This is a genomic window from Cryptosporangium sp. NPDC051539 (assembly GCF_044454545.1).
Taxonomy (GTDB): domain Bacteria; phylum Actinomycetota; class Actinomycetes; order Mycobacteriales; family Cryptosporangiaceae; genus Cryptosporangium.
Map to the genome: position 1 here is coordinate 1 of NZ_JBITDV010000019.1, position 54,786 is coordinate 54,786.

Consider the following 54,786-nt stretch of genomic DNA (forward strand, 5'->3'; position numbering starts at 1 on the left):
GGCGTGGTGATGCCATCCTCCCCGCGGCCGGCGCCGGGGTCGGCCCCCGCCGGGAGCGCGGTAGCTTGTTCTCCCCCGCCGCCGCCCCCCCCCCCCCCCCCCGGCCCCCCGCCCCCGGGGACGGTCTACCTCAGCACTTGGACTTGTAGACGGCGTTCGCGCCGTCGCCGTCGATGTTGTCCTTCGTCAGGATCGTGAACCCGGTCTGCACCTTCGGCGTGACCGTTCCGCCGTCGAGCGAGGCCACGGCCGCGTCCACACCGAACTTGCCGATCGCGGCCGGCTGCTGGGCGATCAGCGCCTGCACGGTCCCGGCCCGCAGCGCCGCGACCTGGTTCGGCCCGGCGTCGAACCCGACGACCTGCACCTTGCCGGTTTTCCCGGACTGCTTGATGCCGGTCGCGGTGCCCTCCGCGGAGAACAGGTTCAGCGCGAACACCCCGACGATGTCCGGGTCCTTCTGCAGCGCGGCGCTGATCAGGCTCGACGCGGTGGCCGGGTCGTTGTGCGAGTACTGCACGCCCAGGTACTTGAACTTCGAGTCGCTCTTCACCGCGTCCTCGAAGCCCTTGGCCCGGGCGTCGGTCGTCGAGATACCGGGGTCGACGCCCATCGCCAGCACCTTGCCGCCCTGCGGCGCCAGCTTCTGGATCGCCTCGAACGCGGCCTTGCCGCCGCCGAGGTTGTCCGACGCGATCGCCGACACCGCCACGGACGGGTCGTCGACCGTCGTGTCGACCAGCACGACCTTGACCCCGGCCGCCTTGGCCTGGTTGAGCGGGCCCTGCATCGCGGTGACGTCGGTCGGCGCGACCAGCAGCGCGTCCGGCTTGCCCGCGACGACCGAGTCGACGATCGGCTTCTGCAGCGTCGGGTCGAACTTCGTCGGGCCCTGCGTGTGGACGGTGACGCCGAGCTTCTTCGCCTCCTCCTCGATGCCGCACTGCATCGTGATGTAGAACTCGTCGCCTTGGACGCCCTGCACGAACTGGAGGTCGTAGTTCTTGCTGGCCTTGTCCACCGCGGCCTGGGAGGACGCGGCCGACGCGTTGTCGGACGTGGTGGTCTTGTCCTCGTCGGGCTTGGTCGACGAGCAGCCGGCCACGGCGAGCGCGACGACGCAGGCGACCACGAGGGGGGTTTTCTTCATAGGAAGCGTCCTTGATTCCGGTTAAGGGCGGCTGGTTGGGGGGCGAAGTGGGTCGGACTACCGGTTGCGGAGCAGCACTGACCGCAGAGAAGAGCGTTTGGCGCCGGCACCGCGGGTGGCGGCGCGGCGGCGGCTCTGGTCGAAGTAGACGGCGCCGACCAGAACCGTGCCGACCGCGACGCCCTGCCAGAACGGCTCGACGCCGATGATCACGAACCCGGCCTGGAGGACGGCCGGGATGAACAGCCCGACGACGGTGCCGAAGATCGACCCCTCGCCGCCGAAGATCGAGGTACCGCCGATGACGACGGCGGCGATCACGTTGAGGTTGGTCAGCGACTGGCCGGCGATCGTCGTCGTCCCGAACTGGGACAGCGCCAGGATCGCGGCGAACCCGGAGAGCATCCCGGCCACCCCGTACACCGCGATCAGGTGCCGATCCACCCGGACGCCGACCCGCCGGGCCGCGAGTTCGTTCGAGCCGACCGCGTACGTGTACCGGCCGAATCGCGTCCGGTGCAGCACCACGCCGCCGATGACCACGACGACGAACGCGGTGAACGGGAGCGCCGGGATGCCGACGATCTTGATGTAGGTGTTGTAGTCGGTCATCACCTCCGGAACCGACCGGATGTCGATCCCGTCCGTGATCACCTGGGCCAGCCCCAGCGCCACCGACAACGACCCGAGCGTGACGATCAGCGGCGGCACCTTGGCCTTGGCGACCATGAACCCGTTGATCAGGCCCCAGGCCAGCCCGGACACCAGCGCGGCGAGCAGGCCGAGTGCCGCGACGCCGTAGCCCTCACCGCCGGCCGCCTCCATCGTCTTGGCCGCGATCACCGACGAGAACACCAGCACCGATCCGACCGAGAGGTCGATGCCGGACGTGACGATCACGAACGTCATGCCGACCGCGATGACCGCCCAGACCGCGATGTTCTGGGAGATCAGCGAGAAGTTGCTCGTCGACAGGAACCGGTCACCGGCGACGACCGAGAAGAACAGCACGATCACGACGAGGACGCCGAGGATCCAGACCGACTGGGTCTGGCCCAGCCGCCGCAACAGCGGCTGCTCGGCCTCGTTCCAGTCGTCCGAACCCCCGTTGGCGGGAGCTCTGTTGGCGGGAGCTTTGTTGGCGGGAGCCGCGTCGGCGGTCGCCGGCGCTTCTCCGGCGCCGGCCGCCGGGTTCGTGGGGCCGGCCTCCGTCTCGCCCGGCGTGCTCATCGCGTCGCCTCCAGGGAACCGGTCATCGCTCCGACGAGCTGGTCGACGGACGTCTCGGTGGCGTCGTAGGTCGCGACGCGCGTCCCCAGGCGCAGCACCTGGACGCGGTCGGCCACCTCGATCACCTCCGGCATCGAGTGCGAGATCAGCACCACCGCGACCCCTTTGTCGCGCACGCGCTTGATCGTGTCGAGCACGTTGCGGGTCTGGACGACGCCCAGCGCCGCGGTCGGTTCGTCGAGGAACACCAGACGGGCCGCCCAGGTGATCGCCCGCACGATCGCGATCTGCTGCCGCTGCCCGCCGGACATCGTCCCGACCGGCGCGTTCAGTGCCCGCACGGTGCCGCCGAGGTCGGCGAACCCGGCGACCGCCCTGGCCCGCATCGCCTTCTCGTCCAGGAACCCGAACCAGCCGAGTGGCCCGCGCCGCGGGATCTCCCGCCCCAGGAACATGTTCTGCACCGGGTTCAGGTGCGGCGCCAGTGCGAGGTCCTGGTAGACGACCTCCATACCCAGGCCGGTCGCCTGCTGCGGTGTGGTGATCGTGACCGGGTCGCCGTCGAAGAACAACTGTCCGGAGTCGAGTTCGAGGTTGCCCGACAGAGCCTTGACCAATGTGGATTTGCCGGCGCCGTTGTCGCCGATCAGGGCCGTGACTTCGCCGGGATACACCTCGAAGTCGACGTCCCGGAGCGCTCGCACATGTCCGAAGCTGCGGTTCAAGCCCCGTGCCTCGAGGAGCGGTGTGGTCAAAACGGATCACCCCGTTCATCCGGTGGTAACGCACACTAGGCGTGTCCGAAGTCACTGTCACCGGTGTCAGGTAACGAAGCAGTAACGGATGTCACCGGTGTCAGAAGGCCCCGAAAATTCGCTAACATCCGCTCACCGACAGAGGAGGCGCGGTTGGCCACGATGCGGCAAGTCGCCGAACGTGCCGGGGTGAGCGCGAAGACGGTCTCCCGCGTGGTCAACAAGGACCGGTACGTCTCCGACGACGTCCGGGCCCGCGTCGAGCAGGCGATCAAGGACCTGCAGTACACGCCGAACCTGCTGGCCCGCACGTTCCGATTCGGGCGCGACCCGGCGATCGGCCTGGCCGTGCCCGACATCTCCGACCCGTTCTTCGCCGCGGTCACGCACACCGTCGAGCAGGTGGCCCGCGGCCGGGGCGTCGCCACGTTCGTCACCAGCCTCGGCACCGACGGCTCGCTCGAGCGGGCCGGGGTCGAGGCGCTGCTCGGGCGTCAGGTCGCCGGTCTCATCTCGACGCCGGTCAGCGGCGACCAGTCCTACCTCGAACCCTGGAAGTCGCGGACCAGCCTGGTCTTCATCGACCGTCCGCCGCGCAAGCTGACCGCCGACACCGTGGTCGAGGACGACGTCGGCGGTGCGCGCCAGGCCATCGCGCACCTGATCGGGCACGGCCACCGCCGGATCGCCTACATCGGCGACGAACTCGGCATCGCGACCACCCGCCGCCGGCTCGAGGGTTACCGGACCGCCCTGCGAGACGCGGGCCTCGACGCCGACGAGAACCTCATCCGCTTCGCGGGCGCCGGTGGCATCGAGGCCGGCGAGCAGGCCGCCGCCCTCCTCGACACGCCCGACCCGCCGACCGCGATCTTCTCGTCGAACCCGAAGTGCTCGATCGCGATCGTGCCCGCGTTGCAGAACCTCGACCGCACCGACGTCGCACTGGTCAGCTTCGGCGACTTCCCGCTGGCGAGTTCGCTGCGTCCCGCGCTCACCGTCGTCGACCAGGATCCGGAGGAACTCGGCCGGTTCGCGGCCAACCGTCTGTTCGACCGGATCGACGACCCGAACCGGCGTCTGCGCCGGCTCACCGTGCTGCCCGTGCGCCTGGTCGAGCGGGACTCCTGCAGCGGCGGAAGGTTTTCTTAACGATTTCCTCGGGTCCGGCGTGAACTCGGCTCACTGAACCCCCGTGCCTTTCTTACAAGGACGGCACAGGAGGCCAAGCCATGACCGCGACGCTGAATCAGCAGTACGTGCCGGCGCACGGGGTCAGAGCACCGGCCGGACGCGCGCCTTCCCTACGCATCGGGCCGACCCCGGTGCTCGTCGGCATCGGCGTCGGCGCGGCCGCCGTCCTCGGACTCTGGTGGACGAACACCACCACGCTCTCCGGACTGGGCGACTACCTCACGAACGCCGGCCGGATCACCGGCCTCCTCGCCGGGTACGGCGTGATCATCCTGCTCGGCCTGATGGCGCGGGTCCCCGCGCTGGAACGCGGTATCGGCACCGACCGCCTGACCCGCTGGCACGCGATGGGCGGCCGCTACACGGTCACCATGCTCACCGCCCACGCTCTCCTGATCACCTGGGGCTACGCGGTCACCGCGCGCACGTCGGTGGTCGGCCAGGGCGTCTCGCTCGTCAAGGACTACCCCGACGTCCTCTACGCGACGATCGGCGCCGTCCTGTTCGTCGTCATCGGGGGAGTCTCGGCGCGGGCCGCCCGCAAACGGATGAGCTACGAGGTCTGGCACCTCATCCACCTCGGCACGTACCTGGCGATCGCGCTGGCGTTCCTGCACCAGTTCTCCACCGGCGCCGACTTCGCCGCCAACAAGCCCGCGCAGATCGCCTGGTCATCGCTGTACGGCGTGGTCACGCTGTTGCTCGTCTGGTACCGCGTGGTGACGCCGCTGCGGGTCGCGATGCGCCACCGGCTGCGGGTGGAGGGCGTCCGCGAGGAGGGCCCGGACGTCGTCTCGGTCTACCTCTCCGGCCGCTACCTCGACGAGCTGAAGGCCGAGCCCGGCCAGTTCTTCCGCTGGCGGTTCCTCACCCCGGAGAGCTGGTGGGCCTCCAACCCGTACTCGCTCTCGGCTCCGGTGGCCGGTGGCCGTCTGCGGATCACGGTCAAGCAGGCCGGTGGCCACAGCGCGTCGCTCTCCCGGCTGCGGCCCGGCACGAAGGTGATGGCCAGCGGCCCCTACGGGGCCTTCACCGGCGGTGTCCGCCGCCGCCGCAAGGTCCTGCTCATCGGGGCGGGCGTCGGCATCACCCCGCTCCGGACGCTCCTGGAGACGCTTCCCGGCCGCCCGGGTGACATCACGCTGATCTACCGGGCCCGGCACATGTCCGACCTGGTGCTCCGGGCCGAGATCGAGGAGATCGCGTTCGACCGCGGGGCCCGCGTCCACTACCTGGTCGGAACGCGGGAGCAGCTCGGCGGCGACCCGCTCGCCGCGGAACAGCTCGAGTACCTGGTGCCGAATCTGAAGCACCACGACGTCTACCTGTGCGGCCCGGAGTCGCTGACCGCCGCGACGCGGGACTCGCTGCGCGAGGCCGGGGTCTCGCGGCGCCGGATCCACCACGAGTCGTTCGAGTTCTGAGGGAGCCGTACGTGCGTCGCTTCATCTACGCCCTGCTCGGGACCGTCGCCGGTCTCGGCGGTCTGCTGGGGCTCAAGGCCAACCTGGCGCCGGCCGACACGGCCACCGGAGCAGCCGCTCCGCCACCGGCGGCGGCCGCGGAACCGTCCACCTCCCAGGCCGGTGGTGACGCGGCGAAGGCAGCGAAGACGGCGACCGGCAAGGAGTCGACCAACCCGTACGAATCCGTGCAGGTCAAGGTCACGGTCTCGGGCAAGAAGATCACCAAGGTCGAGATCGCGAAGTTCGAGCCCAAGGACGCGCAGTCGAAGCAGATCGGCGGGGGCGCGCTGCCGAAGCTCCAGCAGGCCACGCTGGCCGCGAGCAGCGCCGACATCGACACGGTGTCCGGAGCAACGTTCACGACCAAGAGTTACAAGGAGTCGCTACAGAGCGCGCTCGACCAGGCCGGGTTATGACGCTCACCGCCGACGCGCCCGCCAGCGCCGCGCTGTTCGCCGCTCTTCCCAGCGCTCCGGTTCGCCGGGTCGAGGAGTGCATGGGCACGGTCTTCTCGATCGACGTGCGGGCCGGCGTGAGCGTGGCCGCGCTGGACGACGTGGTCCGGTGGCTGCACTGGGTGGACGGCACGTTCTCGACCTACCAGCCCGGCAGCGTCGTCAGCCGGCTCAGCCGGGGTGAGCTCACGCCCGACGAATGCCCGGCCGAGGTCCGCGAGGTGCTCGCGCTGGTCCGGGAGGCCTCCGCCGCGACCGACGGATACTTCACCGACGCGCCGCACGGCTTCCTCGACCCCACCGGCCTCGTCAAGGGCTGGGCGATCGAGCGGGCCAGCGACCTGCTGGCCGCCGCCGGCTCCACCGCCCACTCGGTGAACGGTGGTGGCGACGTCCAGCTCGTGGGCTCGGTCAGCGCCGACGGCCCGCGACGCCCCTGGCGGGTCGGGATCGCGCACCCGTTGCGTCCCCGCCGGCTGATCGCGGTGATCAGCGCCGAAGACGCCGCGGTGGCCACCTCCGGCACGGCCGAACGCGGGCAGCACATCGTCGACCCGCACCGCGGCGCCCCGCCCGAGGGGCTCGCCGCCGTCACGGTCGTCGGACCGCGCCTGGCCTGGGTGGACGTGGCCGCGACGGCGGCGTTCGCGATGGGGCCGGAACGAGGAATGGCCTGGGTGGAGGCCCAGGCCGACCTCGAGGCGCTCGCGGTCACCGCGACCGGACACACCCGTCAGACGAGTGGCTTCGCCCGCTGGGGCACGCTCACCTGAGCGCACGCCCGGGCGCGGGCCGACCGCACCAGCCCGGAGTACAGCACCCCGAACACGACGAAGTGCAGCGCGATCAGCACCCCGGCGCTGTGGACGCCGTCCGCGGATCCCACCGGGCCGAGCAGCGACAGCACGAACACGGTGATCGACACGACGGTCCAGTTCCGGACCGGCCGCTTCGTCGTCCGCTCCAGGATCGCCAGTACCGCCCAGCCACCCAGACCGGCCAGCACGCTGGTCACCAGCACCGCACCGGCACCGACCTGCTGGTCGGCGCCACCGGCGCCGTGCACCACCGGGTCGGCCCCGGAGACGGAGAACAGGACGAGCGCGGCGAGTGCGGCGGCGGCGACGGCGGCGGAACGCGGAAGAATCTGGCGGGACATCGTGGCCTCCTGAGGCGTCGTGACGGCCCGATCAGATTCGCGCCGGGACGGTGTTCCCCGCATCGACGACCCGGCGAGACCGGGTCCCACCCGAGTCGCAACCGGCTTCGACCTTGGTCGGTATCGCCGCGCCGACCCCCGACCTAGCCTGACGCCATGACTCCGAACGACTGCGGCCCGGTGGGCGGCCGGCGCTGGCCCGGGCTCCGGGTCACGATCTCGCTCATGGTGGGGCTGACCGCGATCGTGAGCGTCACGATCTTCGGTCTGCCCGCCGAGGCGCACGAGAAGCTGCTGACCCTCGACCTGGTGGTCGGCGTGATCAGCGTCGCGCTCACGCCGGTGCTGATCCGCTGGCCGGTGCCGGCCGCGGTCGCGCTCGCGGTCCTGACGCTGATCTCGCCGGCCGCGACGCCGAGCGCCTCGGCCGCGTCGATGCTCGTCGCCCAGTCCCGGCCGTTCCGGTACGCGGCGCTGATCGGCGTCGGCAGCGTGGCCTGCCAGGCGGTGCAGGCGGCCTGGCGTCCGGCTGCGAGCCTGGGATACGGCTGGTGGCTGGCGCTGATCACGGTCGCCTGGGCCGCGTTGATCGGCTGGGGCACCGTCGTGCGGGTGCGCCGGGAACTGCTGGCGTCGCTGCGGGAACGGGCCCGCCGGGCCGAGGCCGACCAGGAGCACCGGATCGCCGAGGCCCGGATGGCCGAGCGGACGCTGATCGCCCGCGAGATGCACGACGTGCTGGCCCACCGGCTCTCGTTGCTCGCCACCTACGCGGGTGCGCTCGAGTACCGCCCGGACGCGGCTCCGGAGAAGCTCTCGGCCGCGGCCGGCGTGATCCGTGCCGGTGTGCGCGAGGCCCTGGAGGAACTGCGTGCGGTGATCACGGTTCTCCGCGACGATGACCCGGTGAAATTTCCCGAGACCCGGCCGCAGCCAGGTCTGTCCGACATCACCTGGCTGATCGAGGAGACGAGGGACATCGGCACACCCGTCGAGGTGGACGACCGGCGCAGCGACGGCGATCTACCCGCGGCGACCGGGCGCACAGCGTACCGGATCGTGCAGGAGGGGCTCACGAACGCGCGCAAGCACGCCCCCGGTGTTCCGGTGCGCCTCCTCCTCGACGGCGCGCCCGGCGACGGGCTGCGGATCGAGCTGCGCAACCGGGTGCCGGTGAGCGTCGGCCCGGGCGTGCCCGGCGCCGGGATGGGGCTGCTCGGACTGGCCGAGCGGGTCCAGCTGGCCAACGGCGAGATCGAGCACGGCACCGCCCCGAGCGGGGAGTTCCGGCTCGACGTGCGGCTGCCGTGGCCGAGGTGACGCCTCCGGTCCGCGTCCTGATCGTCGACGACGACGCGATGGTCCGGGCCGGGCTGACGATGATGCTCGACGGCGTGAGCAAGAACGGACGGGCGATCGCGGTCGTCGGTGCGGTCGCGGACGGCGTCGACGTGCCGGAGGCGGTGAGCGCGCACTCGCCGGACATCGTGCTGATGGACATCCGGATGCCGAAGCTCGACGGGGTGACCGCCACCCGCCGGCTGCGGGCCCGGCCCGAGGCGCCCGACGTCATCGTGCTGACCACGTTCGACACCGACGAGAACGTGCTGCGGGCACTGCGCGCGGGCGCCAGCGGGTTCCTGCTCAAGGACACCCCGCCCGACCAGCTCGTGGACGCCGTCCTCCGGGTCTCCTCCGGCGACCCGATCCTCTCGCCGCAGGTCACCCGCAAACTGATCGACCGGGTCGCGGTCGAGGCCGGTGCCTACGAGAAGGCGCGCACGGCGCTGGCGTCGCTGAGCCCGCGCGAGCACGACATCGTGCTGGCGGTGGCCACCGGCAAGACCAACGCGCAGATCGCGTCCGAGCTGTTCCTGAGCGTGGCCACGGTCAAGTCGCACCTGACCCGGGTGCTGATCAAGCTGGAGCTCGACAACCGCACCCAGGTCGCCCTACTGGCCCACGACGCCGGCCTGGCCTGATCCGCGCAGGTAGCGCTCGCCGACGCTGCGGACCGCGGCCACGAACTCCGGAGGCCCGACGACCTCGAAGTCGGCGCCCAGCCAGGCCAGCGCCGAGACCGGCCAATCCAGCTGGTCGCTGCGCAGCGTGAGCAGACAGCGGCCGGCCGTCTCTTCGGTGACCTCGGCCTCGCGGCCGAACGCGCCGTGGATCGCGTCCGCGGCCGCGTGCACCCGCACCTCGATCGTGTACCGGTGCGGCCGATCGGACAGCCGCATGCGCACGAACGCGGCCGCGTCCTCGGCCGGCAGCTCCCGCGGCCGGAACCGCGCGCCGGTGGGCTGCGGACCGGTGAGCCGGTCGATCCGGAACGTGCGCCAGTCCCCGCGCTCGGTGTCCCACGCCACCAGGTACCAGCGGCGACCGAGCGACACCAGCCGGTGCGGTTCGACCAGCCGGGTCGTGCGTTCCGACCCCCGGGCGGTGTAGTCGAAGCGCAGCCGTTCGTCGTCCCGGCACGCGCTCGCGATCACGGTCAGCGTTTCGGCGTCCACCGAAGGACCGCCGGAGAACCCTCCCGGGACGGTGTACGTACGCAGTGCTTCGACGCGACGGCGCAGCCGGGGCGGCATCACCTGGATCACCTTGGTGAGTGCCCGGACCGAGGTCTCCTCGATGCCTTCGACCGCACCACCGGCGGCCGTGCGCAGACCGACCGCGATCGCGACCGCTTCCTCGTCGTCGAGGAGCAGCGGCGGCATCGCGGCACCCGATCGCAGCTGGTAGCCGCCGGCAACGCCCCGGCTGGCGTCCACCGGATAACCCAGCTCCCGCAGCCGGTCGATGTCGCGGCGCAGCGTCCGCTCGCTGACGCCGAGGCGGTCGGCAAGGTCGCTGCCGGGCCAGTACCGATGGGTCTGCAGCAGGGAGAGCAACCGGAGGGTCCGCTCGCTGGTGTTCGCCATGAATCCAGATTGCCGCGGATTGCGGTCAGAAAGTGGCCGGAATGACTTCTAGCGTCGGACCCATGATCAAGACGACGGCACTGACCAGGCATTTCGTCGTGAAGAAGAAGACGGTGGAGGCGGTGAAGGGGCTCGACCTCGAGGTGCGCCCGGGTGAGCTCGTCGCGCTGCTCGGCCCGAACGGCGCCGGCAAGTCGACGACGCTGAGGATGCTGACCACGCTGCTGGCGCCGACCTCGGGCACCGCCGAGGTCGCCGGGTTCGACGTGGTGCGCGAGCCGCGCGAGGTGCGCAAGCGCATCGGCTACATCGGCCAGGGCAACGGCGCCGGCCACAGCCAGCGCGGCCGCGACGAGCTGATCAGCCAGGGCCGCTCCTACGGGCTGGACCGCGTGGCCGCCCGGAGCCGGGCCGACGAGCTGATCGGGTCGCTCGGGCTGGAGGCGGTCGCCGACCGGCTCGTCTCGTCGCTCTCCGGTGGCCAGCGGCGTCGGCTCGACATCGCGATGGGCCTGATCCACACCCCGCCGTTGCTGTTCCTCGACGAGCCGTCGACCGGGCTCGACCCGCAGAACCGGGTCAACCTGCAGGAACACATCCGGCGGCTGCGCGAGGAGTACGGCACGACGATCGTGCTGACCACCCACTACCTGGACGAGGCGGACGCGCTGGCCGAGCGGATCGTGGTCATCGACCACGGCGTGCTGATCGCCGACGACACGCCGGCGCGGCTGAAGTCCGAGCACGTCGGTGACCGGATCGCGCTGTCGTTCGGAACCGCCGGGGAGGCCGCGCGGGCGGCCGACCGGGCCGCGGCCCTCGACGGCCGGATCTCGGTGGAGGGGCCGACGGTCACGATCAGCGTTCCCGAAGGCACCCACCTGGTGCCCAAGCTGCTGCGCAGCCTCGACGAGGCCGGGGTCCCGGTGACCGCCGTCGAAGTACGGCGTCCGACGCTCGACGACGTTTTCCTGGCCCTCACCGGCCGCAGCCTTCGTGAAGGAGCAGCAGCGTGAGCACTCTCGTCCGGGACACCACCGTCGTCTTCAGCCGGGAGCTGCGGCCGGTGCTGCGCAGCCCGTTCTCGCTGATCTTCACGATGGTCCAGCCGGTGTTCTTCCTGGCGTTGTTCGCACCGCTGCTGCCCGACGACGTCGGGTCGCTGCAGTGGTTCGTGCCCGGCCTCGTCGTGATGTCGTGCCTGTTCGGGACGTCGGTCACCGGCTCGAACCTGCAGTTGGAGATGCAGACCGGATCACACGAACGGATGCTGGTCTCGCCGCTGAGCCGCCCGTCGCTGCTGATCGGGCGTGCGCTCAAGGAGATCGTCCCGATGCTGGCGCAGACCGTCGTGCTGATCCTGGTGACGGTGCCGTTCGGGTTCGAGCTGCACGTGGCCGGCGTGGCGATCGGGCTGGTGATCCTGACCGTGCTCTGCGTCGGGCTGGGGGCCTTGTCGTACGCGCTGGCGCTGGCCAGCCGGGGCCAGGAGTGGATCTTCTGGAGCGTGCAGCAGACGTTGCTGTTCCCGCTGCTGCTGATCGCGGGCATCCTGCTCCCGATCGACAACGGCCCCGGCTGGCTGAAGGTGCTTTCCCACGTCAACCCGCTCACCTACGTGGTGGACGCCGAGCGGGTCCTGTTCAACGGCGAAGTCCTCTCGCGCACGGTTGCCGAAGGCGCACTGGCCGCCGCGCTGGTGGGCGTCGCCGGTCTCTGGGTGGGCGTCCGCTCGATCTCGCGGGACGCCGACTAGCCGTGCGCCTCGATCGACACGGGTTCCCAGGCTCGCCACTCGGCGAGCCTGGACTCGTAGTCCGCGGTGGCGATCGCCAGCGCGCCCGTCGCCGAAGAACACCCGCAGGCCGGGCGGTGCCACCTCGAGGGCGAGCGCCTGGCTGAACCCGTCGAGGGCCCACTTCGAGCCGTTGTAGATCCCGATGTTCATGAACGCCGAGACGCCGCCGATCGAGGAGACCTGGACGAAGTGCCCGCTGCCTGCTCACGCAGGTACGGCAGGGCGGCCTGCGTCACCCAGAGCGCCCCGAACACGTTCGTCTCGAACTGGGCCCTGGCCTCCTACTCGGAGATCTCCTCGATCATGCCGAACTGCCCGTAGCCGGCGTTGTTGACCACGATGTCGAGGCGGCCGAAGCGGGACGTACCGGTGATGAACCAGATCTTTGCCGTCGTGTCCCGGCCGTATCTCCGCCGCGAGTTACCCCGTGACCGTCAGCGTGTCGAGGAGTTCCAGGCAGCCGCGCTGTATGCCGGCCTGGTCGGACGACCACGAGCAGGTGACGTCGACGACCGTGCGGCCGTCGTACACGAAGTAGTCCCAGGCGCCCTTCGCGGCGTCGGCGAACGAGTACTTGTACGCCGAGTACTTGCCGACCTTGACGGCTGCGCGGGTGCTGGCGTCCTGACCGATCTTGGCGACGTACTTGTCGAGCGTCGCCGTCAGCGCGGCGTCGCCCGTGTCGCCCTTGAGCGGGAACGACGCGACGAAGAGGAAGTCGTACACCGACCCGCCCTGCGGCGCCGAGTACGTGTCGTAGTACTCGTCCAGCAGATCGGGATCCGGGGTCGCGCTCGGGCTCCCCGACGTGCCCTCGGTCGCGGGCTGCGTGTGGAAGCCGGTCGGCAGCCGGTAGCTGTACGGGGCTCCGGCCGGTTGGATGAGCTCCGCGGTGCTCGACGGTGCGGCCGACGCGGTTTTGCTGGGCTTCGGCGTCGGGGTCGGCGACGAGGACGAGTCGGCCGAGGCGCCGATCAGCACCACCCCGAACGTCCCCAGGCCGCACACCACGAGCGCGGTCGCGAGCAGCGTCACGATCACGGTCACCAGGACGACGAGAGCGGTGTTCGGGCGGTTGGCCGGTGGCGGGACGGGAGGCGGGAGCGGCGGCGGCGCGTACACCGCCTCGGGTAACGGCCCGGCCGGGCTCACCGCGTAGGACGGCGGTCCCACCCACTGTTGTTCGTAGGAGCTACCTGGGCTCTGGTCGTGGTATTGGTCGTAGCTCATGGTGTTACCTCGCTCCTCTCGGACCTCTGATCGGTAACGCCATGGTCGGGGCGCGGGCGTGATCACCCCGTGCGGCGACGGACGGTCGTACCGTTACGGTCCGAACAGAAGCGTTCAGGGGTGCAGGAACGCCTCCTCGTCCCCGGTCCGGATCAGGTCGAGGATCACCTCGGCCACCTGCTCCGCCGTCTGCGCGGGCGGCATCCCCGGCCGCGCGGTCAGCGACCCGGCCCGCAGGACGTCGTGGAACTCGGTCGCGGTGATCACCGGGTAGACGGTCGAGACGGCGATCCCGTCGGCGGCCAGCTCGGCCCTGGCCACCGCCGAGAGCATGTTGAGCGCGGACTTCGTCGCCGCGTACGCACCCAGTCCCGGGATCACCCTCCGGGACGTCCCGGAGCTGACGTTCACGATCGCGCCACCACCCTGGCGGCGCATCGTCGGGAGGACCGCCTGCATCGCGAGCAGCGGTGCCACCACGTTCAGCTCCAGTACCGCGCGGAAATCGTCCGGGTCGACCTGCTCCAGCGGCAGGTGCAGGCCCTGGCCGGCGTTGTTGACCAGCACGTCGATCCGGCCGTACGCGTCGAGCGCGACCTGGACAGCGGTCGGGATCTGCCCGGAGTCGGTGAGATCGGTCGGGATCGCGATCGCGTCCGGCAGTTCACCGGCCAGCGCCTCGATCCGGTCGGCGCGGCGGGCGGCGAGCACCAGCCGGGCGCCCGCCTTCGCCGCCAGCCGTGCCGTCGCCGCCCCGATCCCGGCCGACGCCCCGGTGACCAGCACTACTGCCCCTTCGAGCTCCATGGCCCCAATCTAGGGCCAGGCCACCGTGGGCCAGCCGGATTCTCCGACCGGTGCCGCACCGAGATCGTCACACCCCGTCCGTCGCCGGCTCCGCCGACCACGTCGCGTCCGCCCGGGCCTGTCGTTTCATCCGGTACATGGCCGCGTCGGCCTGACGCATCAGGCTGTCCGGGTCGTCACCGGCGCCGACGGTCACGCCGATGCTCGCCCCGACCTCGAGCCGCAGCGATCCGATCGCGATCGGCTCCGCCAGCACCGACCGGACCCGTGCCGCGACCCGCTTCGCGTTCTCCAGGCTCGCGCCGGGCATGAGCACCGCGAACTCGTCGCCGCCGAGCCGAGCCGGCGTGTCGGTCGGGCGGACACAGCGCCGGATCCGTTCGCCGACGGCGACCAGCACCGCGTCCCCCACGTGGTGGCCGTGGTTGTCGTTGATCGGCTTGAAGCCGTCGAGGTCGATCGCGAGCAGCGCGACCGACGAGTACTCGCGGCCGGACGCGGCGAGCCGGTCGGTGAACAGCCGGCGGTTCGCCAGCTGGGTCAGGACGTCGTGCTCGGCCTGGAAGCGCAGCTGTTCCTGCAGTTCTCTGGCGTCGGTGACGTCTCGGCAGTTGCAGACGATCCCGCGGATCGCCGGTACCTCGAGCAGGTTCGTGTTGACGGTCTCCAGCCAGCGCCAGCCCCGGCCGCCGGTGCGCAGGCGGACCTGCACGGTCCAGGCCGCGCCCGGTGCCGCCCGCAGCGCGGCCCAGCCCACCCTCAACCGGTCGAAGTCCTCGACGTGCAGCGCCTGGCTGAGCTTCACGCCGACCAGTTGCTCGGGGCGGATCCCCAGCACCCGCTCGGCGGCCGGCGAGACGTACGTGACCACGTCCCGCTCGTCCACCACCAGCGTCATGTCGGACGAGTGCGCGACCAGCGAGCCGAACCACTCCTTCTGCCGCCCGAGCTGGCCGATCAGCCGCAGGTTGTCTCGCATCGACAGCAACTGCCTGGCGACGGTGAGCGTGCCGACCAGCGCGGTCGCCCCGACCATGCCCCACAGCCGCAGGTTCACGACCGGATCGACGAGCAACGTCACGAGCAGCAACAACTGGACGATCGCCACCACCGCGTACGGCAGCAGGCTGTACGGGCGGCCGCGCTCGGGCGGCCGGGGATTCGGTTCGATCCCGACCCGCAGCACCTCCAGGCGCGTCCCGGCGGCGATGAGCACGGTCGGCAGCAGCTGGATGGCCAGCGACGCCCCGTCGCTCAGCGGCGCCGCGTAGATCGGCAGCACCGCGGTCTGCAGCATCTGCACGACCGCGGACGAGATCATCAGCACCGCGGGCGGGAGCGACACCGGGCCGTGCCCGCTCAGCACGAGCTTCACCGCGAGGAAGCCCACCAGCGTGACCTCGGCCCCGACCAGCAGTGCGCTGAACACGTCGACGCTGTTCGCGGCCCGGGCCCGAGGATCGGTGAGCAGGAACCAGACGATCGCGCCGACTCCGAAGAACACGATCGCGGCGTCCAGCAGGAACCGCTGCCGTCCGGCGCCCGAGCCGACCAGCATCGGGTAGCCGACGAGCGCGACGACGAACGCGGTCTGGCCCACCGTGAAGAACGTCAGCTGGACCGGGCCGGGCCCGGTGGTCTCCAGCCCGGCGACGCCCTCGATCGCCCGCAGCAGGTCGGCGACCATGAACGCGAGCGCGGCCAGCGAGACCAGCCGCCAGAACCGGTGCGCCCGCGGATCGTCCCGGAAATGCCGGGTGAGTCGTGACGCGCTGAGGAAGAACACCGCGTCGCCGGGGAACTGGACCGCCCAGAACACCGTGGTCCGCCCGGGCTCGGCGGCGTCGACGACGATCAGCCAGGCCGAGACGAGCACCCAACCCAGTACGAGTGCCAGCAAAACGGCGTCCGTGGAGGCGGCTCCGAGTAACCCAGAACGCCGCACCACGCCCTCCTCCGCCCGTTCTGCTCAGCCGGCGGTGATGGACGCCGGTGGAATCAGGTGGCCGCTGGAACGGTACTCCGCTCGAGCCACGTGTCACCGGTTGCCGTGTGATCCGGAAGGGGCTTGCGATGCGCGCCGCCGATCGCGCCGCGTAGATGACCTGATTCTGGGCACCACGTCCCGGTCCGACCACGACTGGAGGCTGCCACGATGCGCGCTCTCACCTGGCAAGGCACGGAGAAGGTCTCGGTGGAGACAGTTCCGGATCCGGTGATCCGCGAACCGACGGACGCGATCGTCCGCCTCACGTCCACCGCGATCTGCGGCTCCGACCTGCATCTCTACGACGTCCTCGGGATGTTCATCGACCCCGGTGACATCCTCGGGCACGAACCGATGGGGATCGTCGAAGAGGTCGGTCCGGACGTCACCCACATCCGGCCGGGAGACCGGGTCGTGATCCCGTTCAACATCTCCTGCGGCTCGTGCTGGATGTGCGGCCGCGGTTTTTACGCCCAGTGCGAGACGACCCAGAACGTCGAGCAGGGCAAAGGCGCCTCGCTGTTCGGTTACACGAAGCTGTACGGGCAGGTGCCGGGCGCGCAGGCGGAGTTGCTGCGGGTGCCGCAGGCGCACTTCGGCCCGATCAAGGTGCCCGAGGGTCATCCGGACGAGCGGTTCCTGTACCTCTCCGACGTGCTGACGACGTCCTGGCAGGCCGTCCGCTACGCCGACCTGCAGCCGGGGCAGACGATCGCGGTGATCGGGCTCGGTCCGATCGGCCAGATGTCGGCCCGGATCGCCCGGTACCTCGACGCCGGCCGGGTGATCGCGGTGGACAGCGTCCCGGAGCGCCTCGAGATGGCCCGGCGCAACGGCATCGAGGTGATCGACAGCCGGAGCTGCGACGACGTCCCGGCAGCGATCGCGGACCTCACCGACGGACGCGGCGCGGACGGCGTCATCGAAGCGGTCGGGATGGAGGCGCACGGGACGCCGTTCCAGGAGTTCGCCCAGCGCGCGGCCGGCCTGCTGCCGGACGCGATGGCCAAGGTCGCGATCGACCGGGTCGGCGTGGACCGGATGGCCGCGCTGCGGACGGCGTTCGCGAGCGTGCGGCGGGCCGGGACCGTGTCGATCATCGGCGTGTACGGCGGTCAGGCCGATCCGTTCCCGATGATGGACCTGTTCGACAAGGGCGTGACGCTCCGGATGGGACAGGCGCACGTGAAGCGCTGGGTCGACGAGATCATGCCCGCGCTCACCGGCGACGGCGACCCGCTGGGCACCGGGGACCTGAGGACCCACGCGCTCCCGCTCGAGCAGGCGCCGCAGGGATACGAGATGTTCAAGGAAAAGAAGGACGGCTGCATCAAGGTCGTCCTCAAGCCCTGACGTTCCGGTGCGGCCGGTGCCCCGGCCCGGCGTCCGGATCGGGGCATCGGGATCGGGCCGTCCGGATTCAGGCGTTCGTCGGGAACGACACCGCGATCACCCGGGGCCGGCCGGCCAGGAGTGCCTCGTAGCCGAGCCGGGCGACGTCGGCCGGGTCGTGCATGTCGGTCGGGCCCGGCAGCAGGGCGGTCACCGTGACCCCGGTGTCTCTCAGCTCGGCCTGCAGCGCCGCCGCGAACGACTCCACGAACGCCGCTGAGGCCTGGTAGACCGCCTGGTACGTCCCTGGCAGCGGCGCCGCGAGCGACGACGTGAACAGCGCGCGCCCGGCGCCCCGGTGCACCATGTCCGGGAGCACGCGCTTCGCCAGGTGCACGGTCGCGCGCACGTTGACGTCGACGATCTCCAGCTGGTCGCGCAGGTCGGCGTCGCGCGAGAAGTCGCCGCACGCGCCCCGGCCCGCGTTCATCGCCAGCGCGTCGACCGGTCCGGGGATCACCCGGTAGACCTGCTCGACGCCGGCCTCGGTCGCCAGATCGGCCCGCACGGCCTCGACCGTGTGCCCGCCGTCGCGTCGCAGTTCGCCCGCCGCGGCGGTGATGTCTTCGTCCTCGGCGGCGACCACCAGGTCGTAGTGGTGCTTGGCGAACTGGCGGGCCAACTCGTAGCCGATACCGCTCGACGCTCCGGTCACGACCGCAAGAGGCCGGTTCTCCACCATTGAGCTTCCTCCTCCGGGGCTACTACTACGTGCCCGAAGGGATCAGGTCTACGCGCTTTTGGCGGTGAGGGATCCCTGGTGGAGCGTGGACCGCGACTCGACCGACGCGCGGTGGGTGGTCACCCCGAGCAGGCCGAGGCTGATGATGGCCAGGATCGCGTACGCCGGGGTGCTCGCCAACGAGTCCCAGGTCGCGTGCAATCCGACCGCCACGACGAACACCCCGACGAAACGCAGCACGGCCGACGCCTGCCAGCGGTGCTCGGCGGCGTACCAGAGTGCCGCGGCGGTCAGACCGGTCCAGGCCATGTGCGCGGCCGGGCTCAGCACACCGCGCAGGAACAGCACGTCGTCGACCGCGGAGATGCTGCCGTTCGAGCGGATCAGCTCGACGAACGCGTACCCCATCGTCTCCAGCGTCGCGAACCCCGCCCCCGACGCGACGCCGATCAGCAGCCCGTCGGCCGGACGGCGGGGCTTGAGGAAGAACACCAGGGCCAGCGGGAGGATGAGCTTCGCCGACTCCTCGATCAGCCCGACCGCGACCATCGGCAGCATGCCCAGGTCGTGCAGGGTGTCGAACTCCAGCACGCCGGCCGTGACCACGCCGATGATGCCGCCGACCAGCGCGGTCAGCGCCAGCGTCCCGCCGGACACGCCGTAGGCGATCCGCCGCCCGGCGAGGAACGCCACGAACGTCACCGGGATCACCATCGCGCCCAGCAGGATCAGCGACGGGATCAGATTCGGGTTGTCGGTGTGCAGGGTCGCCCTGCGGACGAGAGCGAACAGCCCCAGCCCGACCACGAGAACCGCCACCCAGGACCAACGCCGTGCATGCTCCATGGTCTGCTCCCTTCCCGGGAGCAGACACTAGTTGGCGAAATCGTGTGTGAGCCAGACCGTTCCGTTGTCGATGATCACATCGATACCGATGCGGGACAGGTCGGGATTGAGGATGTTCTTCCGGTGACCGTCGTCCGGCGGGACCTCGGCGAGCATGTCGTTGGTGAGCCGCACCGCCATGTCGCCCTGCGTACTCTCGGTGCCGGCCACCGGCCCGCCGGTCCCGATGTTCTCGGCGACCGACCGCCAGTCCACCCCCGCCGCGGAGATCCGGTCGCCCAGGCCGCCCTCGCCGTCGCACTGATGCGAGAGCCCGCACCCGTCGGCCATCACCAGGTTGTGCTGGTGCGCGCTGGAGACCAGCCCGCTGCTCATCGTCAGCGGGCCGGCGCCGTTCTCGGCCCTGGCGGCGTTGATCACGGCCAGCACGCGCTGCTCGGCCGAGCCGGTCGTCGGCACCGACGTGGTCTTCCTGCTGGTCCTGGGGCTCGGGCTGCTCGACGCCTTCGGGCTGCTGGGCGCGCGGCCGGTCGCCGCGGTCGGCGATCCGCCGGGTAACCGGGGGCGGGCCGTGGACGGCGAGGCGCTCGCCGACGGTGATCCGGACGCCGGGTCCGACGGCGAGGGGTCGTCGGCCGGCCCGGGGTCGAGGGTCTCGGCGGTCCGGATCGCGGCCTTGTCGCCACCGGACGGCTCGTCGGCCCGGACCAGGTTCGTCACCGCGACCCCGGCGGTGACGGTCGCCGCCAGGACCACCACGCCACCCACCCAGAGCCGGACACGGGAGTGGGCACGACGGCGATGACTCACGTCCGCAGCCTCACCGATCACAGGCGCACCGTGAACATCATTCATCCGCGCTTAAGGCCACGTTGGGGCCGATCTAAGTGGGTTTCCTGGACACCGTGCTCATGTTGACTGAATAATCAGTCAACATGAGCACGGTGGCGGACGTCCTGGGTCGCGTCGGTTTGCCCGCGCCGATCTCCGAGCTGGCCGCTCGCGACTGGGACGTCGTCGTGGTCGGCGGCGGCCACAACGGGCTCACCTGCGCCGCCTACCTGGCCCGCGCGGGCAAGTCGGTGCTGGTCCTGGAGGCCCGCGAACGGCTCGGCGGCGCCGCCACGCTGGAGCAGCCGTTCGCCGACGACCGGTACGTGATCAGCCCCTGCGCCTACGTCGTCGGGCTGCTCGACGACGTGGTCATCCGTGAGCTCGAACTGACCCGCCGCGGCCTGGAGGTCTTCGTCGCCGACCCGCAGCTGTGGGTCCCGTACGACGACGGCTCGGCGTTCGGCCAGTGGATGGACGACACGCGGACGCAGGCCGGCCTCGAGGCGCTGAAGTTCTCGCCGAAGGACATCGAGGGCTACTGGGCCTACGAGCACTTCTTCGACGACATGCGACGCAAGCTGCGCACCGGCGCACGCGACACCTGGATCGGCGCCAGCCCGTCCCGGGCCGAGCTGGAGGAGCTGCTCGGCGGCAACCGGATGATGATCGACGCGCTGTTCGAGGCCTCGATCGCCGAGGTGCTCGACGAGTTCGTGTCCGACCGGCGGCTGAAGGACGCGCTGTTCGGCCAGGGCGTGATCGGCACGTACGCCGGGCCGTTCGACCCGGGCACGGCCTCGGTCAAGCTCATGCACTTCCAGGGTGACCTGCTCGGACACGGCCCCATCTGGGGCTACGTCAAGGGCGGCATGGGCATGATCAGCTTCGCTATCGCCGACGCGGCCCGGGACGCCGGTGCCGTACTGGCGGCGGGGGTGCCGGTAGGGGCGGTGGTGCCCGGTTCGGGCGTGCTCCTCGAAGACGGAACGCTGATCCGGGCCACCTCGGTCGTGAGCAACGCCGATCCGAAGCGGCTGCTCGGGTTGCTGCCGGTGGAGACCGTGCCGATCGGGTACCGGCAGCGGCTCGAGGACTGGGACATCCGCAGCCCGGTCGTGAAGTTCAACGCGGCGCTCTCGCGCCTGCCGTCCTGGACGGCCGCGCCCGGTGAGACGTTCCCGGCGCTCGGCACGGTCGACGTCACCACCGGTATGGACGCCGCTCAAGAGGCCTTCGCGGCCTGCGACGCCGGTCACCCCGCGGTCGGCTTCGGCGAGATCTACGTCCAGACGCTGCACGACCCGTCACCGGCGCCGCCCGGCAAGCACCTGATGAGCGTGTTCGGGCAGTACGCGCCGTACACGCTGGTCGACGGCGGCTGGGAGGGCCGCCGGGAAGAAGTGGCCCGGCAGTTCATCGACCTGATCGGACGGTTCGCGCCGGACTTCGAAGACTGCCTCGAGGCCTACGAGGTGCTCGGGGCGCCCGACATCGAGGCGAAGGTCGGCCTGACCGGGGGCCACATCTTCCAGGGCGAGGTGCGCCCGAGCCAGATGTGGGAGAACCGCCTGACGCCCCGTACCGAGGTCCCCGGCGTCTACCTGTGCGGGGCCGCGACCCACCCGGCCGGCAGCGTGATCGCCCTCAACGGCCGCAACGCCGCGCAAGCGGTGCTAGCAGATACCGGAGACACCGCGCTTGGCTAGTTGGCCGGCGATGATGAGGCGCTGGACTTCGGACGCGCCCTCCCAGATGCGCTCGACCCGCAGTTCGCGGAACATCCGCTCGGCCACGTTCTCGCGCATGTAGCCGCGGCCGCCGAAGATCTGCACCGCGCGGTCGGCGACCCGGTTCGCCATCTCGGACGCGAACAGCTTCACCATCGAGCAGCGCGCGTGTGCGAGCTTCGCGTCGTCGTCGTGGGCCCGTGCCGTCTCGTAGACCATCGACCGCGCCGCGAACAGCTCGGTGACGCTGTCGGCCAGCATCGCCGCGATCAGCTGCCGGTCGCGCAGCGGCTCGCCGTTCACGATCCGGGTAGCGGCGAATGCGTCCGCCTCGGCGATGAGCCGCTCCGCCGCTCCGAGGCACCGGGCCGCGACCATCAGCCGCTCGAACCGGAACCAGGCGTAGGAGAACGACATCCCGTCGCCTTCCGCACCGATCAGGTGCTCCTTCGGAACCCGGACCCCCTCGAACGCCACGATCGGGTGGTGGTGGGTGAGCGAGTGCGTGTACGCGGGCGTCCGGACCACGCGGACGCCCGGCGACGGCAGGTCGACGACGAACAGCGCGTGGTCCCCGCCGGCCAGCTTCGCCTGGACGAACGCGTAGGCGGCGTGGTCGTACGAGGTGACGTGCCACTTGACGCCGTCGAGCAGGTAGTCGTCGCCGTCGCGCCGGGCGGTCGCGGTGATCGCGTCGACGTCGGAGCCGGCGCCCTCCTCGGTGATCGCGTAGCACTCCTGCATCTCGCCGCGGACGGTCGGGAGGAGCCAGCGGTCCCGCTGGTAGGGGGTGGCGACCTCGGCCCACCAGGCCGCGGGGGTGTGCGCCACCCAGGCCAGCCCGTTCGTGACCCGGCCGACCTGTTCCTGGACGAGGACCTGCTGCAGCAGCGTGCAGCCGTGGCCGCCGAGGCTCTCGGGCATGTTCGTGGCGTAGAGGCCTTGCTGGATCGCCCTCCGGTGGTGCTTCTCCGCGAGTTCGGGCTCCAGGTGGCCGCCGGCGAGTTCGGCCTCGACCTCGAACGGAATGAGTTCGTCGGCGAACGCGCGGGCGCGGGCCTGTAGCTCCAGGTCAGCGGGGGAGAGGCCGTACATTCAGTGCTCCTCGAGTTCGATGTGGACGTCGACCGCGACGGCGCCGTCCGGTCCGGCGATCACCGGGTTGACGTCGAGCGCGGCGATCTCGTCGCCGAGTTCCACGGCGAGCACGCCGAGCGAGACGATCGCCGCGACCAGCGCGTCGAGGTCGGCGGGCGGCCGGCCCCTGGCGCCGTCCAGGAGCTTCCGGATCGTCAGCCTCTCGAGCAGGGCCCGGGCCCGGGCGGCGTCCAGCGGGGGCAGGGCGACGGCCCGGTCGCGGAGGACCTCGACCAGCACGCCGCCGGCGCCGACCACGACCAGGGGCCCGGCCAGGGGGTCGCGGACGAGGCCGAGCGCGATCTCGACGCCGGGCCGGGCGGTCTCGCTGACCAGCACGCCGGGGCCGAGGCGGGCGGCGAGGTCGAGGTAGGCAGCGGTGACGTCGGCGGGGGTGCGCAAGCCGAGGCGGACGCCGTCCACGTCGGTCTTGTGGGCGACCCCGGTCGTCTTGAGCACGATCGGTGCGCCGAGCCGGCCGGCGGCGAGGAGGGTCTCCTCCAGCGAGCCGGCCGCCCGGACCGCGGGCACCGCGATCCCGTAGTCGGCGAGGAGCGCGAAACCGTCGCCGGCGCTCAGCGCCGTGGGACGGGCCGCGCGGGCCCGGGCGAGCCAGTGGGCGCGGCGGGTTTCGTCGATCGGGGTCGGTTCGAGCTCGGGGCGGGCGCGGTAGTCGCGGTACTCCAGCAGGTGACGCAGCGCCAGCAGCCCGGTCCGGACGCCCTCCAGCACCGGGATCCCCGCCGCCCGTAATCCGGCCGCCGCCCTGGCGTCGATCGCCGACGCCAGCGACGTCAGTACCGCGAACGGCTTCGTCGAAGCGCCCTGGACGTCGAGCGCCGCCTCTGGGTAGGAGTCGTCCCCGTCGAACTCGGGCACCAGGTCGACCGCGAGCGCCACCGCCGCCACGCCCGGATCGTCGTGCAGAGCGCTCAGACACGCGCGGAACAGCCCGCGGGTGTCCGCGCCGGTGCCCCACACGTCCAGCGGGTTCTCGGCCCGCAACCCCGGGTCGAGCAGTGGCTCCAGCCGCCCCCGGGTCACCGGATCGAGCGGTGCGAACGGCACGCCGACGCGCGCCGCCACGTCGACGGCCAGCGCCCGCTCGGCCCCCGAATCGTGCACGGTCGCGATCTGGCCGGCCGCGGCTCGTCGCCCGGCGGCGAACAGCTCGACCGTGTCCGCCAGCTCGTCGAGGTCGCCCACCCGCAGCACGCCGTACGCGTCGAACAGGGCCTCCCAGGTGGCGTCGTCGCCCGCCAACGCCCCGGAGTGAGCCGCGACCATGGCCCGTCCGCCCGCCGACCCGCCGACGGTCAGCGCCACCACCGGCACGTCCCGCTCCCGGGCCGCCGCCAGCGCCGCCCGGAACTCCACCGGATCCCGCAGCGTCTCGAGCAGCAGCGCGACGACCCGGGTCTCGGGCATCGCGAGCGCGGCCCGCAGATAGTCGGCGGTGGTCGTCACCAGTTCCTGCCCGGACGACACCGCGAGCGAGAACCCCAGCCCGCGCCTGGTCCGCAGCAGCGCGGAGAACGCCGAACCGGAGTGGCTGATCAGCGCGATCGGGCCGCTGGGTACCGGGTCGGGCTCCAGATAGCCCAGCGCGCGCAACCCGTGCGGAACGTTGACGAACCCCATGCACCCCGCGCCGCACATCGCGAGCTCCCCGGCCCGCGCCGAGGCGGTGATCCGCTCTCGCACCCCGGACGCGTGCGCACCCCCGAAGACCACGACGCCCCGGTCTCCCCGCCGGACCGCCGCGTCGACCGCCGCCGGCAGCGCCGCATCGGGCACACCCAGCAGCACCAGGTCGACGGCCTCGGGCACGTCCTCCAGCGACGGCACGCACGGCCGCCCCCCGATCTCCCGATGCCGAGGGTTCACCAGGTGCACCGCCGGCCGCGCGCCGCTCCGTCCGAGCTCGGCCACCATCCGCCCGCCGAAGCTGTCGGAGGACGGGCTCGCGCCGACGATCGCCACGGACCGGGCGTGGAGCATCGCCCACACCGCACTGCCGGCCCGCCGGTGGCGCGGGGTCGGCGTCCGGTCAGGCTCCACGGCGGGCGAGCCAACCGCGGGGGCCGCGGCTGATCGCGCGGCGGCGGTCGGCCATCGCCGCTCTCGCGGCCTGCCAGCCGGGGATTCCGCACACGCCTCCGCCGCCGTGCGTGGCCGAGCTCGCGTTGTAGAGGCCGCGGATCGGCGTCCGGTAGTCCGCGAACCCCGGCGCGGGCCGCAGGTGGAACAGCTGCTCCAGCGACAGTTCACCGTGGAAGATGTTCCCGCCGATCAGCCCGTATTCGTGCTCCATCTCGTACGGCCCGACCACGTCCCGGTGCAGGATCGACCCCTTGAAGTTCGGCGCCACCTCGTTGTAGAGGTCCACCACGCGGTCGGCGTACGCCTCTAGCTCCTCCGCGTGCGGTGCACTGCTCCATTCCGACGGAACCCACTGCGTGAACAACGACATGATGTGGACGCCGTCCGGCGCGAGCGTCGGGTCGAGCGTGCTCGGAATGACCCCGTCGCTGAACGGAGCCACCGCGGGCCGGCCCGCCCTCGCGTCCTGGAACGCGGCCTCGATGAACTCCATCGTCGGCGCCATCTCCACCGAACCCGTGTGGTGCTCGCCCAGCGACGTGCCCGGATCGGCGGTGAAGTCCGGCAGCTCGCCCAGCGCCAGGTTGATCTTCACGACCCCGCTGCGGCTCTTCCACCGCTCGATGTCGGTGACGAACTCCGCCGGGAGCTCGGCGCGCGGGATCTGGTCGAGGAACGCGGTTTTCGGGTGCAGGCTCGTCACCACCAGCGGCGAGTACAGCTCGGTTCCGTCGGCGAGTACCGCTCCCCGGACCCGGCCGTTCGTGACCAGTAGTTTCTCGACCCCGGCGTTCGTCCGCACCTCGGCCCCGAACGACTCCGCCGAGCGGCGGATCGCGTCCGCGACCGCTCCCATCCCGCCGCGCGGATAACCCCAGCTCCCGAGGTTGCCGTCGCCGACGTCCCCGATCGAGTGGTGCGCCATCACGTACGCGGTGCCCGGCTCGTACGGGCCGGCCCACGTGCCGATCACCCCGTTCACCGCGAGCGCACCCTTGATCTGCGGCGACTCGAACCAGTCGTCGAGCAGGTCGCCGATGCTCATCGCCATCAGCCGGGTCACGTCGGCGACCGTCCGGACGTCGATTCCGCGCTGGCCCCAGGCGAGCCGGAGCAGGTCGGCGAGATCACGCGGCCGCTTCGCGCCCAGACGAGGCGGCACGGTCGTGAGCAGCGGCCCCAGGACGTCGGCCAGCCCGCCGAGCCAGGCGTTCCAGCGTCCGATCGCCTCGGCGTCGTGTTTTGACCACTTCGCGATCTCGTCGTACGTCCGCTTCGGGTCGTCCTCGTGGATGATCAGCGACCCGCCCTCGGGAAACGCCTGGTAGTAGGGCCCCATCGGGGTGACGTGATACCCGTGCCGCTCGAGCCCGAGATCCCGGACGATCGTCGGCGGCATCAGGCTCATCACGTACGAGAGGCGGGTGACCCGGTAATCGGGCGCCTCGGGCCAGGGTGTCTCGGTGGTCGCCGCGCCGCCGGTCTTGCTCCGCGATTCCAGGACCACGGTCCGGGCGCCGGCTCGGGCGAGATAAGCGGCCGCGACGAGACCGTTGTGTCCGCCGCCGACGACGATGGCGTCATACTGATTTGTCATGGCACGGCTCCGACCTGCGGGAACGTGTTGACTGAACGTTCAGTTTAGGCGGCTGGTAAGGTGTGGACAAGAGTCCGCACACTCGATGAGGTCGCCCGAACCGATGGCCAGCCCCAAGACTGCCGATCTACCCGTGCCCGATCAGCGCCGCGAGCAGATGCTGCGGGCCGCGGTCGAGGTGATCTGCGAGCGCGGGTTCTCCGACACCCGGATCGCGGACGTCGCGAAGCGCACCGGCGCGAGTCCGGCGCTGGTCATCTACTACTTCGGGACGAAGGACGGGCTGCTGACCGCGGCGTTCCGGTACTCCGAAGACCGGTTCTACGCGCAGACCGACGAGGTGCTGGAGCGGCTGGAGTCCGCGGCGCAGCGGCTCGAGACGCTGGTGCGGCTCACCTGCGTCCGCGAAGGCGACGGGGAAGACCCCGGGGCCTGGGGCCTGTGGTTCGACCTGTGGGCGCAGGCGTTCCGGCACCCCGAGGTGGCGCGCGACCGGGTCGAGTCCGATCGGCGGTGGCGCGACACGATCGCGCGGGTCGTGCGTGACGGGCAGGAGACCGGGGAATTCGCCGAGGTCGACGTGGCCGACTTCGCGGTGACGTTCTCGGCGTTGCTCGACGGGTTGTCGATCCAGGTGGCGCTGTCCGATCCCGACGTGGACTCCGATCGCGCGATCACGATCGCGATGCGGTTCGCCACCGACGCCTTGTCCTTCGCCTGGACGCCCCCGGCGAAACGCACCAGGGCCAAACGCCGGTAAGCCCCCGCGGTGGCCCGGTCAGTCGGCGAGCGCGGCCTCCTCGTCGGTGAGCGCGGCCTCCTGGTCGGCGGGCAGGGCCGGGCGCGTACCGGCGGGAAGTAGCCGGCACGCGTCGACGGCGACGAACGCCACGACCGCGTCGCCGGCCGAGTAGCCGGATGCCGGACCGGCCTGGTTCGGCAGCGTGGCCAGCAACGTCTGCCCGTCGGAGAGCCGCACCGTGACCTGGGTGGTCGGTCCGGTGTAGACGACGTGATCCACCAGCCCGTTCAGGGCCGCGCACTGCGCCGGCGCCGCGTCTGTGGGCCGGGCCAGCATGACCCGCTCGGGCCGGATGACGACCTTCCCCGGTCCGAGGGCGTTCTCCGTCGTCACCGCCCGCAACACGTGCGCCCCCACGCGGCACACCGCGACGCCGTCCGCGGACGCCGTCGCGCCGGAGAGAACCTCGACGTCGACGACGTTCGCGGAGCCGAGGAAGCCGGCCACGTACGCGCTCGCCGGCTCGGAGTAGACCTGCTCCGGAGTACCGACCTGCTCGACGAGGCCGTCGGCGAGGACCGCGATGCGGTCCGACATCGTCAGAGCCTCCTCCTGGTCGTGGGTCACGTAGACGAACGTGATCCCGAGCCTGCGCTGCACCGTCCGGAGCTCGACCTGCAGTTCCTTCCGCAGCTTCGCGTCCAGCGCCCCGAGTGGCTCGTCCAGCAACAGCACCGTCGGATCCAGCACCAGCGCGCGGGCCAGCGCGATCCGCTGCTGCTGCCCACCCGACAACTGCCCCGGGCGCCGGTCGGCGAACGCCGACATCCGCACCAGCGCCAGCGCATCGTCGACCCGCCGGGCCCCCTCCGTGCGCCCCACCTTGGCGTAGCGGAGGCCGAACGCCACGTTCCGACGCACGTCCAGGAACGGGAACAGCGCGTAGCTCTGGAACACCGTGTTGACCGGACGCCGGTGCGGCGGCACCGACACCAGGTCCGACCCGTCGAGCGTGATCGACCCCTGATCCGGACGCTCGAACCCCGCGATCATCCGCAGCGTCGTGGTCTTCCCGCACCCCGAGGGCCCGAGCAGCGAGAAGAACTCCCCGGTGGCGATGTCCAGATCGATGCCGCGCACCGCGGGCAGACCGCCGAAGGCCTTGTGCAGCCCGGTCAGGCGTAACCCGGGGCTCCCGTTACTCACCGGCGGCTCCGAGCGCGCGGACGAACAACCCCACGTTCGCGACGAAGCGATCGACGTCCGCTTCGGAATGCTGCACCGAGATCAGCCATTGCTCGGACTTTCCCCAGGGAGGTAGGAACACGCCGTTGTTGTGCTGCACCAGCCAGTGCGCGTGCGACAGGTCCCCGTCGACGCGAAGGAAGTCACGATAGTTCCGCGGCGGCTCCGGTGCGAAGGTCAGGCAGCCTTTTGCTCCGACCGTGACCACCTGCCAGCCGCACCCGTCGACCGCGGCCCGCACGCCGTCGGCGATCCGGGCCGTCAGCGCGCCGAGCCGCGCGTAGGCGTCCGCGGTCAGCACCTCGGTGAGCACGGCCCGGGCCGTGGCCATCGCGAGCGGGTTGCCGTTGAACGTCCCGACCTGCTCGTACCGCCCGTCGGCGATCGCGCCCATCACGTCCGACGAGCCGCCGATCGCCGCCACCGGCACCCCGCCGCCGAGCGCCTTGGCCAGGCACACCAGGTCGGGCGTCACCCCGTAGAGCGCCGTCGCGCCACCGGGGCCGGCCGTCAGGCCGGTCTTGACCTCGTCGAACGCCAGCAGTGCCCCGTGCGCGTGCAGTAGCTCGCGCAGGCCGTCGAGATAACCCGGCAGCGGCGTGATGATGCCCGCGTTCATCATCACCGGTTCCAGGATCATGCCCGCGATCTGCCCCGGGTGCTCGACCAGCGCGCGCCGGACGGCGTCCAGATCGTTGAAACCGACGACGATCACCAGGTCGCGGATCGCCTGCGGAATGCCGGTGTTGGCGGCACTGGCCGCCGGACGCTCGGCCGGACCCACCTCGTCGGCGTCGGGCAGGACCGAGACCTGCACCGAATCGTGGTGGCCGTGGTAGCAGCCCTCGACCTTGAGAATCAGGTCGCGCCCGGTGACCGCCCTCATCAGGTGGACGGTGTCCATCGTGGCTTCGGTGCCGGAGTTCGCGAACCGCCACAGCGGCTGGGAGAACCGGCGCGAGAGTTCTTCGGCCACCACGATCGCGTCCTCGGTGGGCTGCGCGAAGTGGGTGCCCCGCCCGGCGCGTTCCCGGATCGCCGCGACCACCGCCGGATGCGCATGCCCCACGATCGAGACGCCGTATCCGCCGTGCAGGTCGACGTACCCGGTGCCGTCGACGTCGTAGACCTGGGACCCGGCGCCGTGGCTGAGCCAGACCGGCTGAGGCGCCGCGATCTGCCAGCTCGACGTGGCCCCACCGGCCAGCGACCGCAGCGCGCGGTCGTGCAGAGCCCGGCTGCGGGGCTGCCGGGCGAGAAACGTGCGCGACTGGGCGGATATCAGAGAGGAGACAGTGGAGGAAACCGCAACGCTCATGCCAGGTCCAATCACCGGCAGCATTGACTGAGCGTTCAGTCTATGCCACGGTGCTCAGCACCGGCAAGGTCGCCACGTACCTGTGAAACCCCCATTTCCGCAGGTGAGAGCGGTCGGAGGTCGCATGCCTGAAACGCCCGGAAGACGGACCCCCATCGACCGCCGGTCGTTCTTACGCCGGGCCGCACTGGTCGGTGGCCTCGGCGTGACCGTGCCTCAGTTCCTGGTCGCCTGCACCCGCGACGAGGCCACGAAGTCGACCAAACTCACGATCGCCACCCCCGACAACCCGGTGAAGTGGCCGATCGCCGACGACAACCAGCCGATCGCGGCCGGTCAGCCACCCGAAAAAGGGACGCTGCAGCTCTACAACTACGCCGACTACCTGGATCCGGCGGCGATCAAGTCGTTCGAGAAGAAGTACGGCGTGAAGGTCGCGGTCTCGACGTTCAACGACACCGACGAGGCGCTGACGAAGATCCGGGCCGGCGGCACGCCCTACGACGTGTTCTTCCCGAGCTACGACCAGATCTCCAAGATGGTCACCGCGAAGCTGGTCCGGCCGCTCACCCACTCGTACATCCCGAACATCGAGAACGTCTGGCCGTCGTTCAGCAACCCCTGGTACGACCAGGACTGGCAGTACACGGTGCCCTACACGGTCTACACGACCGGCGTCGGCTGGCGCACCGACCAGGTCCCGGAAGAAGTGACCTCGTACGACGTCCTCTGGAACCCGAAGTACCGCGGCAAGACCGCGGTCATCGACGACTGGCACACCGCGATGGCGATGGCCGTGCTGCGCTCCGGCGGCACCGACATCAACTCGGGCGACCAAAAGGTGCTCGACACGATCAAGAAGCAGCTCACCGACTTGCAGCAGGCGACGAAACCCAAGGTCACGATCACGATGTACAACGACCTGCCCGCCGGGCAGCTCGGCGTCTGCCAGATGTGGTCGGGCGACGTCGTGAACGCGGTGAACTACCTGCCCAGCGGCACGAGCCCGGGCGTGCTGCGGTACTGGTTCCCGGAAGACGGCCGGGGCTCGGTCGACAACGACCTGATGGTGATCCTGCGCGGCGGCAAGAACCCGGTGCTCGCGCACCTGTTCGTCAACCACATGCTCGACAACGCGACCGCGCTCGCGAACTTCTCGTTCATCGGCTACCAGCCGCCGCAACGGTCGATCGAACCGAAGATGCTGGTCGCCGACGGGCACCTGCCCTCGAACCTGTCGTCGGCGACCGTGCTGCCGGAGTACTTCGACAAGGGCTACCGCCTGCTCGAACTGCCCACCGACGTCGACGCCAGATGGCACACGCTCTGGCAGGAGTTCAAAGCCGGTGCGTAGGTGGTTGTGGCCGTCCCTGGCCGCACCGGGGATCGCCTGGCTGATCGCGCTGTTCCTGGTTCCGCTCTACGTCGTGCTCGCGATCGCGTTCGGCCGCGTCGATCCGGTCTTCCGGACGCCGCTGCCGGAGTGGAACCCGGCCTACTGGAACGGCGCCCAGTTCGGCTACGTCTTCCGCAACCTCTCGCTCTTCGGCCCGGCCATTCTGCGGACGTTCGGGTACGTGCTGATCGCGAGCGCGCTGTGCCTGCTGATCGCCTACCCGGTGGCGTACTACACCGCCCGTCTGGCCGGGCGGCGGCGTGGCGTCCTGCTCGCGCTGCTGATCGCGCCGTTCTGGATCAGCTACATGATGCGGATGCTGGCCTGGGTCAACCTGCTGCAGAACGACGGGCTGGTCAACCGGGTGCTCGGCACGCACGTGACCTGGCTGTCGGGCAACGGGTACGTCGTCGTGCTGGGACTGGTCTACGGCTACGTCCCGTACGCGATCCTGCCGCTCTACGCCGGGCTCGACCGGATTCCCGCGCATGCCGTCGAGGCCGCCCGCGATCTCGGGGCGAGCCGGGCGCAGACGTTCTGGCGGGTCACGCTGCCGCTGAGCCGACCGGCGCTGGTCGCCAGCGGCCTGCTGACCTGCCTGCCGATGCTCGGCGACTACTTCACGAACGACCTGCTGTCGGCCTCGCCGCAGACCTCGATGGTCGGCAACCTCATCAACAACGCGGTGCTCGCACCGGGGCAGACCGGCCAGGCGGCGGCGTTCGTGCTGCTGGTGCTCATCGTGTCGATCGTCCCGATGCTGTTGTACGTCCGGTCCACCCGCGACACCGAGGGGGTGCGCTCGTGAGGCGCTGGTGGAACAACCCCTGGCGGAAGCCGCGGATCCTGGCCGCGGTGACCGGCCTGTACCTGGTCTGGTCGCTGTTGCCGGTGCTGATCGCGGTGCTGTTCTCGTTCAACGCCGGCCGGTCGCGGACGAACTGGCAGGGCTTTTCGCTGCGCTGGTACTACGGCGACCCGTCCCGGTCGGTCTGGCACGACGCGTCGCTGCACGCCGCGCTGTTCCACACGCTCTGGCTGGGCCTCCTGACGACGATCATCGCGGTGCCGCTCGGCGTCGCGTTCGCGCTGGGCGTCGACCGGTGGCGGGGGCGTCTGCCGTCCGGCGCGAGCTTCGTCATGCTGCTCTCGTTCGTGCTGCCGGAGACGTTGCTCGCGGTCGCGCTGCTCTTCCTGGTGACGCAACTGACGACGCCACTGACGCTCGGCACGTCGGCGCAGGTGGCCGGGTTGGTCACGTTCCAGATCTCCTATCCCGTGATCATCGTCCGGGCCCGGCTGGCGACGATCGGCACGCAGTACGAGGAGGCCGCGGTCGACCTCGGGGCGTCGCCGTTCGGGGCGGTGCGGCGGGTGTTGCTGCCGTTGCTGGCCCCGGCGATCTTCGCCAGCGCGGTGCTCGTGTTCGCGGACGTCATCGACGATTTCGTCATCGTCCGGTACCTGTCGGGCAGTGCGTTGACCGAGCCGACCGCGGTGAAGATCTACAACACCGCCCGCGCCGCCCCGACGCCCGCGCTGAACGCACTGGCGACGCTGATGCTGGCCGCCTCTCTGGTGGCGGTCGTGATCGGTGTCCTGGTCTTCCGCCGGCTGACCCGCGGCGAGAAATCGTCGTCACCCACGATCGGAGCCTTCACGGGAGAGCTGTGAGCGCCTACCGTTGACTGCATGTTCAGTCAAGAGGAGCTCGCGCCGACCTTGGCGGGCCTGGGGCAGGCGCGGATGCTGCCCCGCGCGGCCTATCTGGACGAGGCCGTGCTGGCCTGGGAGCAGAAGCACTTCTTCAGCGGCTGGACCTGCGTCGGCCGGTCGGAAGGCCCGGCCACCGCCCGGGCCGTCGACGGCGTGCTGCTCACCCGCGCGAAAGACGGCCGGCTGCGCGCGTTCGTCAACGCCTGCCGGCACCGCGGGCACGAGCTGCTGCCGTGCGGCGCTGCGGCGTCCCCCCGCGTCGTCACCTGCCCCTACCACGCCTGGACCTACGATCTCGACGGTGCGCTGAAGGCGGCTCCCGGGTTCGGTGGCGACTTCGACAAGCAGCAGTTCGGCCTGATCGAGCTGCCCGTGGCCGAGTGGCACGGCTGGGTCTTCGTCGCGCGGGCCGGCGACCCGGGTCCGTTCGCCGAGCACATCGGTGCGCTCGAAGACACCGTCGCCCCCTACCGGGCCGAGAACCTCGAAACGGCCGCCCAGCACGACTACGTGGTGGAAGCCAACTGGAAGACGATCGTCGAGAACTACCAGGAGTGCTACCACTGCTCGATGATCCATCCGGAGTTGTGCCAGGTCAGCCCGCCGGAGAGCGGCGAGAACCTGGACCGGCCGGGTGACTGGGTCGGCGGCTGGATGGACCTGCGCGAGCACGCGGCCACGATGTCACTGGACGGGCGGAGCGGCGGCACCCCGATCGCCGGCCTGGACGAGCACCGCCTGCGCACCGTGATGTACACGGCGGTGTTCCCGAACCTGCTGATCAGCCTGCACCCCGACTACGTCATGACGCACCGCCTGACGCCGCTCACGCCCGGCAGCACCCGGGTCGAATGCGCGTGGCTCTTCCCGGCCGAAACCGTCGCCACGCCCGGCTTCGACCCCGGGTACGCGGTGGACTTCTGGGACCTCACGAACCGGCAGGACTGGGCGGCCTGCGAGTCGGTGCAGCGGGGCATGTCGTCCGAGCGCTACCGGCCCGGGCCGCTGGCGCCGGCGGAGGACGGCGTCCACCAGTTCCTGGTGATGGTGGCGCGCAAATATCTGGGCGAGTAACGGCACGGCCGTTAATTCGCTGTTTCTGATCGGGAGAGGCTTGACACTCCCTGCCGCGCCCAACAGTCTGTGTTGCACTCAGTGCGCCTGATTGCATGATGCGCAACGAAGTCGGCGTCATTTCCCCTGCCGGTGGCACTGACCGGATCAGCGTGAGGAGCCCCTGACGTGACCGCATCGACGGCCGAACATCCGGCACCGCAGTCCACGACACTCGAATCCGACGCCGACATCAGTGTTCGCAACCTCTGGAAGGTCTTCGGCCCCAAACCCGAGCGGGTACCGGCCGACCCCGAGCTGGCCGCGCTGCCGCGGGCCGAACTCAAGGACAAGACCGGCTGCCTGGCCGCCGTCTGCGACCTGAGCTTCGACGTCGAGCCCGGCCAGGTGTTCGTCGTCATGGGGCTGTCCGGGTCGGGCAAGTCGACGCTCGTCCGCTGCCTCACCCGGCTGATCGAGCCGACCGCGGGCGACGTCGTCATCCGGGGCCAGAACATCCGCGAGGCCGACGACAAGGCGCTGCGCGAGCTGCGCAGGCACCGCGTCTCGATGGTGTTCCAGCACTTCGGGCTGCTCCCGCACCGGCGGGTCATCGACAACGTGGCCTACGGCCTGGAGATCCGCGGCGAGAAGAAGGCCGACCGCCTCCGGCGCGCCCAGGACGTCATCGAGCTCGTCGGCCTGAAGGGCTTCGAGAAGTCGCTGCCCAAGCAGCTCTCCGGCGGCATGCAGCAGCGCGTCGGGCTGGCCCGTGCGCTGGCCGGCGACCCGAGCGTCCTGCTCTTCGACGAGCCGTTCTCGGCACTCGACCCCTTGATCCGCCGGGACATGCAGGACGAGGTCATCCGCCTGCATCGCGACGTGGGCAAGACGATGGTCTTCATCACCCACGACCTGTCCGAGGCGCTGAAGCTCGGCGACCAGATCCTGATCATGCGCGACGGCCGGATGGTCCAGATGGGCACCGGGGCCGAGCTCGTCGGCGCACCGGCCGACGACTACGTCCGCGACTTCGTCCAGGAAGTGCCGAAGGCGAACGTGCTGACGCTGCGCTGGATCATGCGCCGGCCGTCGCCGGACGAGGCCCTCGAGGGCCACGAACTCGGCCCGGACGTCCTGGTCAAGGACGCGGTCCGCGCGGTGCTGGAAGCGTCGGCACCGGTGCAGGTCGTCGAGAACGGCAAGCTGCTCGGCGTCGTCGGAGACCCCGAGATCCTGGGCGTGGTGGCGGCGTCGTGAACGGGGCAACAGCATGAGCATCGCGCTGCCCCGAACCCGGGTGGCCGTGCGCGCGAGCCGGGGCTGGACCGTCGTCGGCATCTTCGTCGTCTGGCTGATCGGCTACGCGGCGTTCCACGGCAAACAAACCCTGGCGTTGGCCCCGGCCGACATCACCGGGTTCCATTCGTCGCTCAACGACCTCAACGACTCGGTCGGCGCGAACCGGAACTCCAACCCGCTGTTCCTGTACTTCTTCAACGAGATCAAGGTCGGCATCGACCAGATCGTCGTCTTCCTGCAGCACCTGATTTCGCAGCCGGTGGGCGACCGGCCGCTGCCCTACGTCGGCTGGCTCGGCGTCGTCGCGCTCGCGACGTACGCGGCCTGGGCGTTCGGGAACTGGCGGGTCGCGCTGCTGACCGTCGCCGGCCTGCTGTTCATCGGGACGCAGGGCCTCTGGCAGCAAAGCATGGACACGCTGGCGCTGACGATCACCGCGGTGCTGCTGTCGCTGCTGATCGGCATCCCGCTCGGCATCTGGGCCGGTCTGTCCGACCGGGTCAACGCGGTGATCACGCCGCTGCTCGACCTGATGCAGACGATGCCGACGTTCGTCTACCTGGCGCCGCTCACGCTGCTGTTCCTGATCGGACCGGCGGCCGCCACGATCGCGACGCTGATCTACGCGGTGCCGCCGGTGATCCGGCTGACCGCGCACGGCATCCGCGAGGTGCCCACCGACAGCGTCGAGGCGGGGGAGTCGCTCGGGTCGACGCGCATGCAGCTGCTCCGCAAAGTGTTGCTGCCGATGGCGAAGCCGAGCGTGGTCATCGGCATCAACCAGACGATCATGGCCGCGCTCTCGATGGTCACGATCGCCGCGCTGATCGACGCGCCCGGCCTCGGCCAGGTCGTGATCCGCGCACTGCAGACCCTCGACGTCGGCACCGCGTTCAACGCCGGTCTGTCGATCGTCGTCCTGGCGGTGATTCTGGACCGGGTCACGACGGCGGCGAGCGTCCGCGTCGAACTGGAGCGCGCCGCGGGCGGGCCACCCTCGCCGGTCCGGCGCTACGCGCTCGGCGGTGGTGGCCTGGTGGCGCTGATCGGCGTGTACCTGTCCTACACCTACCTGTGGGCGGCCGAGTTCCCGGAGAGCCCGAACTTCGGATCGTCGATCGTCAAAGCCGCGACGTCGGTGAGCGACTGGTGCCAGTTGCACCTCGCCGGTTTCACCGGCGGCTTCAAGGACGGCTTCACCGCCGGCGTGATCGATCCGCTGGAGTCGCTGCTCAGCCAGTCGCCGTGGTGGCTGGTGTTCGCCGCGATCACCGCGCTCGCCTACGTGCTCGGTACCTGGCGGACCGCGCTGATGTCGGTGATCCTGCTCGCGCTGCTCGTCGGCACCGGCCTCTGGTCGGACGCGATGGTGACGCTCGCCGCGACGCTGGTCGCAACCGTCGTGGTCGCGGCAATCGGCCTGGCGGTCGGCGTCTGGATGGGCCGTAGCAACCGCGCCGACGCGATCATCCGGCCGATTCTCGACGCCGCCCAGACGATGCCCGCGTTCGTGTACCTGGTGCCGTTCCTGGCGCTCTTCGCGCCCAGCCGCTTCACCGCGATCGTGGCCGCGATCGTCTACGGCGCACCCGTCTGCGTCAAGATCATCGCGGACGCCATTCGCGGCGTCTCTCCGACCACGGTCGAAGCGGCCACCGCGGTCGGGTCGAGCAGCTGGCAGATCATCACGAAGGTCCAGGTGCCGATGGCCCGCGGAGGCATCACGCTCGCGGTCAACCAGGGGCTGATCTACGTGCTGGCGATGGTCGTCGTCGGTGGGCTGGTCGGGGCCGGTGCCCTCGGCTACGACGTCGTCGCGGGCTTCTCGCAGGCCGGCCTGTTCGGCAAGGGCCTGGCGGCCGGCCTCGCGATCGTGCTGCTCGGCATCCTGCTCGACCGCATCTCGCGCGCCGCGGCCCAGGACCGCGCCGCGACCTGATTTCCGACTCCCCTCGCATCCATCCCCCAGCTAGGGAGCAGTAGTGGTCAGATCGTTTCGAAGGCTCAAATTTGTTGCTCCACTCGTCGCATTGGTACTCGTCTCCGCGGCGTGCGGGGGTGCCAAAGTCGGCGACACCGGCAACAGCGACGCCGGCAGCAAGGGCAAGTGCGGCACGGTCAACCTCGCGGTCAACCCGTGGGTGGGGTACGAGGCCAACGCCGCCGTGATCGCGTACGTCGCCCAGAACCGGCTCGGCTGCAAGGTCGTCAAGAAGAACCTGCTCGAGCAGGTCTCCTGGCAGGGCTTCTCCACGGGCGAGGTCGACGCGATCGTCGAGAACTGGGGCCACGCCGACCTGGCGAAGAAGTACATCACCGACACGAAGGTCGCGGTGGACGCCGGCTCGACCGGGGTGCCGGGCAAGATCGGCTGGTTCGTACCGCCGTGGCTCGCCAAGGAGCACCCGGACGTCCTCGACTGGAAGAACCTGAACAAGTACGCGGCCCAGTTCAAGACGTCGGAGTCCGGCAACAAGGGCCAGTTCCTCGACGGCGACCCGTCCTACGTGACGAACGACGCCGCGCTGGTGACGAACCTGAAGCTGAACTTCAAGGTCGTGTACTCCGGCTCGGAGACCGCGCTGATCACCGCGCTGCGCCAGGCCGAGCAGCAGAAGAAGTGGCTGCTCGCGTACTTCTACACGCCACAGTGGTTCCTCAACGAGGTGCCGGCCGTCAACGTGAAGCTGCCCCCGTACAAGCCGGGCTGTGACGCCGACCTGAAGAAGGTCGCGTGTGACTACCCGGACTACGACCTGAACAAGATCGTCGCGAAGAAGTTCGCGGACTCGGGTAGCCCGGCGTACACGTTGATCAAGAACTTCAAGTGGTCGAGCGAAGACCAGAACGCGGTCGCGAAGTCGATCGCGGTCGACAAGCTGGACGACGAGGCCGCCGCGAAGAAGTGGGTGGACGCCAACAAGTCGAAGGTGGATGCCTGGCTCCAGGGCACCTGATCCGGGGCGAGGGGTTACGTGGGTGAGCGAGCCCACGTAACCCCTTCCGGCTCAGCAGGTCGCGTCGGTCGCCGGGAGCTGCCCGTCGATCAGGTACCGCTCGACGAGCTTGCTGACGCAGCGACTACCCCCGTGCAGGTAGACCCGGGCCCGGGCTTGAGCCGCGCCCGAGACGGTGACCAGCCGTGACCGGGTGAGTTGGCGATGCAGCGCCGGTTGCCCGGCGATCAGCAGGACGGGTGTGTCCGAGGAGATCGGCACCGAGCGGTCGCCGGGGGCGCTGGTGGCGCTGTCGAGCACCACTCGGCGCACGTGCCGGGGGAACAGCTGGGCGTACCCGGCGCCGAGATTTCCGCCGCCCGACCAGCCCAGGTAGGAGATGCGTTCCTCGAACACGGCGCTACGGACGACGTCCAGATCCTGGGCACCGGTGCGGACCGGGGCCCGCGGCTCGACGCCCACCAGGTCGTGCCGGGCTGCGACTCTCGGTGCGCCCTCCACGACCTTGCGCACCCCGTCGAACGAGCCGCCCCGGTCACCGGTGTCGATCAGGAGCGTCCCGATCCGGTGGTCGGTGTCGGTCGCCGGGCGGCGCGCCACCGCCACGGTGGTCGTCCGGCCCTCCGGGTCGGAGTAGTCCAGTGGCACCGTGACCTCCGCACAGCGCACGCGGATCCCTGGCGCCGTCTCCCGGCAGGCGTGCCAGTCGACGTCTTGGCGGTAGAAGCGGTCCAACGCGTACGGGTGGCTGTGGACGATGGCCAGGCGGACGACCAGGTCCGGCCCCCATACGACACCGGCGGCCACCGCCGCGATCAGGGCGAGGGCCACCGGTAGGCGCGGGTTCGACACGGACCGGAATGTATGTCAGGCGCGCATCCTCATCGGTCAGAGCAGGGTGCCGCCGCTGGCTTCGACGCGCTGGCCGGTGATGAAGCCGGTGCGGCCCTCGAGGAGTGCGGCCACCACGCCGCCGATGTCGTCCGGCTGACCGACCCGGCCGAGCGCGATCTCGGTCGCCAGCGCCTCCTGGATCGCCGGAGTGTCCCGGACCGCGCCCCCGGCGAAGTCGGTCGCGACGACCCCGGGTGCCAGCGTGTTCACGGTGATCCGGCGCGGGCCGAGCTCGGCCGCGAGGTACCGGGTGAACACCTCGACCGCGCCCTTCATCAGCGCGTAGGCCGCGTACCCCGGCTTCGTGAACCGGGCCAGCCCGGTCGACAGGTTGAGGATCCGGCCGCCGTCGGCGAGCAGCGGCAGCAGCGTCTGGGTCAGGAAGAACGCACCGCGCAGGTGGACGTCGAGCAGCTCGTCGAATTGCGCGACGGTGGTGTCGGCGATCGACGCGTAGATGCCGACGCCGGCGTTGTTGACCAGGAAGTCGAACGTGTCCCGGCCCCACTGGTCCCGCAGAGCTCGGCGGACGTCGTCGGCGAACGCCTGGTGCGTGTCCAGCGCACCGACGTCGAGGCGGAACGCGACCGCGGTGCGGCCGAGCTTCCGGACCGCCTCGAGGACCTCCGCGGCCTCGGCCTCGTTCGACCGGTAGGTCAGGATCAGGTCGACGCCGTCCTCGGCGAGGGCCAGCGCGGAATTCCTGCCGAGGCCGCGGTTGGCGCCGGTGATCAGGGCGATTTTGGACATGGGTGTTCCCGTCTCGTGGTGCATTCAGGGGTTGACTCAGACGTCCACTCGGTCGCCGACGACCGAGAGGAGCTGAAGTTTTTCGTGGCTCTCCGTGCCCGGAGCCGCGGTGAAGACCAGCAGCGTCTGGGACTGATCCGGGTCGAGCAGCAGCTGGCACTGCACCTCGATGATGCCGAGCTCGGGGTGGCTGATCCGCTTGAACTCGGGGTAGCCGGCGGTGACGTCGTGCTCGGCCCAGACCGCGGCGAACTCGGGGCTGGCCGCCAGCAGCGCGTCGACGACCGCGGCCGACCGGGAGTTCCGGCCCTCGAGCAGGTACACGTCCCGCAGCTTCGCCGTGAACGCGCGCCCGTGCATCGGGTGGTCGTCCTCGGGGTAGACCAGCCGCGACCGCGGGTCGGTGTACCAGCGATAGACCGTGCTGCGGGCCATTCCGGTGAACTTCATCTGGTCGCCGAGCAGTGCGGTGGCCAGCCGGGTCTGGCGCAAGGTCTCGCCGAGGCGGGTCAGCACCAGCGCCGGCGTGTCGTCGAGCCGGTCGAGGATCCGCATGATGCCCGGGTTGATGTGGTTGCTGCGCAGAGCCCGCGCCGGTGCGGAGTGCCCGCCGACGCGGAACAGGTGGTCTCGCTCGGCGAGGCTCAGGTGGAGACCCCGGGCGATCGCCGCCAGCATCTGTTCGGACGGATTCGGACCGCGCTGCTGCTCGATCCGCGTGTAGTAGTCGGTCGACATCCCGCAGAGCGCGGCGACCTCCTCCCGGCGGAGCCCGCCGGTGCGCCGACGCGACCCGCGGGGGAGACCGACGTCCTCGGGCTGGAGCGCCTCTCGCCGCGCCCGCAGGAACTCCGCCAACTGCGCTCGGTCTGCCATCGGTTCCTCCTCCCGTCGTCCGATGAGACCAGCATGCCTCCGGCCTGCGCCGACAGTAAGGACGCAATCATCCAGGGATCTTTTGTCCCTGCTCGGGATCGCGCCAATCCGCGCCGCGATTCGCTCCGAATAGCCTCCCGGGGGCGGCGAATCCTAGGAGGCTCACAGGCATGAATCGCTGGGGGCGTGCACGGGGCGCGGACGACGGCTCGGACACCGCGCGCGCCGACCAGCTCGGTTCACTGCTGATCGAGGTCGGCCGCGGCAACGACGACGCGTTCGCCCAGCTCTACGACGAGATGTCGCCCCGCGTCCACGGGCTGGTCCTGCGGGTGGTCCGCGACCCCTCCCAGGCCGAGGAGGTCACCCAGGAGGTGCTCGTCGACGTCTGGCGCACCGCCGCCCGGTTCGATCCGGCGCGCGGTTCGGCGTCCGCATGGGTCTTGACGCTTGCGCATCGGCGGGCCGTCGACCGCGTGCGGTCCGCACAGGCCGCGACCGTCCGCGACCAGCGGGCGTCGGTCCCGGAGGCGACCGCCTACGACGCGGTCGTGGACGAGGTCGCCGGACGCCTGGAGCACCAGCAGGTGCGACGGTGCTTACGCGGGCTGACCGACGTGCAGCGGGAGGCGATCACGCTCGCGTACTACGGCGGGCAGACGTACCGGGAGGTGGCCGCGACGCTCGACCTCGCGCTACCGACCGTGAAGACCAGAATGCGCGACGGGCTCATCCGGCTGCGCGACTGCCTCGGAGTGGGCCGATGACCGAACACCTGGACCTGCTGAACGGCGCCTACGCCCTCGACGCCCTCGACGACGTGGAGCGCGCCGCGGTCGAGCGGCACCTGCGCGACTGCGAGACGTGCGCGATCGAGGTGGCCGGGTTCCGCGAGGCCGCGGCCCGCCTGGGCGAGCCCGCGGCGCCACCGGCCGCGCTCCGTGATCGCGTGCTCGGCGCGGCACGCACGACCCGTCAGGTTCCGGCGCGCGTGCCGGCCCCGGCCCCGGGCCGGCCGCGGTTGCGGTGGGTCGCGGTCGCGGCTGCCGCGGTGGCGGTGCTGATGGGGGCGGTCGGCACCACTTGGGCCGTGCAGCAGAACCGGGTCGACCGGGTGGTGGCGGCACAGGAGCAGACCACGCGGATCCTGGCCGCCCCGGACGTCACGGTGAAGGTGTCGCGTGACGCCCGGTCCGGACGGGTGACCGCGGCGTACTCGCCGTCCCTCGGTTCGGCGGTGTTCACGTTCGCCGGGCTGTCGTCGGCGCCGAGCGGGAAGACGTACCAGCTCTGGCGTGTGGTCGGCGGGGTGCCCAGCTCGCTGCGGGTACTGCCGCCGTCGACCCGCGACGGCTCGGTGGTCGTCGACGACCTGCGACCCGCCGACGCGCTCGCGGTGAGCCTCGAGAACGAGGGCGGCGCGAAGAAGCCGACCGACATCGCCGCCCGGCTCCCGCTGGCCTGACGGGTTCGGGTCTCCGGGTGCCGGCGTTCGCGGGGGAATCGGTTGACATCGGTGCCTAAGGTCCGCGCCATGGGAGGCGAACCCGGGCTCGGCCTGGCTATCGATTTCGGCTCGACCCATACCGTGGCGGCGCTGCTCGGGCCGGACGGCCGAAGACAGCCGCTGATGTTCGACGGCAGCTTCCTGCTGCCGTCCGCCGTCCTGGCGTCCGCCGACGGCCGGATGCTGGTCGGCCGGGACGCCGAGCGCGGCGCACGGCGGGAACCGTCCCGCCTGGAGCCCAACCCGAAACGCCGGGTCGACGACGGGCACGTGCTGTTGGGGGGACGTCAGTATCCGGTCGCCCACCTGGTGGGCGGTGTGCTCCGACGGGTCGCCGACGAGGCCGCCAGGGTCGCCGGCCGTCTGCCCGACCGGGTCGTCCTCAGCCATCCGGCGAACTGGGGCGCGCCCCGGATCCGGGTGGTGCGGGACGCGGCGACGAACGCGGGATTGTCCGGGGTGACGCTGATTCCCGAGCCGGTGGCCGCCGCACTGTATTTCAGCCGCGTCCTGGGGCACGCCGTGCCGGACGGCGCGGCGCTGCTCGTGTACGACTTCGGCGGCGGGACGTTCGACACCACGGTGCTGCGCAGCGAGGCGGGCGGCTGGCGGGTGCTGGCCACGGACGGGTTGCCGGACGTCGGCGGCCTCGACCTCGACGCGGCGATCGTCGACCACGTGCGGGCGACGCTCCGTCCCGAGCACCACGAGCAGTGGGTGCGCCTCCTCGAGCCGGCGGACGATCCGGGGCGGCGGCGTAACCGGATGCTGTGGGAGGACGTCCGGGCGGCCAAGGAGCAGCTGTCCCGGAGCTCGTCGGCGGGGCTGCTGGTGCCGGTTCTGGATGTGGACGTGCACCTGACCCGGGACGAGTTCGAGCGGCTCGCCCGGCCGAGTGTCGAGCGCACGGTCGAGGTCGCGGCGGGGGCGCTGCAGCGGGCCGGGGTCCGGCCGGATCAGTTGGCCGGAGTGTTCCTGGTGGGCGGGTCCAGCCGGATTCCGATGGTGGGGACGGCACTGCACCACCGGATCGGGGTGGCGCCGACGGTGATCGAGCAGCCGGAGTTGGTGGTAGCGCTGGGCAGCCTCGTGGCGCTGGGCAGCCCGGTGGCGCTGGATCCGGCGGGGTACCCGCGGCCGGCGGAGTCCGTGCCCGCCGCCGGAAGTCCGGGCACCCCGGCGCGGAAGCGGCCCTACGGCCTGGTGCTCGGAGCTGCCGGGCTCGTGATCGCGCTGGTCGTCGGCGGCGTCGCCTACTGGTCCTCCCGCGGCGACGACACCGACCCGAACGACGGCGGCACCTCCCGAGCGTCCGCCCGGCCCGGCGGCCCGTACCAGGAACTGACGATCGGCAAGTCGGCGTGGTACGGCCCCCTCAAGATCACGTTCGGAAAACTCGTCTACGACAAAACCAAGGAAGACCAGCTCACCGTCGAAACCGTCGTCGAGAACGAAGGCCCCGAAAGCTTCAGCCCCCGCCTCACGATGACGTTCACCCTCGACGGCGTCCAGAACACCGTCTCGTCCTCCTCGTACGGCAACGTCACCGGCAAGCAGCGGACCCGCGTCACCTACACCGTCCGAAAACTGGATGTCCCCGGAACCATCGCCGACGGTGTCTTCACGATCGGCGACGGAGACGAGGCCCAGGCCGTGGTCCCGGCCGGTCCGAAAGGCAGGCTCGTCTCGTACGAGCCCCGCCGCGTCCTCACGAAGGACGTCGTTCTGAAACACCGGGACCTCACCGTCACCGTGCACTCCTGCGACGTCCGCGGCGGCTTCTTCGACTTCAACGGCCAGGCCGACTCCGGCTATCAGGCCCTGACCTGCGTGGTGGACGCGCAGTACACCGGCGGCGGCGCCGCCGGCCACTACTTCGGCCGGGACAACGTCGTCCTGGTGGATCCGGCGGGCCTCGAGGCCGGTTCGACGCCGCAGGTCAACGAGGCGCTCTACGGCCCCGAAGTGCACCGGAACGTGAGGCCGGGCTTCCTGGTGAAGAACCCCGCCCGAGGCAGGTACCTGCTGCGGATCGTCGACGTGCACGCCGGCGAAACCCGCTCGGCCACCTCGGTGAAGGACCTCGAACTCACGCTGTGAACCCGCGGATCGTCGCGGTCAGCACCCGCGTCAACCGGGGGCCCACCGCGACGATCGCGTGGCTGAGCCGTGGGTCGCTGCGATAGAGCGCCTCCACCTGCGGCCCCGGCGTCGCCATCTGCCAGAGCGCACCGGCCAGCGACGTCGCGGTCGCGATCAGGTCGACGGCCTGCTCTTCGGTCAACCCGGGCCGAAGCCGTTGGAACGACGCCACCAGCAGGGTGACTTCTTCGAGCGTCACGAGCTTGAACTCGCGCACCGCCTCGATCGACACGTTGCGCTCGAGGTTGAGCGGCGCCTGGGCGAGGAGGTCGCAGAACATCGGCCGCGAAGCGAGCGACTCCGCGATCACGCCCGCGATTGCCTCCACGGTGGCTTCCTCACCCCGCGTCAGGGCAGCCAGCGATGCCCTCAACGAGGGTGACCAATCCCGCCACCCGTCGGCCGTGAGCAGCAGAAAGATCTGCTCGCGGGTCTCGAAGTACCGCAGCAACGCCGACTTGTGCATCCCGACCGCCTCGGCGATGTCGGTCAGCGTCACCTGCCGGATCCCGCGAACGGCCCCGAGTTCCCGGGCCGCGTCCAGGATCGCCTGCTCGCGTTGCTGTTTGGCCTCCGCTGACCGTGCCCGCTGCATACACCCATCTTACCGCAACCGGGTTGCGGTATTAACGAAACCGAGTTTTACTAACGGCATGTCTGTTTGGTTCGTCACCGGTTCGTCCCGCGGCTTCGGCCGTTCCCTCGTCCGGGCAGCACTCGACGCGGGCCACCACGTCGTCGCCACCGCCCGCAAACCGGAAACGCTCGCCGACGAGTTCGGCGACCGGGTCCTGGCCGTCCCGCTCGACGTCACCGACCCGGAAGCGGTGCGAGACGCCCTCCACGCCGGCGTCGAACGCTTCGGACGCATCGACGTCGTCGTCAACAACGCCGGCTACGCGAACGTCGCACCGATCGAGACCGGCGACGAAGCCGACTTCCGCACCCAGTTCGAGACCAACTTCTGGGGCGTCTACCACGTGTCCCGGGCGGCGATCGCCCAGCTCCGCACGCAGGGCGGCGGGACGATCGTCCAGTTCTCGTCGATCGGCGGCCGAGTCGGAGGTTCGCCCGGCATCGCGTCCTACCAGGCCGCGAAGTTCGCCGTCGACGGCTTCAGCCGGGTGCTCGCCGCCGAGACCGCGCCGTTCGGAATCCGGGTCATGGTCGTGGAGCCCAGCGGTTTCGCGACCGACTGGGCCGGTGCGTCGATGACGATCCACGACATCCCCGCCGACTACGACTCGACGATCGGCGTCATGCAGCGCCTCGTCCGCGCCAACGACGCCGGAGCGGCCGGCGACCCCGACCGGGCCGCGCACATCATCGTCGAGGCCGCCGAGCGCAAGAATCCGCCGTCGCACCTGCCGGTCGGCGTCAACGCCGTCGAGATGGCCCGCGCCTACTCCGAACGCCAGCTAGCCGAATCAGCCGCCTGGGCGACGGTCGGCCGCTCGGCCGACTTCGCCGAGCCCTACCCCGCCGACTTCCCGCCGGACGCCCCGGCCGACAGGTAGACGTTCGAATCGGCGCGGTCACGGGGAACGCCGCGCCCACGCGTCGACGTCCGGCGGTTTCGGCGACCCTACGCGGACGTCCGCCTGGCGCCTAGTTCTCACCCGCGAGCGCCGCCGTGTGGTCGGGCACGAACCGCTGGGTGTCTCGCGGCGGTCGCTTGTACCCCGACGACTTCGGACGCTTGGGCAGCGCGATCTTCGGCTCGCTGACGTGCTGGTACGGCACGGTCGACAACAGGTGCGCGATCATGTTCAGCCGGGCCGCCCGCTTGTCGTTGCTCTCCACCACCCACCACGGCGCCTCCGGGATGTCCGTGTGCACGAACATCTCGTCCTTGGCCCGGGAGTAGTCCTCCCACCGCGCGATCGATTCGACGTCCATCGGCGACAGCTTCCACCGGCGCAGCGGATCGTCCAGCCGTGCCTCGAACCGGCGCTGCTGCTCGGAGTCGCTCACCGAGAACCAGTACTTGCGCAGCAACACGCCGTCCTCGACCAGCATCCGCTCGAACAGGGGGCACTGGTGCAGGAAGCGGCGGTACTCGTCCTCGGTGCAGAAGCCCATCACCCGCTCGACGCCCGCCCGGTTGTACCAGGAGCGGTCGAACAGCACGGCCTCCCCGGCCGTCGGCAGGTGCCCGACGTAACGCTGGAAGTACCACTGGCCCCGCTCGCGCTCGGTCGGCGCCGGCAGCGCGACCGTGCGCGCGTACCGAGGGTTGAGGTACTGGCTGACCCGGCTGATCGTGCCGCCCTTACCGGCTGCGTCCCGTCCCTCGAAGATGACCAGGAGCCGGTTGCCGCTCTCGCGCAACCAGGCCTGCATCGTCACGAGTTCGGTCTGCAACCGGAGCAGCTCCGCCTCGTAGGCCTTCTTCCCGATCCGGGCCGGCTGAGCTTCTTCGTCGACGTCCGGGCTGCGCTTGGGCATCTGCACTCCTCGTTCTCCGCCTCCGCTGACCCTACGTGCCCTCAAAACGAACCGATCGCACCCGACGCGATCACACGGAAACCGGGCTGAGCGGTGGGTCACCGGCCAGCACCGCGAGGATGTTGTCCGCCGCCAACGACGCCATCGCCAGCCGGGTCTTGGCCGTCGCGCTCCCCACGTGCGGTGTCAGTACGACCCGATCACCACTCGCGAGCAGATCCGGATGCACGTCCGGCTCGTTCTCGAACACGTCGAGTCCGGCTCCCGCGATCACGCCCGCCTGCAGTGCAGCCGCCAGGTCGACTTCCTTGATCAACCCACCGCGGCCAGTGTTGATCAAGATGGCTTCCGGTTTCATCAGCGAGAGCGTGTCAACGTTGATCATGTGCCGGGTCTCGTCGTTCAACGGTGCGTGCAGACTCACCACGTCGGCCTCGGCCAGCAACTCCTCCAACGAACGCCGCTCGGCCGGGAATCCGACCGAATGCGTCGACCGGGCCGTGTACAGAACCCTCATCCCGAAGCCGAAATGCGACCGCCTCGCGACCGCCTCACCGATGCGGCCCAGACCGACGATGCCGATCGTCGCGCCCGAGATGTCGATGCCCATCGGTTCGTACAACAGCTTGAACGGCCCGGTACTGCCGGACGCCCGCACCGAAGCGTCCGACGACGGAAGGTGCCGCGCCACCGCGAGCATCAGCGTCATCGCCAGGTCGGCCGTCGCGTCGGTGAGCACGCCCGGCGTGCGGGTCACCACCACTCCGGCGGCGGACGCCGCCTTCACGTCGATGTTGTCGTAGCCGGTCGCGATCGTCGCGACGATCTTCAGCGACGTCTCCTCGAACACCTCGGCCGTCAACCGGTCGGTCAGTTGCGAGAGCAACGCGTCGGCCCCCGCCGTCAACGTGCGCAGCTCCGAGGCGCTCAACCCCTGCGGCGACCCGACGTCGACCACCTCGTGGCCCGCGGCGCGGAGCCGCTCCACGATCTCGGCGTGCACCGGCTGCGTAACGACGATCTTCGCGCTCATGATGCTTACTTACCAGACATCTCAGACTTGACTCGTTCCAGATGCATCTTGATTCTGGAAACGTGGTCGAAGACAGCACACGAGCTCTCCTGCGCGAATCGGGTCTGCGCGTCACCGCGCAGCGGGTCTCCGTGCTCGAGGCCCTCCGCGTCGACCCGCACGTGACGGCCGACGTCGTCGCGCGGCGGGTGCGCTCCGAGGGCGTCGCGATCTCGACCCAGGGCGTCTACGACGTGCTCGACGCGCTCACTTCGGCCGGGCTGATCCGCCGGATCGAGCCCGCGGGCTCGCCCGCCGTGTACGAGACCCGCGTCGGCGACAACCACCACCACCTGGTCTGCCGCTCCTGCGGCGTGATCGTCGACGTCGAGTGCGTGGTCGGCGAGGCCGCCTGCCTGACGCCGTCCGACTCCAACGGGTTCGCGGTCGAGGAGGCCGAGGTCGTGTTCTGGGGCCTCTGCCCCCAGTGCCAGATTCCTACTTAGGTCGCACCGGGCCCCCACCTGCGAGCGATGCGCGTCCGCCCTCGCCGGGTCGATCGTGGAATCCATGAACACCACGACCGAAACGTTCACGCTGCAGAGGCACCGTCGCACGTTCACGCTCGACGACGGTCGGTCGACTCTGCACCTGGGCCGCGCCCCGAAGCACGGCGACGTCACCACGGCGGCCGGCACGTGGCCGGTCCGGATCCTCAGCTTCCGCGGTCTCGCCGCCGAGGCCGGGGACTTCCTCCGGCTCCACCCCAAGGGTGCGGTGCTGCCCGACGGCCCCGCCCGGTGGACCGTCCACCGGCACTCCGCCGAGCTCAGCCGCGGCGGCGCGCGGATCGTCGTCCGCGAATCCGGATGGTTCCGGAAGACCGCGACGGTCGAGGTCACCGGGGCCTGGGCCGACCTCGACCTGGTCGTGCTGACCGCGTGCTTCGCGGTGCTCGCCCGGCAGCGCCGGCGGGTGATGCTGATGACGGCCGTCGCCGCGAGCAACCACGGCTGAGGTCAGGCCGTCCACCGCGGGTCGCGACCGGTGAGGCCGAGAACCCGGTCGAGCAACGGCGCGTCCGGCGCGACCAGCACCGGCGCGCCGTACACGCCCATCTCCCGCCCCTGCTCCGCGACGAGCTGCTTGCTCGCGGCGCCGACCAGCGACGGGCCCCAGTACGACAGGTGCTCCAGCAGCGCGCGCACGTCGAACTCGCTGCACGGCGTCGGGGCGTCGAGCTGAGCGCCGGAGACGTGCCCGATGACGTCAGCGGTCGGCCGTGCGGTCGCGGCTACCAGGGTGTGCATGCCTGCACGGTAGGAAGCGCAGGTCGAACCTGTCTTGAAGAAACGCGACGAGTTACGGTCGGATTCGTGGATCCCCGGGGCTTGGGCGGCGGCTGGGCGGGCACGGGCCGCGGGCCCACGCGCCGGTTCCACCATCGGACCTTGACCGGCGCGGGCCGCGTCCTCGGGGTCGCGTTCCGGCCGGGGGCTTCCAGCCGTTTCTCGGCCGGCCGGTCTCGGCGATCGCCGATCGGACGCGCTGCGTTACTGAAACAGCCAGTCCGGGTCGAATTCGCGGCTGAAGTCGTCGCAGGGCGCGGGTCGGTCCTGTTGCCCGGAGAGGACGTCGACGAACGTCACGCCGGCGTTCTGGAGGAGCGCCAGGTTGCCCGCCCAGGCCGGGTGGCCCCAGAGCGCGCTGCTCACGAGCGGAACGATCGTCAGCGGGGTGCCGCTGGCCAGGGCTTCGCAGACCAGGCCGGCGGCGTAGTTGTCCATGATGCCGGCGGCCAGTTTGTTCACCGAGTTGAATGTCGCCGGGCAGACGACGACCCGGCCCGGGGTGGGGAAGCGTTTGGGCTCGCCGGGTCTGCGCTGCTCGACCAGGGGAGGGTGGCCGGTGACGCGCTCGACGGCTCCCGCGTCGACCCAGTTCATCGCTTCCCTGGTGGCGACCACTCGGGCGCGCCAGCCGCGCTCGATCGCGGCCGCCGCGAACTCGTGGGACCGCGCGGCCAGCGGCGATCCGCAGGCCACCAGGGCCAGGTAGTCACTCATCGATGCCCCAGAGCTCGCTGAGGGCTCTGGCCTGCTCGATCGTCAGGTAAGACGGGTTCGACCCCTGGGGCTGGCGGAAGATCTCGAGCTCGGCCAGGCGTGGGTCGGCGCGGAGCTCGCCGCGGGTGAGGCGGAACTCCTCGGGCGCGATCGTCAGATCGAGCGGCACGTGCCAGCGCCCGTCGTCGGCGTGGAGCTCGGGTTCGCCGGCGAGCAGGCCGATGCCCCAGACGCCGGCCCTGCGGCCGCTGGCCCAGAAGACGACCGGCTGGTCTTTCCGCATCAGGCGGGTGCGGTAGCTGGGCTGGACGCACCACTGCTCGACCCGCGGCCGGACGGCGAAGCGGGCCGTGAGATCGACCCGGTCGGCGTTGCCCTTGAGCACCCAGGCGCCCAGGTCGTCGAGTTTGACTTTTTGCGAGGCCACGGCAGGAATCTAGCCCGGCCGAAACGACCCGTCTACTCGTACCAATGATAGGGACGTAAATGCGGTAAGCTCGGCGGCCACCGTGACTATTGAGAGGGACACGTGACAGAGACCCCCGTCTACCGCCGGCTCGCCGGCGACCTGCGCGCGCTCATCGAAAGGGGAGAGTTCGCGCCCGGGTTCATGCTCCCGTCCGAACCGAAGATCGCCGAACGGTTCGGTGTGCGCCGCGGTCCGGTGCGCCAGGCGCTCGCGCTGCTGGCGCGCGAAGGCGTCATCGAGGTGCTTCCCGGTCAGGGGCGCCGGGTAGTGCCGGCCGAGCGGCGCGAGGGCAACGCGCCGAAGAAGGCCTATCGCGTGGTGATGGACGGTATCCGCGCGCGCCTGGCGGCCGGCGAGTTCGGCCCGTCCGACCGGTTGCCGAGCGAGGCCGACCTGATCGAGGAGTTCGGGATGTCGCGCAACACCGTGCGCCGGGCGTACCAGGAGCTGGCCTACGAGGGTGTGGTCGTCGTCCTCCACGGCCGAGGCGCCTACCCCGCGGAGCAGTGGCCCTTGGACGAGGAGTGAGCCTCGCGGTTCGGTCCCCGTCCGGCCTTGTCCGGCCTCGGGCAGCGGCGCCACCCCGGTCGGTGTCAAGGCTGCGCCTTGGGGGTCTGGCGCCAGGCGGCTTCCGCGGGGTCGCGTAACTGGGCGCAGGCGGTGTTGACCTCTTTGCGGCGTCGCCGCCGGGGGACGGTGACCGGCGGGCCCGCACCCTGGTGGCCGGTGTCGCCCAGCGTCCGGACTCCGGCGGGGTCGTAGGTGATCAGGATCCCGCAGCCGCAGCCGCAGCCGCAGCCGCAGCCGCAGCCGCAGCCGCAGCCGCAGCCGCAGCCGCAGCCGCAGCCGCAGCCGCAGCCGCAGCCGCAGCCGCGGCCCGGCGCCGGACACGACCTCGCCGCTGCTTGCGAGCACGGGATCCTCGACGCCTTCTGCACCTCCGTTGTCCAGGCCCTGGCCGACACCGGCCACCAAGGCGCCGGCTCAGCGGTCACCGGTCCACGCCGCCGACGTGTTCGCCGTGGACCGCCGGGTAGGCCGGCTGCGCACGGTGCTGGGCGGGCTGTTGCTGCTCGGCGGCACCGGCCTCGTGCTGGCCGGCGGACTCGCTGATCCGGCCATCGACGCCGCGGTCGGAGCCGGAGCAGGGCTGTCCGCCCTCGGCGTGCTCGTGCTCGGCCCGGTGCTCACCCCGCCGATCGCGCGGCTGGCCGGTGTCGCCGTCGGGCACGGGCGCGGTGTCGCCGGGCGGCTCGCGGCCGACAACGCGATACGCAGCCCGCGGCGGGCCGCGGCGACCACTCTGCCGGTGGTGATCGGGCTCGCGCTGGTCGGCTTCGTCGCCACGCTGGCAGCCGGCAGCCAGGCGTCGACCGTTGGCGGATTCGATCAGGCGCTGCGGGCCGACGTCCGGCTGCAGTCGTTCAACCCCGCCGTCACGATGAGCCCGGACGTGCCGCGGCGGCTGGCCGCGTTGCCCGAGGTGGCAGTGGTGGCCTCGTTCCGGGCGACGGAGGCCGAACTGCGCACCGGGCCGCGCTCCGATGGGGGAAGCGGGCGGGGCTCCGCAGTCGAGCTGGCCGGGGTCGACCCCACCGCACTCGCGGCCGTCCTGACGCTGCCCGTCACCGACGGCACGCTGGGCGACCTCGCCGACGGCGGCATCGCACTGCGGCGCGCCGTCGCCGCGGAACGGCGGGCTACGGTCGGCTCGACCGTGCGACTGCGGACGTCAGTCGGCGGCGCAGAGCAGACCTTCACTGTCCGGGCGATCTACGACACCGCTGACCTAGGCGGCTACGCCATCGCGCACCTCCCGATCTACGACGGCCTGATCACACCGGTCGACTACGAGCGGCTGGTCGGCGATCCCGGCATCGCAGAGGTCTACGCGTCCGCGCGCGACGGCGTGCCTTCGGCAGCAGCCCAGGCCGCCATCGCACGGGTGCTCGCCGACCATCCGACCGTCGAGATCACCGGCCGCGACGCGCTACGCCGGCGCGCGGCCGCCGAACTGGACCCGGCGTTGCGGGTGTACTACAGCCTGTTCGGACTCATGATCCTGATCGCGCTGTTCGGCATCGTCAACACGCTCGCGCTGTCGGTGCTCGAACGGACCCGTGAACTGGGGCTCCTGCGGGTACTCGGGATGCAGCGCCGGCAAGTGAGGGCGATGCTGCACTGGGAGGCGGCCATTGTGGCGGCGACCGGCGCCGCGGTCGGGCTCGCCCTGGGAGCGCTCGTGGGGTGGGCCGCCACCCGGTCGTTCGGCCTGCCCGCGAGCGAGGTTCCGGTCGGTCTACTCGTGAGCTTCGCGGCGGCGGCGGTAGTGATGAGTGTGCTCGCGGCGAGCCCGCCCGCCCGCCGCGCCGCCCGGGTGAATGTCCTACGCGCCCTGGCCACCGAGTAGCCGGCCGGGCACGGTCGCGTTGCGGGAGACGGGGCGCCCAGCGGCGGGGCCGGACCGCCCACGGCCGGCCGCGGTTGGTCCTTCGCCGAGTTGCCACCTCTCCGCGCGAAGGTTCACCGATCTGAGGGTTCAACCGGCCAGGTGGTCCCGCCGCTGGAAAAGCGCCGCACCGGTGACCGCCACGACGGCGGCGATCAGCACCATGACCACCGCAGTGAGGGGCTGCCAATTGCCGCGCGGGAGAGCGCCGAGCCATCGCAGCGGGCTCAGTCGGCGCGCGCACTCCGGAAGATCGAGGAGGTCCGCGCGCAGGCACACGATCACACCTCAGGCGACCGTGATTTAGGTCCGCGAGCTCGCCGACGCGGCCGGCCCCGACAAGACCCTCGTCTACGTGCTCGCGTACTGCGGCCTCCGGTTCGGCGAGTTGGCCGCGCTTCGCGTCCAGGACGTCGACCTCGTCCGCCGGCGCATCCACGTCGAGCGCTCGGTGACCGACATCAACGGCCACATGGGGTTCGGCTCGCCGAAGTCCCACCATCGTCGACAGGTGGCGGTGCCCCGGTTCCTCGTCGACCTGCTCAAGGCCCAACTCAGCGACGCGCCGGACGCGCTCGTGTTCCCGAGTCCGCGTGGGGAGGTCCTCCGCGCGAACAACTTCCGGCGACGCTTCTTCGACCGGGCGGCAACCTCGATCGGGCTCCAGGGCCTCACTCCCCACGAGCTACGGCACACCGCGGCAAGCATCGCCGTGTCGGCCGGCGCCAACGTGAAGGCCGTGCAGCAGATGCTCGGCCACGCCTCCGCGGCAATGACGCTCGACGTCTACGCGGGCCTGTTCGGCGACGACTTCGACACCCTCGCCGACCGGCTCGACGAGATCGCCGGCCACGGCGGTGCGGACCAGATGCGGACTGGCGACGACGACGAGACCACCGAAGGGGAGGAGGAAACGCCGTGACCTGCAACAACGTGTGTGCCCTCGGGCAGAATCGAACTGCCGACACCCGCTTTAGGAGAGCGGTGCTCTATCCCCTGAGCTACGAGGGCGCGACCGACGACGGTGCCGGCGCGCCCCCAGAGTATCGGTAACCCCCCGCCCCGCGTCTCGACTATCCCCCAGCAGCCACCCAGCGCCGCGTCCATCCCCCTCCGCCCCGTGCCCGCCCCGTCCGTGCCCGCGCCCCGTCCGTGCCCGCGCCCCGTCCGTGCCCGTCCCCGAACGTCATCGGGACGGCGGTGCCGTCCGTCGGCGGCACGTCCCCACTCGTCCGCGACGTCGCGTTGCGCATGACGAACCCGAGCGCACGCCCGCAGTGCAGCGGGAACGCCCCGTGCCGCTTAGCCGGGTGGAACCGGGGTAAACCAGCGACCAGTGCCCGCTTTGCGAGCGTTGGTGCAGGAGGGTATTGATGCGCGGGGAACTCCTCGACGACGTCGTCCGCCCCGACGGGCGTCACGTCTCCCGAAAGCTCGCGCTCCGCCGCACGGCCGTCGCCGTTCTCGTCGGCATCGTGCTGCTCGGCGCTGTCGGCGCGTTCGGCGTCCGCTCGGGCTTCGTGCGCACCACCAGCAACGGATACACGCTGACGCTCGAGTACCCGCGCATCGCGCGCGCGGGTCTGGACGTGCCCTGGCGGGTCACCGTCTCCAACCCCGCCGGGTTCAGCGACGACCTCGAGCTCGCGGTCACGGCGAAGTACTTCGAGATCTTCGAGACCCAGGGTTTCGATCCGGAGCCGTCGGCGGAGACCGCCGACGGCACCTACCGGTACCTGACGTTCGACCGGCCGCCGGCCCGCGAGTTCCACCTCAGCTACGACGCCTACATCCAACCGTCGTCCCAGGTCGGCGAGGTAGGCGAGCTACGCCTCCTGGAGAAGGGCGTCCCGCGCGCCACAGTCCGGTTCCACACCTGGCTCCTGCCCTGAGAGGCCCGGTTCCTGCCCTGAGACATCCGGCTCCTGCCCTGACAGCCCTGGCTCCTGCCCCGAGACGCCCCGCTCC

53 protein-coding genes, 1 tRNA gene and 2 pseudogenes are annotated in these 54,786 nt (G+C 70.9%); 28 read left to right on the forward strand and 28 right to left on the reverse strand.

Translation table 11 applies throughout. From position 1 onward, the window contains the following. Positions 1-130: 130 nt before the first annotated feature. Genes ACIBZJ_RS39960 through ACIBZJ_RS39970 form a run of 3 tightly spaced genes read right to left on the reverse strand, consistent with a single transcriptional unit; the run spans position 131 to position 3,135 of the window. Positions 131-1,150, reverse strand: a complete 1,020-nt coding sequence (locus ACIBZJ_RS39960) for an ABC transporter substrate-binding protein (RefSeq protein ID WP_395938847.1) — start codon at positions 1,148-1,150, stop codon at positions 131-133. 57 nt (positions 1,151-1,207) lie between these two features. Then, positions 1,208-2,380, reverse strand: coding sequence for an ABC transporter permease (locus tag ACIBZJ_RS39965; protein WP_395938848.1), 1,173 nt, complete (start codon positions 2,378-2,380; stop codon positions 1,208-1,210). Next, the gene (locus ACIBZJ_RS39970) at positions 2,377-3,135 is read right to left on the reverse strand and encodes an ATP-binding cassette domain-containing protein (RefSeq protein ID WP_395938849.1); all 759 of its coding nucleotides are present in this window, start codon (positions 3,133-3,135) and stop codon (positions 2,377-2,379) included. Before ACIBZJ_RS39970 ends, ACIBZJ_RS39965 begins: the two co-directional genes overlap by 4 nt. A 162-nt stretch (positions 3,136-3,297) precedes the next feature. On the opposite strand from ACIBZJ_RS39970, the gene ACIBZJ_RS39975 reads away from it, so the two are divergent. The 4 genes from ACIBZJ_RS39975 to ACIBZJ_RS39990 all read left to right on the forward strand — a co-directional run bounded on the left by ACIBZJ_RS39975 (position 3,298) and on the right by ACIBZJ_RS39990 (position 7,023). Further along, positions 3,298-4,287 (forward strand): LacI family DNA-binding transcriptional regulator, encoded by a 990-nt coding sequence (locus tag ACIBZJ_RS39975; protein ID WP_395938964.1) that lies wholly within the window; start codon positions 3,298-3,300, stop codon positions 4,285-4,287. Between the two features lie 80 nt (positions 4,288-4,367). Beyond that, positions 4,368-5,753 carry a ferric reductase-like transmembrane domain-containing protein gene (locus tag ACIBZJ_RS39980; RefSeq protein WP_395938850.1) on the forward strand — a complete coding sequence of 462 codons (1,386 nt, stop codon included), beginning with the start codon at positions 4,368-4,370 and terminating at the stop codon, positions 5,751-5,753. A gap of 11 nt (positions 5,754-5,764) precedes the next feature. Further along, positions 5,765-6,211, forward strand: a complete 447-nt coding sequence (locus ACIBZJ_RS39985; protein WP_395938851.1) for an FMN-binding protein — start codon at positions 5,765-5,767, stop codon at positions 6,209-6,211. 80 nt (positions 6,212-6,291) lie between these two features. Continuing rightward, on the forward strand, positions 6,292-7,023 hold the full coding sequence (locus ACIBZJ_RS39990) for an FAD:protein FMN transferase (protein ID WP_395938965.1): 732 nt from the start codon (positions 6,292-6,294) through the stop codon (positions 7,021-7,023). Here the strand turns inward: ACIBZJ_RS39990 and ACIBZJ_RS39995 are convergent. Continuing rightward, a complete protein-coding gene (locus ACIBZJ_RS39995; RefSeq protein WP_395938852.1) occupies positions 6,984-7,409 on the reverse strand; it encodes a DUF6069 family protein in 426 nt (141 codons plus the stop codon). The two genes, ACIBZJ_RS39990 and ACIBZJ_RS39995, sit on opposite strands and share 40 nt — an antisense overlap. Positions 7,410-7,565: 156 nt before the next feature. Between ACIBZJ_RS39995 and ACIBZJ_RS40000 the strand changes: the two genes are divergently transcribed. Together ACIBZJ_RS40000 and ACIBZJ_RS40005 are read left to right on the forward strand one after the other, a co-directional pair. Beyond that, entirely contained in the window at positions 7,566-8,729 is a 1,164-nt protein-coding gene (locus tag ACIBZJ_RS40000) for a sensor histidine kinase (RefSeq protein WP_395938853.1), read from the forward strand. Beyond that, positions 8,717-9,391 (forward strand): response regulator, encoded by a 675-nt coding sequence (locus ACIBZJ_RS40005; RefSeq protein ID WP_395938854.1) that lies wholly within the window; start codon positions 8,717-8,719, stop codon positions 9,389-9,391. Before ACIBZJ_RS40000 ends, ACIBZJ_RS40005 begins: the two co-directional genes overlap by 13 nt. On the opposite strand, the gene ACIBZJ_RS40010 is transcribed toward ACIBZJ_RS40005, so the two are convergent. Then, on the reverse strand, positions 9,362-10,336 hold the full coding sequence (locus ACIBZJ_RS40010) for a helix-turn-helix transcriptional regulator (RefSeq protein ID WP_395938855.1): 975 nt from the start codon (positions 10,334-10,336) through the stop codon (positions 9,362-9,364). The two genes, ACIBZJ_RS40005 and ACIBZJ_RS40010, sit on opposite strands and share 30 nt — an antisense overlap. A 62-nt stretch (positions 10,337-10,398) precedes the next feature. Here ACIBZJ_RS40010 and ACIBZJ_RS40015 point away from each other — a divergent pair, with 62 nt between their 5' ends. Together ACIBZJ_RS40015 and ACIBZJ_RS40020 are read left to right on the forward strand one after the other, a co-directional pair. Continuing rightward, a complete protein-coding gene (locus ACIBZJ_RS40015) occupies positions 10,399-11,352 on the forward strand; it encodes an ATP-binding cassette domain-containing protein (RefSeq protein ID WP_395938856.1) in 954 nt (317 codons plus the stop codon). Beyond that, complete coding sequence (locus tag ACIBZJ_RS40020) at positions 11,349-12,092, forward strand: ABC transporter permease (RefSeq protein ID WP_395938857.1); 744 nt, start codon at positions 11,349-11,351, stop codon at positions 12,090-12,092. Before ACIBZJ_RS40015 ends, ACIBZJ_RS40020 begins: the two co-directional genes overlap by 4 nt. Here the strand turns inward: ACIBZJ_RS40020 and ACIBZJ_RS40025 are convergent. From ACIBZJ_RS40025 to ACIBZJ_RS40040, 4 genes and pseudogenes are all read right to left on the reverse strand, one after another. Continuing rightward, a pseudogene (locus tag ACIBZJ_RS40025) lies at positions 12,089-12,490 on the reverse strand (SDR family NAD(P)-dependent oxidoreductase); the annotation flags it as partial. The gene ACIBZJ_RS40020 and the pseudogene ACIBZJ_RS40025 sit on opposite strands and share 4 nt — an antisense overlap. 64 nt (positions 12,491-12,554) lie before the next feature. Continuing rightward, on the reverse strand, positions 12,555-13,364 hold the full coding sequence (locus ACIBZJ_RS40030; protein WP_395938858.1) for a hypothetical protein: 810 nt from the start codon (positions 13,362-13,364) through the stop codon (positions 12,555-12,557). Positions 13,365-13,478: 114 nt separating this feature from the next. After that, a complete protein-coding gene (locus tag ACIBZJ_RS40035) occupies positions 13,479-14,171 on the reverse strand; it encodes an SDR family NAD(P)-dependent oxidoreductase (protein ID WP_395938859.1) in 693 nt (230 codons plus the stop codon). A 67-nt stretch (positions 14,172-14,238) separates the two neighbouring features. Beyond that, positions 14,239-16,119: a diguanylate cyclase domain-containing protein gene (locus ACIBZJ_RS40040; RefSeq protein ID WP_395938860.1), complete on the reverse strand. Its 1,881-nt coding sequence runs from the start codon at positions 16,117-16,119 to the stop codon at positions 14,239-14,241. Between the two features lie 207 nt (positions 16,120-16,326). On the opposite strand from ACIBZJ_RS40040, the gene ACIBZJ_RS40045 reads away from it, so the two are divergent. Next, complete coding sequence (locus ACIBZJ_RS40045) at positions 16,327-17,511, forward strand: zinc-dependent alcohol dehydrogenase (RefSeq protein WP_395938861.1); 1,185 nt, start codon at positions 16,327-16,329, stop codon at positions 17,509-17,511. 67 nt (positions 17,512-17,578) lie between these two features. Here ACIBZJ_RS40045 and ACIBZJ_RS40050 read toward each other — a convergent pair whose 3' ends face one another. From ACIBZJ_RS40050 to ACIBZJ_RS40060, 3 genes are read right to left on the reverse strand one after another with little or no spacing between them, the layout of a single operon-like run. Then, positions 17,579-18,232, reverse strand: coding sequence for an SDR family NAD(P)-dependent oxidoreductase (locus tag ACIBZJ_RS40050; RefSeq protein WP_395938862.1), 654 nt, complete (start codon positions 18,230-18,232; stop codon positions 17,579-17,581). Positions 18,233-18,280: 48 nt separating this feature from the next. Further along, complete coding sequence (locus tag ACIBZJ_RS40055) at positions 18,281-19,078, reverse strand: PrsW family intramembrane metalloprotease (RefSeq protein WP_395938863.1); 798 nt, start codon at positions 19,076-19,078, stop codon at positions 18,281-18,283. A 27-nt stretch (positions 19,079-19,105) separates the two neighbouring features. Next, entirely contained in the window at positions 19,106-19,888 is a 783-nt protein-coding gene (locus ACIBZJ_RS40060; RefSeq protein ID WP_395938864.1) for a CAP domain-containing protein, read from the reverse strand. 125 nt (positions 19,889-20,013) lie between these two features. Between ACIBZJ_RS40060 and ACIBZJ_RS40065 the strand changes: the two genes are divergently transcribed. Continuing rightward, a complete protein-coding gene (locus ACIBZJ_RS40065; protein WP_395938865.1) occupies positions 20,014-21,618 on the forward strand; it encodes a phytoene desaturase family protein in 1,605 nt (534 codons plus the stop codon). On the opposite strand, the gene ACIBZJ_RS40070 is transcribed toward ACIBZJ_RS40065, so the two are convergent. The 3 genes from ACIBZJ_RS40070 to ACIBZJ_RS40080 are packed head-to-tail and all read right to left on the reverse strand — an operon-like array spanning position 21,586 to position 26,476. Then, positions 21,586-22,734 carry an acyl-CoA dehydrogenase family protein gene (locus ACIBZJ_RS40070; RefSeq protein ID WP_395938866.1) on the reverse strand — a complete coding sequence of 383 codons (1,149 nt, stop codon included), beginning with the start codon at positions 22,732-22,734 and terminating at the stop codon, positions 21,586-21,588. The genes ACIBZJ_RS40065 and ACIBZJ_RS40070 overlap by 33 nt on opposite strands. Further along, positions 22,735-24,837 carry an acetate--CoA ligase family protein gene (locus tag ACIBZJ_RS40075; protein WP_395938867.1) on the reverse strand — a complete coding sequence of 701 codons (2,103 nt, stop codon included), beginning with the start codon at positions 24,835-24,837 and terminating at the stop codon, positions 22,735-22,737. Next, positions 24,827-26,476, reverse strand: a complete 1,650-nt coding sequence (locus tag ACIBZJ_RS40080; RefSeq protein WP_395938868.1) for a phytoene desaturase family protein — start codon at positions 26,474-26,476, stop codon at positions 24,827-24,829. Before ACIBZJ_RS40080 ends, ACIBZJ_RS40075 begins: the two co-directional genes overlap by 11 nt. 103 nt (positions 26,477-26,579) lie before the next feature. On the opposite strand from ACIBZJ_RS40080, the gene ACIBZJ_RS40085 reads away from it, so the two are divergent. After that, positions 26,580-27,236: a TetR/AcrR family transcriptional regulator gene (locus ACIBZJ_RS40085; RefSeq protein ID WP_395938869.1), complete on the forward strand. Its 657-nt coding sequence runs from the start codon at positions 26,580-26,582 to the stop codon at positions 27,234-27,236. Positions 27,237-27,254: 18 nt separating this feature from the next. Here ACIBZJ_RS40085 and ACIBZJ_RS40090 read toward each other — a convergent pair whose 3' ends face one another. Next, complete coding sequence (locus ACIBZJ_RS40090; RefSeq protein ID WP_395938870.1) at positions 27,255-28,424, reverse strand: ABC transporter ATP-binding protein; 1,170 nt, start codon at positions 28,422-28,424, stop codon at positions 27,255-27,257. Next, positions 28,417-29,781: an aspartate aminotransferase family protein gene (locus tag ACIBZJ_RS40095; RefSeq protein WP_395938871.1), complete on the reverse strand. Its 1,365-nt coding sequence runs from the start codon at positions 29,779-29,781 to the stop codon at positions 28,417-28,419. The genes ACIBZJ_RS40090 and ACIBZJ_RS40095 overlap by 8 nt, the downstream gene beginning before the upstream one ends. Positions 29,782-29,905: 124 nt before the next feature. On the opposite strand from ACIBZJ_RS40095, the gene ACIBZJ_RS40100 reads away from it, so the two are divergent. The 7 genes from ACIBZJ_RS40100 to ACIBZJ_RS40130 all read left to right on the forward strand — a co-directional run bounded on the left by ACIBZJ_RS40100 (position 29,906) and on the right by ACIBZJ_RS40130 (position 38,205). Further along, positions 29,906-31,135: a spermidine/putrescine ABC transporter substrate-binding protein gene (locus ACIBZJ_RS40100; protein WP_395938872.1), complete on the forward strand. Its 1,230-nt coding sequence runs from the start codon at positions 29,906-29,908 to the stop codon at positions 31,133-31,135. Further along, on the forward strand, positions 31,128-31,985 hold the full coding sequence (locus tag ACIBZJ_RS40105; RefSeq protein WP_395938873.1) for an ABC transporter permease: 858 nt from the start codon (positions 31,128-31,130) through the stop codon (positions 31,983-31,985). Before ACIBZJ_RS40100 ends, ACIBZJ_RS40105 begins: the two co-directional genes overlap by 8 nt. Next, entirely contained in the window at positions 31,982-32,851 is an 870-nt protein-coding gene (locus tag ACIBZJ_RS40110) for an ABC transporter permease (protein ID WP_395938874.1), read from the forward strand. The genes ACIBZJ_RS40105 and ACIBZJ_RS40110 overlap by 4 nt, the downstream gene beginning before the upstream one ends. Before the next feature lie 18 nt (positions 32,852-32,869). Further along, positions 32,870-33,967, forward strand: a complete 1,098-nt coding sequence (locus ACIBZJ_RS40115) for an SRPBCC family protein (protein WP_395938875.1) — start codon at positions 32,870-32,872, stop codon at positions 33,965-33,967. A 168-nt stretch (positions 33,968-34,135) separates the two neighbouring features. Next, positions 34,136-35,206, forward strand: coding sequence for a glycine betaine/L-proline ABC transporter ATP-binding protein (locus ACIBZJ_RS40120; protein ID WP_395938876.1), 1,071 nt, complete (start codon positions 34,136-34,138; stop codon positions 35,204-35,206). Between the two features lie 13 nt (positions 35,207-35,219). Next, positions 35,220-37,187 carry an ABC transporter permease gene (locus tag ACIBZJ_RS40125; RefSeq protein ID WP_395938877.1) on the forward strand — a complete coding sequence of 656 codons (1,968 nt, stop codon included), beginning with the start codon at positions 35,220-35,222 and terminating at the stop codon, positions 37,185-37,187. Positions 37,188-37,278: 91 nt separating this feature from the next. Next, positions 37,279-38,205, forward strand: coding sequence for an ABC transporter substrate-binding protein (locus ACIBZJ_RS40130; RefSeq protein ID WP_395938878.1), 927 nt, complete (start codon positions 37,279-37,281; stop codon positions 38,203-38,205). 51 nt (positions 38,206-38,256) lie between these two features. Here ACIBZJ_RS40130 and ACIBZJ_RS40135 read toward each other — a convergent pair whose 3' ends face one another. The 3 genes from ACIBZJ_RS40135 to ACIBZJ_RS40145 are packed head-to-tail and all read right to left on the reverse strand — an operon-like array spanning position 38,257 to position 40,725. Continuing rightward, complete coding sequence (locus tag ACIBZJ_RS40135; RefSeq protein WP_395938879.1) at positions 38,257-39,057, reverse strand: alpha/beta hydrolase; 801 nt, start codon at positions 39,055-39,057, stop codon at positions 38,257-38,259. Positions 39,058-39,093: 36 nt separating this feature from the next. Beyond that, on the reverse strand, positions 39,094-39,849 hold the full coding sequence (locus tag ACIBZJ_RS40140) for an SDR family NAD(P)-dependent oxidoreductase (RefSeq protein WP_395938880.1): 756 nt from the start codon (positions 39,847-39,849) through the stop codon (positions 39,094-39,096). 36 nt (positions 39,850-39,885) lie between these two features. Further along, complete coding sequence (locus ACIBZJ_RS40145) at positions 39,886-40,725, reverse strand: helix-turn-helix transcriptional regulator (protein WP_395938881.1); 840 nt, start codon at positions 40,723-40,725, stop codon at positions 39,886-39,888. 170 nt (positions 40,726-40,895) lie between these two features. On the opposite strand from ACIBZJ_RS40145, the gene sigK reads away from it, so the two are divergent. The 3 genes from sigK to ACIBZJ_RS40160 all read left to right on the forward strand — a co-directional run bounded on the left by sigK (position 40,896) and on the right by ACIBZJ_RS40160 (position 44,332). Next, positions 40,896-41,492 carry an ECF RNA polymerase sigma factor SigK gene (gene sigK / locus ACIBZJ_RS40150; protein ID WP_395938882.1) on the forward strand — a complete coding sequence of 199 codons (597 nt, stop codon included), beginning with the start codon at positions 40,896-40,898 and terminating at the stop codon, positions 41,490-41,492. Further along, positions 41,489-42,190: an anti-sigma factor domain-containing protein gene (locus tag ACIBZJ_RS40155; protein WP_395938883.1), complete on the forward strand. Its 702-nt coding sequence runs from the start codon at positions 41,489-41,491 to the stop codon at positions 42,188-42,190. The genes sigK and ACIBZJ_RS40155 overlap by 4 nt, the downstream gene beginning before the upstream one ends. A 222-nt stretch (positions 42,191-42,412) precedes the next feature. Continuing rightward, complete coding sequence (locus ACIBZJ_RS40160) at positions 42,413-44,332, forward strand: Hsp70 family protein (protein WP_395938966.1); 1,920 nt, start codon at positions 42,413-42,415, stop codon at positions 44,330-44,332. Here the strand turns inward: ACIBZJ_RS40160 and ACIBZJ_RS40165 are convergent. After that, the gene (locus ACIBZJ_RS40165) at positions 44,322-44,969 is read right to left on the reverse strand and encodes a TetR family transcriptional regulator (RefSeq protein ID WP_395938884.1); all 648 of its coding nucleotides are present in this window, start codon (positions 44,967-44,969) and stop codon (positions 44,322-44,324) included. The genes ACIBZJ_RS40160 and ACIBZJ_RS40165 overlap by 11 nt on opposite strands. Before the next feature lie 58 nt (positions 44,970-45,027). On the opposite strand from ACIBZJ_RS40165, the gene ACIBZJ_RS40170 reads away from it, so the two are divergent. Then, positions 45,028-45,891 carry an SDR family NAD(P)-dependent oxidoreductase gene (locus ACIBZJ_RS40170; protein ID WP_395938885.1) on the forward strand — a complete coding sequence of 288 codons (864 nt, stop codon included), beginning with the start codon at positions 45,028-45,030 and terminating at the stop codon, positions 45,889-45,891. A gap of 91 nt (positions 45,892-45,982) precedes the next feature. Here the strand turns inward: ACIBZJ_RS40170 and ppk2 are convergent, their stop codons facing one another. After that, the gene (gene ppk2, locus ACIBZJ_RS40175; RefSeq protein ID WP_395938886.1) at positions 45,983-46,822 is read right to left on the reverse strand and encodes a polyphosphate kinase 2; all 840 of its coding nucleotides are present in this window, start codon (positions 46,820-46,822) and stop codon (positions 45,983-45,985) included. A 70-nt stretch (positions 46,823-46,892) separates the two neighbouring features. Next, positions 46,893-47,855 carry a 2-hydroxyacid dehydrogenase gene (locus ACIBZJ_RS40180; RefSeq protein ID WP_395938887.1) on the reverse strand — a complete coding sequence of 321 codons (963 nt, stop codon included), beginning with the start codon at positions 47,853-47,855 and terminating at the stop codon, positions 46,893-46,895. Between the two features lie 41 nt (positions 47,856-47,896). On the opposite strand from ACIBZJ_RS40180, the gene ACIBZJ_RS40185 reads away from it, so the two are divergent. Further along, positions 47,897-48,340: a Fur family transcriptional regulator gene (locus ACIBZJ_RS40185; RefSeq protein WP_395938888.1), complete on the forward strand. Its 444-nt coding sequence runs from the start codon at positions 47,897-47,899 to the stop codon at positions 48,338-48,340. A 64-nt stretch (positions 48,341-48,404) separates the two neighbouring features. Beyond that, on the forward strand, positions 48,405-48,851 hold the full coding sequence (locus tag ACIBZJ_RS40190) for a hypothetical protein (protein WP_395938889.1): 447 nt from the start codon (positions 48,405-48,407) through the stop codon (positions 48,849-48,851). Positions 48,852-48,853: 2 nt separating this feature from the next. Here ACIBZJ_RS40190 and ACIBZJ_RS40195 read toward each other — a convergent pair whose 3' ends face one another. The 3 genes from ACIBZJ_RS40195 to ACIBZJ_RS40205 all read right to left on the reverse strand — a co-directional run bounded on the left by ACIBZJ_RS40195 (position 48,854) and on the right by ACIBZJ_RS40205 (position 50,327). Next, positions 48,854-49,144 (reverse strand): maleylpyruvate isomerase N-terminal domain-containing protein, encoded by a 291-nt coding sequence (locus ACIBZJ_RS40195; RefSeq protein ID WP_395938890.1) that lies wholly within the window; start codon positions 49,142-49,144, stop codon positions 48,854-48,856. 243 nt (positions 49,145-49,387) lie between these two features. Beyond that, a complete protein-coding gene (locus ACIBZJ_RS40200) occupies positions 49,388-49,900 on the reverse strand; it encodes a flavoprotein (RefSeq protein WP_395938891.1) in 513 nt (170 codons plus the stop codon). After that, complete coding sequence (locus ACIBZJ_RS40205) at positions 49,893-50,327, reverse strand: hypothetical protein (protein ID WP_395938892.1); 435 nt, start codon at positions 50,325-50,327, stop codon at positions 49,893-49,895. Before ACIBZJ_RS40205 ends, ACIBZJ_RS40200 begins: the two co-directional genes overlap by 8 nt. Before the next feature lie 102 nt (positions 50,328-50,429). Between ACIBZJ_RS40205 and ACIBZJ_RS40210 the strand changes: the two genes are divergently transcribed. Together ACIBZJ_RS40210 and ACIBZJ_RS40215 are read left to right on the forward strand one after the other, a co-directional pair. Further along, positions 50,430-50,897, forward strand: a complete 468-nt coding sequence (locus ACIBZJ_RS40210) for a winged helix-turn-helix domain-containing protein (protein ID WP_395938893.1) — start codon at positions 50,430-50,432, stop codon at positions 50,895-50,897. A 493-nt stretch (positions 50,898-51,390) separates the two neighbouring features. Beyond that, positions 51,391-52,779 (forward strand): ABC transporter permease, encoded by a 1,389-nt coding sequence (locus tag ACIBZJ_RS40215; RefSeq protein ID WP_395938894.1) that lies wholly within the window; start codon positions 51,391-51,393, stop codon positions 52,777-52,779. Positions 52,780-52,908: 129 nt separating this feature from the next. Here ACIBZJ_RS40215 and ACIBZJ_RS40220 read toward each other — a convergent pair whose 3' ends face one another. Next, positions 52,909-53,097 carry a hypothetical protein gene (locus tag ACIBZJ_RS40220; RefSeq protein ID WP_395938895.1) on the reverse strand — a complete coding sequence of 63 codons (189 nt, stop codon included), beginning with the start codon at positions 53,095-53,097 and terminating at the stop codon, positions 52,909-52,911. 67 nt (positions 53,098-53,164) lie between these two features. On the opposite strand from ACIBZJ_RS40220, the pseudogene ACIBZJ_RS40225 reads away from it, so the two are divergent. Beyond that, a pseudogene (locus tag ACIBZJ_RS40225) lies at positions 53,165-53,740 on the forward strand (site-specific integrase); the annotation flags it as partial. 16 nt (positions 53,741-53,756) lie between these two features. Here the strand turns inward: ACIBZJ_RS40225 and ACIBZJ_RS40230 are convergent. Next, positions 53,757-53,829: transfer RNA gene (locus tag ACIBZJ_RS40230), tRNA-Arg, on the reverse strand. A gap of 362 nt (positions 53,830-54,191) precedes the next feature. Between ACIBZJ_RS40230 and ACIBZJ_RS40235 the strand changes: the two genes are divergently transcribed. Beyond that, on the forward strand, positions 54,192-54,710 hold the full coding sequence (locus ACIBZJ_RS40235) for a hypothetical protein (protein ID WP_395938896.1): 519 nt from the start codon (positions 54,192-54,194) through the stop codon (positions 54,708-54,710). Positions 54,711-54,786: the final 76 nt, after the last annotated feature.

Bases quoted from the DNA above. Each gene is read 5' to 3' on its own strand.
- ACIBZJ_RS40170 (WP_395938885.1), top strand. From the start codon at position 45,028: ATGTCTGTTTGGTTCGTCACCGGTTCGTCCCGCGGCTTCGGCCGTTCC.
- ACIBZJ_RS40055 (WP_395938863.1), bottom strand. From the start codon at position 19,078: ATGGAGCATGCACGGCGTTGGTCCTGGGTGGCGGTTCTCGTGGTCGGG.
- ACIBZJ_RS39995 (WP_395938852.1), bottom strand. From the start codon at position 7,409: ATGTCCCGCCAGATTCTTCCGCGTTCCGCCGCCGTCGCCGCCGCCGCA.
- ACIBZJ_RS40085 (WP_395938869.1), top strand. From the start codon at position 26,580: ATGGCCAGCCCCAAGACTGCCGATCTACCCGTGCCCGATCAGCGCCGC.
- ACIBZJ_RS39980 (WP_395938850.1), top strand. From the start codon at position 4,368: ATGACCGCGACGCTGAATCAGCAGTACGTGCCGGCGCACGGGGTCAGA.
- ACIBZJ_RS40080 (WP_395938868.1), bottom strand. From the start codon at position 26,476: ATGACAAATCAGTATGACGCCATCGTCGTCGGCGGCGGACACAACGGT.
- ACIBZJ_RS39960 (WP_395938847.1), bottom strand. From the start codon at position 1,150: ATGAAGAAAACCCCCCTCGTGGTCGCCTGCGTCGTCGCGCTCGCCGTG.
- ACIBZJ_RS40235 (WP_395938896.1), top strand. From the start codon at position 54,192: ATGCGCGGGGAACTCCTCGACGACGTCGTCCGCCCCGACGGGCGTCAC.
- ACIBZJ_RS40200 (WP_395938891.1), bottom strand. From the start codon at position 49,900: ATGAGTGACTACCTGGCCCTGGTGGCCTGCGGATCGCCGCTGGCCGCG.
- ACIBZJ_RS40145 (WP_395938881.1), bottom strand. From the start codon at position 40,725: ATGGCAGACCGAGCGCAGTTGGCGGAGTTCCTGCGGGCGCGGCGAGAG.
- ACIBZJ_RS40045 (WP_395938861.1), top strand. From the start codon at position 16,327: ATGCGCGCTCTCACCTGGCAAGGCACGGAGAAGGTCTCGGTGGAGACA.
- ACIBZJ_RS40180 (WP_395938887.1), bottom strand. From the start codon at position 47,855: ATGAGCGCGAAGATCGTCGTTACGCAGCCGGTGCACGCCGAGATCGTG.
- ACIBZJ_RS40065 (WP_395938865.1), top strand. From the start codon at position 20,014: ATGAGCACGGTGGCGGACGTCCTGGGTCGCGTCGGTTTGCCCGCGCCG.
- ACIBZJ_RS40015 (WP_395938856.1), top strand. From the start codon at position 10,399: ATGATCAAGACGACGGCACTGACCAGGCATTTCGTCGTGAAGAAGAAG.
- ACIBZJ_RS40050 (WP_395938862.1), bottom strand. From the start codon at position 18,232: ATGGTGGAGAACCGGCCTCTTGCGGTCGTGACCGGAGCGTCGAGCGGT.
- ACIBZJ_RS40035 (WP_395938859.1), bottom strand. From the start codon at position 14,171: ATGGAGCTCGAAGGGGCAGTAGTGCTGGTCACCGGGGCGTCGGCCGGG.
- ACIBZJ_RS40000 (WP_395938853.1), top strand. From the start codon at position 7,566: ATGACTCCGAACGACTGCGGCCCGGTGGGCGGCCGGCGCTGGCCCGGG.
- ACIBZJ_RS40095 (WP_395938871.1), bottom strand. From the start codon at position 29,781: ATGAGCGTTGCGGTTTCCTCCACTGTCTCCTCTCTGATATCCGCCCAG.
- ACIBZJ_RS40070 (WP_395938866.1), bottom strand. From the start codon at position 22,734: ATGTACGGCCTCTCCCCCGCTGACCTGGAGCTACAGGCCCGCGCCCGC.
- ACIBZJ_RS40140 (WP_395938880.1), bottom strand. From the start codon at position 39,849: ATGTCCAAAATCGCCCTGATCACCGGCGCCAACCGCGGCCTCGGCAGG.
- ACIBZJ_RS40160 (WP_395938966.1), top strand. From the start codon at position 42,413: ATGCTGGTCGGCCGGGACGCCGAGCGCGGCGCACGGCGGGAACCGTCC.
- ACIBZJ_RS40190 (WP_395938889.1), top strand. From the start codon at position 48,405: ATGAACACCACGACCGAAACGTTCACGCTGCAGAGGCACCGTCGCACG.
- ACIBZJ_RS40100 (WP_395938872.1), top strand. From the start codon at position 29,906: ATGCCTGAAACGCCCGGAAGACGGACCCCCATCGACCGCCGGTCGTTC.
- ACIBZJ_RS40115 (WP_395938875.1), top strand. From the start codon at position 32,870: ATGTTCAGTCAAGAGGAGCTCGCGCCGACCTTGGCGGGCCTGGGGCAG.
- sigK (WP_395938882.1), top strand. From the start codon at position 40,896: ATGAATCGCTGGGGGCGTGCACGGGGCGCGGACGACGGCTCGGACACC.
- ACIBZJ_RS40155 (WP_395938883.1), top strand. From the start codon at position 41,489: ATGACCGAACACCTGGACCTGCTGAACGGCGCCTACGCCCTCGACGCC.
- ACIBZJ_RS39990 (WP_395938965.1), top strand. From the start codon at position 6,292: ATGGGCACGGTCTTCTCGATCGACGTGCGGGCCGGCGTGAGCGTGGCC.
- ACIBZJ_RS40185 (WP_395938888.1), top strand. From the start codon at position 47,897: ATGCATCTTGATTCTGGAAACGTGGTCGAAGACAGCACACGAGCTCTC.
- ACIBZJ_RS40125 (WP_395938877.1), top strand. From the start codon at position 35,220: ATGAGCATCGCGCTGCCCCGAACCCGGGTGGCCGTGCGCGCGAGCCGG.
- ACIBZJ_RS39975 (WP_395938964.1), top strand. From the start codon at position 3,298: ATGCGGCAAGTCGCCGAACGTGCCGGGGTGAGCGCGAAGACGGTCTCC.
- ppk2 (WP_395938886.1), bottom strand. From the start codon at position 46,822: ATGCCCAAGCGCAGCCCGGACGTCGACGAAGAAGCTCAGCCGGCCCGG.
- ACIBZJ_RS40195 (WP_395938890.1), bottom strand. From the start codon at position 49,144: ATGCACACCCTGGTAGCCGCGACCGCACGGCCGACCGCTGACGTCATC.
- ACIBZJ_RS39965 (WP_395938848.1), bottom strand. From the start codon at position 2,380: ATGAGCACGCCGGGCGAGACGGAGGCCGGCCCCACGAACCCGGCGGCC.
- ACIBZJ_RS40030 (WP_395938858.1), bottom strand. From the start codon at position 13,364: ATGAGCTACGACCAATACCACGACCAGAGCCCAGGTAGCTCCTACGAA.
- ACIBZJ_RS40165 (WP_395938884.1), bottom strand. From the start codon at position 44,969: ATGCAGCGGGCACGGTCAGCGGAGGCCAAACAGCAACGCGAGCAGGCG.
- ACIBZJ_RS40010 (WP_395938855.1), bottom strand. From the start codon at position 10,336: ATGGCGAACACCAGCGAGCGGACCCTCCGGTTGCTCTCCCTGCTGCAG.